We start from the raw sequence: 56,927 nt of genomic DNA on the forward strand, positions 1-56,927 counted from the left end.
CCACCAACCCGACCGGCCTGGACGCGATCCTGGGCAAGACCGGCACCATGCCGACGGGCGTCCTGGGCAACCTCGATACCCTGGTCAACAGCTGGACCAAGGCCGGCACCGGCCAGCTCGCCACCCGCAAGGATGCCAACGCCAAACTGCAGTCCCAGCTCGTGTCCCGCCAGGCCGCGCTGGAAACCCAATACGACAACGCTTACAAGCGCTACCTGAACCAGTTCACCCAGCTGCAATCCCTGCAGTCCCAGATGAGCGGAACGAGCAGCATGTTTGAAGCGATGTTCAGCAAATCCGATTCCTGAAAGTCTTAAACAATGGACCACGACGCCTACGGCAGCTATCACGCCACGAACCTGGATGCACAGACGGCCCGCGCCACGCCGATCGAACTGGTGCTGGTGCTGACCGACGGCCTGCTGGAAGAGCTGGCCCGTGCACGCGGCCACATCCTTGGCAAGCGCTACGAACAAAAGGCGCTCAGCCTCGACAAGTGCACCGAGATCATCAACGGGCTCGCCAGCTCGCTCGATTTCGAGCAAGGCGGCGAGGTGGTGGCCAACCTGGGCCGCCTGTACGACTATTGCGCTGCCCGCCTGTACCGCGCCGGCGTGGACATGGACCCTGCCGTCATCGACGAGGTGGTGGGCCTGCTGACCACGATCCGCGCCGGCTGGCAAGGCGTGCACGACAAGCATGGATAGGCATGGGACGCTGCTGCAGCTTGCGCAGCAGCTGAGCGCCGCCACTGCCGCCAGCGACTGGGCGGCACTGGCGGCGATTAATACTTTGATGACCTCCACCCTGCCGGCGCTGGCAGCGCAGGGTGCGTGGACGCCGGCCGAGCGCGCAGCGCTGGCGGCGCTGCGTGATTTGCACGTCGCGGCTGTGGCAAGAGTTGATAGCGCCACCGTCGAGACTGGCCAGCACCTGAGCGATATGACGAACAACAGAGAGGGCTGGCTTGCCTATGCCCTCGACAGCGGTGACGCTGCAACCGGAACCTGAGCATGATCAACTTGCCTGCGGCCCCTGCCGCTCCCGTCCCAACAGCCGCCGGCGCTGCCGGCCTGCCGCCGCCGGCCGCCAACGGCGCCGCAGCGGCCGATGCGGCCCGCGGCAGCACGGCTGACAGCGCTGCGCCGGCCAGCGGCCTGGCCGGCGTGCTGCTGGATGCCGCCGCCATGGTGCCGGCGCCGTTCGGCGCCCTGCTGGACGCCATGGCCGGCAGCAGCGCCGACCAGGAAAGCACCCCGGCCAAGCCTGCCGACGACACGGCAGCCGCCGCGGCCGCCCTGGCCACCATGCTGCCTGCCATGGGCACGCTGCCGCTGAACGGCGGCACGCCGGGCGCCACGCCCGACAGCGTGGCAGCCGTCGCCGCCGCCCTGACCGCTCCCGCCGCCAAGGCCAACGCCAGCAGCCTGCTGTTGCGCCAGCAGGCCCAGGCCAGCGCCCTGGCCGCCCGTGAAGCCGGCGCCGGCGCGCAGGCCGAGGCCGCCAGGGCGCCGGCAGCACCGCTGCCCGACACCCGCAGCGCCCTGCTCGCCGCGGCAGCCCGCCCTGCTGCCAGCCCGGTACTGCCAGCCGCCACGCCCGCCGCGGCGACCCGCAGCTCGGCCAGCGAAGCCCTGGCCAGCGCGCTCAACGCCCTGCAAGGCCAGGCCGCCGACAGCACGGCCGCCCCGCTGGCCGCCAAGGACAGCGCCAGCCTGCTGGCCGACAGCCAGCGCCAGCCGGCCGATGCCGGCGCCCTGCCCGGCTTCCGCAGCGTGCTGGCCAATGCAGCCGCGCCCCAGCCCGGCGATACGCTGCAATTGAGCGGCAGCCCGGAGCAATGGCAGCAGCCGCTGCGCGCCGCCCTCGGCGACCGCCTGCAGCTGCAACTGGCTCGCAATGACGAGCGCGCCGTGATCCGCCTGGAACCGCCAAACATGGGCAGCGTGGAAATTTCCGTGCGCCACAGCGGCGGCGCCCTGCAGGTGAACATCGCCGCCAGCCACAGCGAAGTGCTGCGCCAGCTCAACACCATCGGCGACGCCGTGCGCCAGGACCTGTCGCAGCGCCAGTTCGGCGAGGTAGCCGTCACGGTGTCTTCCAGCAATGCGCGCAGCCTGGCCGATGGCGGCCAGCAGCAGCGCCAGCAGGACGCGCAGCAGCAACGCGAACAGCAGCGCCAGCCGGGCCGCGCCCTGGAAGGCAGCGATGCCGGCAACACCACTTTTGCCATGTTGGGCGAACGGGAGTAAGCATTAGATGAACAAGAAACTGGTCCTGATCGTGGCAGCCGTGCTGCTGGTGGGTGCAGGCGCCGCCGGCGGCGCCGTCTGGCTCATGAAAGGCAAGAGCGCCGAGCCGGCCAAGGCGGCAGCCGAGGAGAAAAAACCGGGCGAGCCCCTGAAGTACCTGACCATCGAGAAAGTCATCGTCATGCTGCGCCGCCAGCCGGGCGAGACCGTGCCGCACTATATGTCGGCCGACCTCGTCATCTCGACCACGGCCAAGCAGGAAAAGGAAGCCAAGGAAGCCCTCCCGATGCTGCGCAGCGTTGCCGTGCGCGCCCTGTCGGCCCTGCCGATGGAAAAGGCGTCGATGATGACCATTGACCAGTTTGTCGAGGAATTGAACAAGGCTTACGATGAAGCCTACACCAAGGAGGCGCGCGAACGCCCCTTCGAGCAAGTGATGATTGGCAAGTTGATCCTGGAGTAAAGGCCATGGGCTTGGTGGATACGGTTGCAGATCCCTATGCCGAGAGCTACGCCGCAGTCAGCGTGGCCGACGAGCAGAAGCACTTGCTCGCCTACGCGCCGCTGGTCAAGCGCATCGTGCGCCAGCTGAATTCGCAGGTGCAAGGCGCGATCGACCGCGACGACATGGAGCAGATTGGCTTGATGGGCCTGCTTGAAGCGCTGCGCCGCTACGGCGAGCCCGATGCCGGCTTCGGCAGCTACGCCGCGCTGCGCGTGCGCGGCGCCATCCTCGACGAGCTGCGCCGGCAGGACTGGCGCCCGCGCGCGGTGCGCCAGCAAAGCCACAAGATGCGCGATGCGGTGCGCGAGCTGACGCGCAAGCTGGGCCGCGAGCCGGGCGAACAGGAAATCATGACGGCGCTCGGCCTCGATGCCGAGGCCTACCAGGCTTACCTGCTGGACGAGAATGCCGAGACCATCGCCAGCTTCGACGACATCCTGCAGGACACCCTGGCCGACACCGGCAGCGTGGCCGGCCCCGAAGAGCAGCTGATGATACGCCGCAGCCTGGAACAGGCGCTGCACGGCCTGGACGAACGCGAGCAGCGCGTGATCCAGATGTATTACGAATTCGAGCTCAGCTACAAAGAAATCGCCGCCGTGCTGGACCTGACCGACGCCCGTGTCTGCCAGTTGAACAAGCAGGCCCTGAACAAGATGAAAGCGGTGCTGGCGGCCTGAGCCGCAGCCCACCCGGAAGACCAATCGAAAGGCATAAACCATGCAGCAACTATTCGGCATCATGATCGTGTTTGGCTCGGTGTTCGGTGGCTACGCCATGATGGGCGGCCACTTCACCGCGATCTGGCAGCCGCTGGAACTGCTGGTGATTGCCGGCGCCGGCATCGGTGCCTTTGTCATCGGCAACCCGCGCCACGTGCTGTCGGAAACCATGGTGCAGGTCAAGCACCTGATGTCGCGCAAGAAGTACGACTCGGAATTCCAGCGCCAGCTGCTGCTGCTGATGTATGAACTGCTGCAACTGGCGGCCGGCGGCCTGAAGGCACTTGACGCCCACGTCGAAGCGCCGCGCGAATCGCCGCTGTTCCAGCGCTATCCGCTGATCCTGGACGAGCCCAAGCTGCTGGCCTTCATCGTCGACAACTTCCGCCTGATGGCCATGGGCAAGATCAACGCCCACGAACTGGAAGGCGTGCTGGAGCAGGAACTGGAAGCCATCCACGAAGAACTGACCCAGCCGGCCAAGTCGCTGGGCAAGATCGGCGAAGCCATGCCGGGCTTCGGTATCCTGGCCGCGGTGCTGGGCATCGTGATCACCATGGGCACGGTGGGCGAAGGCGCCACCTCGGCCGAGATCGCCGAGCACGTGGGCGCCGCCATGGTCGGCACCTTCATCGGCATCTTCTTCTGCTACGGCGTGCTGGACCCGATTTCCAACATGCTCAAGCAGCTGGTCAGCCAGGAAGCGTCCACCATGGAATGCGTGAAAGTGGTGCTGGTCACCCACGTGGCCGGCAAGCCGCCGCTGCTGGCCATCGACGCCGGGCGCCGCCTGGTGCAGCTGAACATCAAGCCTAGCTTCGCCCAGCTCGAAGGCTGGATCAATGCGATGGAAGGCGGCGACGAGCCGGAATCGACTTCGCGCCGAGGAGGTGGCCGTGCTAAAGCCGCATGACAAGCACCATGAGCAAACCATCGTCAAGCGCGGCGGTGGCAAGCACAAGCACGACGAGCATGGCGGCGCCTGGAAGGTTGCCTTTGCCGACTTCTGCCTGGCCCTGATGTGCCTGTTCCTGGTGCTATGGCTGATGGCCGTGCGCAACCAGGAATCGCTGGAACACGTGCTGACCCAGTCCGACGGCAGCAAGACCGACGTCGGCAAGGGCGTGATGCCGGAACAGGTGGGCGGCCCGCGCGGCAGCCTGATCGAACGCTTCCCGATGCCGCGCACCGGCAATACCGATGTGGACGGCAATGCCACCCAGGGCTTCAACAAGAGCCCGACCGACACGGCGGAAAACCGGGTGCGCTACGAAACGCCGGAAGACCTCAAGCTGCTGGCCAAGACGCTCGCCAGGATGAGCGAGGAAACCGGCCTGGCCAGCAATCTGGAATCGGTGGTCACGCCGTATGGCTTGCGCGTGATGTTGCACGATACCGACAGCCAGGGCATGTTCGTGCGCGGCTCGGCGGTGCCGACCGACAAGTTCGCGCGCCTGCTGCAGAGCATGGGCCCGCTGTTCGCCAAGATGGAAAACCAGATGCTGATCGTCGGCCATACCGACTCCTCGCAGTATGCCGATACCAGCTACAAGGCCTTCTCCAACTGGAACCTGTCCAGCAACCGCGCCATGGCCGCGCGCTCGCAGCTGCTGGCCGGCAGCATGCCGCAGGACAGCGTGCTGCAGGTGGTCGGCATGGCCGACCGTGCGCCGCTCGATGCCAAACGGGCCGATGCTGGCGTCAACCGCCGGATCGAACTGCTGATCCTGACCAACACGCAGGCGAAAGCCATCGCCGATATGTTTGGCATGCCAAGCAGCAAGACTGCTATCATCCGGGAATCGGATTTGCCCGAACCCGGCCTGTTGCAGCAATTGCGGCAACAACTGCTGCCTGGCAAGGGGAAAAGCAATGGCAATTAATGTTAAGTCAAGAGGAAACCGTATGAGGATTTCCGGTTCTACCCCAGGCACCCCGGTGCAGACCGTGGCCGACAGCGCGCCGGCCGACGCGGCGCGCCCGAGCGCCGCCCCGGCCGCCCGGCGCGAGCTGGAATCGGCCGTGATGCAACCCGCCATCCAGGCCATGAAAGAGATGGGCGACATCGACCACGAGCGCGTGGCGCAGTTGCGCGACGCCCTGGCCAAGGGCGAACTGCCGTTCGACGCCGGCAAGCTGGCCGGCCTGATCCAGAAGTTCCACCGGGGCGAGCAGTGAGCGAGATCAGCCGCCAGGACGCCATGCGCTTGCTGCTCGACGGCATCAAGGCGGACTTGCGCAGTTACCAGCAGATGCTGGACCTGATTGCCCAGCAATTTGAAGCGGCGATCCGCCACCAGAGCGAACGCCTGGGCGAAATCGCTAAAGAAATCGGCGCTTTGGTCGATGTGCTGGAAGCGCGCCGCGCCCAGCGCGTCGAACTGGCAACCCGCCTGGTCGGCGCCCAGCCCTCCATGGAACAAGTGTTCACCCTGCTCAAGCCCGATGCGCGTGCGCGCCTCGAAGCTGACTGGGCGCAACTGGAAGGCATGGTGCAGACGGCGCGCGAAATGGGCCGCCGCAATGCCGAATTGCTGGCGGAGCAATACACCATCATGCAGCGCGTGCTGCATGGCGACGATCAAACCTATGAGCCGGTCTGAATTCACGCCTTTCCGGGCCTTTACCGCCGCCACCGCGCCGACCCAGGCCACGGCAGCCACCGTCAGCAATATGAGCGCGACGCGCCCTGCGCTGCCGGCAGCCTTCAGCCCTTCCCCGGCCGCCAGCGGCGGCGCGGGCAGCGCCACCTTCCGCCAGGTGCATGCCGAAGTTGCACGCTATATTGCGGCAGCCGACGCACCGGGCGCCGCTGCGCCCGGCGCCGGCAACGCCCTGACTGCCGATGGCGCCGCCCTGCGCGCCCGCATTGCTGCGCGCGCCTTCGGCGGCAGCGAGGCAACGCCCGAGGCCGGGGTGCCCAGCGAAGCCCAGCAAGCCTTCCTGGAAGCGATCCGCCCGCATGCGGAAGCGGCCGCGGCAAGGCTTGGCGTGGCGCCGGAACTGGTGGCCGCCCACGCGGCGCTGGAATCAGGCTGGGGCCGCCATGCCCCGGGCAACAATATGTTCGGCATCAAGGCTGGCGGCAACTGGCAGGGCGCCGTGCAGGCGCTGGCCACGCTGGAAGTGGAAGACGGCGTCGCGCACAGCCGCAACGAGCGCTTCCGCGGCTACGGCGACATGGGCGGCTCGTTCGAAGACTATGCCGGCATGCTGCTCGACAATCCACGCTACCGGCGCGCCCTCAACACCGGCAGCGACGCGCAAGCCTTTGCACACGCGCTGCAGGCCGGCGGCTATGCCACCGATCCCGCCTACGCCGACAAGCTGGGCCGGGTTGCCGCCAGCATCAAGGCAAGTCTGCAGGCTCAACAGTCCCAGCATCAATAACGCGCGCCCGGATCTGGGTGCCGCTGCTGTTTTTCACTCGGATGATGGCGCCGCGCGTGCCATTGTCCAGGGCTTCGCCCGCCATCGACACCTCGATCTGCTCGCGCTTGGCGACGATGCGCACCTGGTCGCCGCGCTTGACCAGTTGTGGCGCTGCCAACATATTCTGCCGAATGACTTCGCCGGCGCGGATGGTGCGCCGCGCAGCCATCCCCTCGAGCTCGCCAAAGTCGGAAAAAGCATCGGGAATCAAGGTGATATCGTGGCGCTCCCGCAACAAGTCTATAGGCGACAGAATTTTTCCGGAAATTAAATCGGTGGCAGCAACTGCAACGTTTGCCGACACCTTGCCCTTGGCAAGGAACTCATAGCGCCAACCTTGCAAGCTTGGGCAAACCACCACGAAACGCATGCGTGCGATGCCGCGCTGGTCCAGGCTCTCAACCCGTGTCTCAGAGGGACAGGAAGGAATGACGCGATTGGTCTTTATGACTTCGACATCGAACTTCGGCTCCAGCCAGCGTTGGCTTTCTGCATTGTTTTGCAATTGCTTTTCTGCAGCTAGTTTCACTTTGCTTAGCAATTCTTCCATTGTTGAAGCAGTTGCAAGTCTGAAATTTAAAATTCCTATGAGCAATATTCCACCGAAAACCTGTACAATGGGATTGTTGGGCATGGGCAATACCTTTAGACTGTAAATTCGCTGGGACATTACCAGAGGAGAGCAACAATGGCCATTAATTTCAAGGACGCGCTGGGTTTGCATGCGGATGCATTGCAGCTGCGCGCGCAACGTACGCGCGTCCTGGCATCGAACATCGCCAACGAGAATACGCCGGGCTATTCAGCCCAGGATATCGACTTCAAGGAGTCGCTGGCGCGCGTCGAAGCGGAGCTGTCCGGTGAGCCAATCCTCGAGGGAGATGGTGAAACCAAGTTCCGCGTGCCCTACCACCCCAGCGGCGACGGCAACACCGTTGAAATTGGCGTGGAGCAAGCCGCTTTCTCGCAAAATGCAACTGACTTCGCAACCAGTTTGACCTTCATCAACATGAAATTGCGTGGCATCGCCAAAGCCATCAACGGTCAATAAGGGGATTTTTCATGAGCTTTAAAGACATTGCGCAAATTGCCGGTTCGGCGATGGCGGCACAGACAGTGCGCCTGAATACCGTCGCCTCCAACCTGGCCAATGCCGACTCGGTGGCCGGCAGCGAGGCCGAAACCTACCGCGCCCGCAAGCCGGTCTTCGCCACCGTCATGGACGACAACGTCGACGCCGCAGCCGGCGGCCGGGTGCAGGTGCTGGACGTGGTCGAGTCGGCCGAACCGCTGCGCAAGGTGTACGAGCCCGGCAACCCGCTGGCCAATGCCGACGGCATGGTGTTCTACCCGAATGTCAACCAGGTGGCCGAGATGACCGACATGATGTCGGCTTCGCGTGCTTTTGAAACCAATGTGGAAGTGCTGGGCCGCATCCGCGGCATGCAGGCTTCCCTGCTCAAACTCGGTGAATCCTGATGGAAACCAACCTGTTTACCAACGCTGCTGCGCAAAACAGCAACCCGACCGGCGTGGCGCTGAACGGCGCCTCCAACGAAGGGCGCGACATGTTCACCAAGCTGCTGGTGGCCCAGATCAAGAACCAGGACCCGCTGTCGCCGCAAGACCCCTCGCAGTTCGTCCAGCAATTGACCCAGCTCTCGCAAACCGAAGCGCTGCAGAACCTGGCCAGCCTGACCACCGCCAACGCCTCCGTGCTGCAATCGATGCAGGTGCTGGCCATGGGCGCCCAGGTCGGTTCCGACGTGATGGTGCAGTCCAGCCAGGTGAACATCGATGGTCACAAGGTGGTGGGCGAAGCGACCCTGGGCAGCAGCTCGGCCAAGACCAGCCTGGTCCTGACCGGCAGCAACGGCCAACAGGTTGAAATCGTCATGGGCACCCTGCCTGCGGGCACCCACCAGTTCACCATCGACCCGGCCGCGCTCGGCCTGCCAGCCGGCAGCTATTCCATGCGCCTGGCCAGCGAGAGCAACCCGAACGCGCCGCTGGCCGTGCTGGGCCGCCTCGACAGCGTTCAGGTCGGCGCCGCCGGTAGCGTTACCGTCAAGATTGATTCCGTGGGCGAAGTATCGCCTTCCGCCATTACCGCATTCCGGGGCAAAACCCCGACTTCCGCTATTTAACGAAAGGTCCTCGCCATGAGTTTCGATATCGCTTTGTCCGGCATCCAGGCCATCAACGAGCAACTGGGCACGATTTCCAACAATATCGCCAACGCCGGGACCTACGGCTTCAAGTCCAGCCGCGCCAACTTCGCCTCGCTGCACGCCGGTGCGCAGCCGACCGGCGTGCACATCGGCTCGACCACCCAGTCGATCGGCCTGAACGGCGGCATCCAGGCCACCAACCGCGGCCTGGACGCCCTGATCAATGGCCGCGGCTTCTTCGTGGCCAAGGATTCCACCGGCCAGACCAACTACACCCGCGTCGGCATCTTCACCAAGGATGCCACCGATTTCCTGGTCAACAGCGCCGGCGCCAAGGTCCAGGGCTTCCAGCTGACCCCGCCAAGCATGGTGGCCGGGCCGATGGGCGACATCAAGGTTCCGACCAACCTGCTGACCGCGAAAGCCACCACCAACATCGATTTCGTGGCCAATATGTCGGCCGACTGGACCGTCCCGACCGGCAATATCACCACCAAGCTGCCGAACGCTACCGTCACCCCGGCCGTGGTGCCTGACGCCAACATGTACAACATGTCCAAGGTCACCGTGGTGCACGACTCCCTGGGCAATGAGCACACCGTGACCCAGTATTTCGTGAAAGACGTTGCGGCGCGCACCGTGAAGGTCTACTCGGCAGTGGACGGCACCGACCTGGGCGCCGCCGGCGGTTCGCCCTACACCCTGACCTTCGACACCAGCGGCCAGCTGGACCTGGCGGCCAACGGCGGCGCCTCCTATGCCCATAACCTGAGCTTCGCCGCCGCCCCGGCAGCCGCCATGACCGTCGAGATCGACTACACCGGCACCACCTTCCAGAAAGGCGAATCGACCACCTCGACCAACGCCGCCGACGGCTACGCGGCCGGCAGCTACGTGGGCGTGGAACTGGACCAGGCCGGCAACGTGGTGGCCAAGTACTCCAACGGCGAAAAGCAAGCCATCGCCCGCCTGGCCATCGCCACCTTCCCGGATGAAGATGCGCTGACCCCGGTCAATGAAACGTCCTGGACCGCCAACGTGCAGTCCGGCAACGCCAACCTGTCCGAAGCCGGCCAGGGCATCGCCGGCGCACTGACGGTCGCTTCGCTGGAAACCTCCAACGTCGATGTGACCTCGGAGCTGGTCAGCCTGATGACCTCGCAGCGCAACTACCAGGCCAACTCCAAGGTCATCACCGCGGAGAACGAGATGCTGCAGTCGCTGATGCAAGCCCTGTAATAAAGGCCAACTGAATGGACGCGCTGATCTACACCGCGATGAGCGGCGCCGAGCGGGCCATGCGTGGCCAGCAGGTGCACGCCAACAACCTCGCCAACCTCGACACCAACGGCTTCCGCGCCAACCTCGAGCTGGCGCAGGCTGCCAAGCTGCCCGGCTACGGCTACGACGACCGCCACATGTCGCAGATGCAGTCGAACGCCGTGACCGACCGCCAGGGCGCGCTGCGCCAGACCGGCCGCGAACTGGACGTGGCCATTTCCGGCCCCGGCTACTTCGCCGTGCAGGGCCCGACGGGCGAAGCCTACACCCGCGCCGGCGCCATCACGCTCGATGCCGACGGCACCCTGACCGTCAACGGCATGCAGTTGCTGGGCGAAGGCGGCCCGATCACCCTGCCGGTGCACCGCAAGGTGGAAATCGGCCAGGACGGCACCGTCTCCATCCTGGGCCCGACCGCCAATGCCGAGATGCAGGTGATCGACAAGCTCAAGCTGGTGCGCGCCGAAGCGTCCGAGCTGAGCAAGAATGAAGCGGGCCTGCTGGTGGCGCGCGACGGCCAGTTGCTGGGCACCGACCCGACCGTGCAAGTGAAGGCCGGCCATCTGGAAGGCGCCAATGTGACGGCAGTCGAAGAAATGGTGGCCACCATGAGCCTGAATCGCACCTTCGAAATCCAGATGAAATTGTTCAAGGCCGCCGACGACATGACCTCGGTCGGCAACAAACTGATTAGCGGCTAACAGGAGAATCACGATGAATCCAGCAATGTGGATCAGCAAGACCGGCGTGCAGGCGCAAGACGCGAAGCTGCAGGCCATCGCCAACAACCTGGCCAACGCCAACACCGTCGGCTTCAAGCGCGACCGCGTGGTGTTCGAAGACCTGTTCTATTCGATCGACCAGCAGCCGGGCGCCCAGCGTGCCGACAACAACACCCTGAACCCGTCCGGCGTGCAGATGGGTAACGGTACCCACCTGGTCGGCACCCAGAAGATTTTCACCAACGGCAATGTGCAAACCACCAACAACGCGCTCGACGTGGCTGTGATGGGCAATGGTTTCCTGCAAGTGCGCCGCCCGAACGGCGAGCCGGCCTTTACCCGCGCCGGCCAGTTGCAGGTCGACAAGGACGGCGTGCTGGTCAACGCCTCCGGCCTGCCGCTGGTGCCGCAGATCACCGTGCCGGCCAATGCCACCGCCATCACCATCGGCGAAAACGGCACCGTGTCGGCCACGATTCCGGGCAACACCACCCCGACCGAACTGGGCCAGTTGACCCTGACTTCCTTCATCAACCCGACCGGCCTGCAGGCGCTGGGTGAAAATCTGTTCGCCGAAACCCCGGCCTCCGGCGCCCCGACCGAAGGCCGTCCGGGCGACGCCCAGTTCGGCAAGCTCAAGCAGGGTGCCCTGGAGGGCTCCAACGTGCAGGTGGTGGAAGAGATGGTGGACATGATCGCCGCCCAGCGCACCTACGAAATGAACACCAAAGTTCTGACGGCAGCGGATAATATGCTGCAGTACCTGGCACAGGCCGCACGCTGATGAAAACCGCCCTGCCCGCGCTGGCCCTGGTCCTGCTGGCTGGCTGCTCCAGCCTGCAGCCGACCGTGCGCCCGGCGCCTTTCGACGAAACCCCTGCCGTGTCGCGCAGCGCCTTGCCGCGCGGCACCTCAGGCGGCGTCTTCAATCCGGACAGCAGCATCTCGCTGGTGTCGGATAGCCGCGCCTTCCGCGTCGGCGATATCGTCACCGTGATCCTGCAAGAAACCACGCAGGCATCGAAGAGTGCGGGCACCACCCTGGCCAAGGATTCCAGCGTCGGCATTGCTTCGCCCAGCCTGCTGGGCAAGACGTTCCCGAAGGCCGGCGTCGATATTTCGGCTGAGCGCGGCTTCAAGGGCGATGCCCAGAGCACCCAGCAGAATGCCCTGAGCGGCGCGATCACCGTGATCGTGCAGGAAGTGATGCCGAACGGCTTGCTCAAGGTCGCCGGCGAAAAAGTGCTGACCCTGAACCAGGGCGAGGAATTCGTGCGCCTGCGCGGCTTCCTGCGCGCGGCCGATATCGATGCCAACAATATGGTGTCGTCGCAGCGTATCGCCAATGCCCGCATCGCATACGGTGCGCAAGGCACGCTGGCCGATACCAACCAGCCGGGCTGGCTGACGCGCTTCTTCCTTGGTCCTTTGATGCCTTTCTGAGGTGATGGATATGTTCAGCTTCAAAACCGGCAAATCACTGCCTGACCCGCAGGGTCAGGCACTGGCCAGCGGCCGCCGCGTATCAGTGTCTGACCCTGCGGCTCTGACACGGGTTTACCGGTTCGTGGCAGCCCTGCTGCTGGCCATCGCCATCCCCGCCACCGCCGCCCCCCAGCTGCGCAACCTGGTCGCCATCGAAGGCGTGCGCGACAACCCCCTGGTCGGCTACGGCCTGGTGGTCGGCCTGAACGGCTCCGGCGACTCGACCCAGGTCAAGTTCGCCAGCCAGTCGGTGGTCAACATGCTCAAGCAGTTCGGCGTGAAAATGCCGGATGGCGCCGACGCCAAGTCCAAGAACGTGGCTGCCGTGATGGTGTCCGCCGTGTTCCCGCCAGGCTACCGCCGCGGCCAGCCGATCGACGTCACGGTCTCCTCGCTGGGCGACGCCAAGAGCCTGCGCGGCGGCTCCCTGCTGCTGACCCCGCTCAAAGCCGCCGACAACGAAGTCTACGCGCTGGCCCAGGGCAATGTGGTGGTGGGCGGCCTGTCCGCCGCCGGCAAGAGCGGCTCCTCGGTCACCGTCAACACCCCGACCGCCGGCCGCATCCCGAACGGCGCCGTGATCGAACGCGAAATCGCCACCGACTTCGCCAGCAAGCCATCAGTGCACCTGTCGCTGAAGCAGCCGAACTTCGAGACCGCCACCAATATCGTGGAAGCGATCAACCGCAAGTTCGGCGACGTGGCCAGCACGGCGGACGGCACCGGCATCGACGTGCTGGCGCCGCAGAACCCGACCCAGCGCGTGGCCTTCATGGCCAAGCTGGAAGCGCTGCCGATCGAAGTCGGCCAGGACGTGCCGAAAGTCGTGTTCAACTCGCGTACCGGCACCGTGGTCATCGCCGATGGCCTGCGCGTGAAGGCGGCCGCCGTTACCCACGGCTCGCTCAAGGTGGTCATTTCGGAAAGCTCGAAGGTCAGCCAGCCGGCGCCCTTCAGCCAGGGCCAGACGGCCATCACCCCGCAATCGAACGTGGCGGTGAATGAAGCCAAGCCGCAAATGTTCAAATGGCCGGCAGGCGCCAAGCTGCAAGCCATCATCGACGTGGTCAACAGCCTGGGCGCGACGCCGGATGACATCATGGCAATCCTGCAAGCCCTGGACCAGGCCGGCGCCATCGAAGGCGAACTGGTGGTGATCTGATGGACGGCCGCTTCGCCCCCCTGCCGGTACGCAAGCTGGGCATCGGCGCCGACGACAGCAAGCTCGGGCAGGCCGCCCCTGCCCCGCAGACCGAGGAAGTACGCTATCGCGACAAGGCCACCGATGCCGCCGTCAAGTTCGAGAGCTTCTTCATCGCCCAGACGCTGCACAAGATGCGCGACGCAACCAAGGCCATGGCCGACGACGACAGCATCTACAAGGACTCGATCAACAGCGACATGCTGGACATGGCCGACAATATGGTGGCCGACCAGCTGGCCGGCCGCCGCGCCTTCGGCGTCGCCGACGCCATCCTGCGCCAGTTATTGCCAGCGACGCCGCCTGCCGGGGCTTCCCAGCCAGAAATTTCAGTTTTATCCAAGAAAAATCCGACCGACGCTTAATCTCCCCATTGGCGCGGTCGCCTTTACTCGATAACGGGCCAAGATGCCATTGAGCAACGGCCCAGCCTAAGGGAAGATTGCACCATGTCGATTATCAACAATGCACTGTCGGGATCGTTGGCCGCCCAGGCCGCCATCAACACGACCAGCCAGAACATTGCAAACTTGCAAACCAAGGGTTATACCCGCCAGGGCGTGCTGCTGTCGGCCGTTGCCCCTTCGGCCGGCTCCGGCGGTCCCGGCTTCGGCGTTGAAGTGAGCAAGCTGTTGCGCTTCTCCGACTCGTACAAGAGCCAGCAATTATGGCGTGCCAACTCCGAACTCGGCTCGCGCACCCAGAGCCAGCCCTACTTCACGCAACTTGAACGCGTGATGGGCGATGAAAAGACCAGCCTGTCGAACGGCGTCGACCAGTTCTTCCGCGCCCTGAACGCGGCCGGCGTCGACCCGGTGTCGACCCCGCTGCGCCAGCAGGTGCTGACCGCCGCCAACGCCATGGCGCAATCGTTCAACAGCATCTACAACGTCACGCGCCAGCAGCAGGTGTCGATCACGCAGCAGCGCGACGCCATGCTGCCGCAGCTGAATACCCTCAGCGCCAATATTGCGGCCCTGAACAACCGCATTACCCAGGCCGGTTCGCTCGGCACCAACACCTCGGCCCTGGTCGATGAACGCGACCGCGCCATTGATTCGCTGGCCAACCTGGTCTCGGTGGAGGTGCTGGAACAGCCGGACGGCACCCGCAGCGTTTCCCTGCGCAGCGGCCAGCCGCTGGTGGTCGGCAACCTGGCCGGCACCATGTCGATGAATCCGTCGACCACGCCAGCCACGCTCGAACTGAAATTTGCCGGCACCACCTTCGGCCTGGACGACACCAAGGTTGGCGGCCAGCTGGGCGGCATTGGCGATTTCGAGAAGAACACCCTGCAGCCGCTGCAGCAGTCGCTGCTGGACATGGCCAACCAGCTGGCGACCAAGGTCAACAACACCATGGCGCTGGGCTACAAGCCGGACGGCCTGCCGGGTCCGCCGATTACCGCCACGCCTGGCGGCGCCCTGTTCGCCTTCAACGCCACCGGCGCCGGCGGCATCCTCGGCCTGGTCCCGGGCATCCAGGCCCAGGACCTGGCGTTCTCGTCCAACGGCGCGCCTGGCGACAGCAAGAACCTGCAAGACCTGATCGCGATCAAGGGCCAGCCCATCACCCTGACCTCGGTCGGCACGGTGCTGATCGGCGATGCCGACACCCAGCTGGTGGGCAAGCTGGGCATCGACAGCGGCCAGAACCAGTCGCTGCTGGACACCGCCGCCACCATCCGCCAGCAATCGGAAGACGATTGGGCCGCGACCAGCTCGGTCAACAAGGACGAGGAAGCGATCAACCTGGTCGAGTTCCAGAATATGTACCAGGCGAACATGAAGGTGATCGCCGTTGCCAACACCCTGTTTGACGCCACCTTGGCGCTGTTCTGAGGATTATTGAAATGCGTATCGCCTCCAGCCAGTTCCAGGCATCCATGAACCGCTCGCTGCAGATCAACCAGACGGTGATCGCCAAGCTGACCGAGCAGATGGCCACTGGCAACAAGATCCAGGTGCCGTCCGACGAGCCGATCGCCAATGTGCGCCTGTCGCGCCTGCGCCGCGAAGAAAACATCGTCAGCCAGTACGTGGACAACATCAGCGCCGTGAAGATCCGCCTGTCGAAGAATGAGACCTACCTGGGTTCGATGGTCGACGACATGGGCGCCGCGCGCGACCTGTTCGTGTGGGCTTCTGACGGCTCCAACACGCCGGCCGACCTGAACTCCATGGTCAACAGCCTGGTGGCGCTGCGCGACTCGCTGTACTTCAATGGCAATACCAAGGACCAGGAAGGCAAGTACATCTTCTCCGGCACCCTCACCTCGACCGCGGCGCTGTCGTACGACGCCACCCAGCCGCTGGGCGCGCGCTACAGCTATACCGGCAATAACGGCACCCAGGAAGTCGTGGTGGGCAATGGCATCACCCAGCCGGCCAATGTCACCGTGCAAGGCATGGACGTCTACCTCAACCAGCTGGACCAGGCCATCAGCATGCTGAGCAGCCCAACCGTCAGCCCCAGCGACCCGGTCCTGCAAGGCGTGTTGAAAACCGCGCTGGACGGCACCGACTCCGCGCTGAACCAGATTTCCAGCAAGATCGCCCAGTTCGGCGGCGCCCAGAACGTGATGGAAACCCTGGCCAATAACCACAGCAACGTCAGCCTGTCGAACAAGATCGCGATCACCGATATCGCACAATTGGATTACGGCCTCGCGGCCACCCAGCTGTCTGGTTACAATAGCGCCCTACAAGCGACTTACCAGGCTTATTCGAAGGTCAGCGGACTGTCGCTGTTTAACGTACTGTAAATATCATGGAAATCGCCCAGCGCCCCAGCACTACCGGCCTCTCCGCCCGCGCCACCGCCAATCCGGCGGCAGGACAGGCTGAGACCACGCCGGCAGAGGCAAGCGCGGCGATCGACCAGGCCGCAGCCAGCAAGGCGCCCGCCCCCCTGCGCCGCGGCCTGAGCAATATGGATGCCCCGCTGCAGAACGATGTCTCGGGCGCCCAGCAAGCGATTGACTTCCTCGAGCAAAGCGCAGCCCAGCTGCGCGCCCTGAAGACCGACATCGCCGCCAAGCTGGCCACGCGCACCATGCGCGACGGCCAGGTGGAACAGCGCGTACGCCAGTTCAGCGAAACCTGGCGCAACCGGGCGCAAGCGTCCGGCGGTACGCTTGACGCGCAACTGAACTACTCCAACCAGCCGTCGACCCAGCGCTTCACCGTGCGCGGCATGACCCTGGCCAACCTGCGCAACGGCGCCCGCGAGACGCTGGCCATCTCGGTGGGCGGCGGCACCGCCGGCCTGCGTTCGGTGCACCTGGCGCCCGGCCTCTCGGACGCTGAAATCATTTCCCGCTTCGACCAGGCGATGGCCCCCGCCGGAGTGCGCGTGTCGGTCAACAAGGATGGCGAGCTGGTGTTCACGGCGCCGGAAAGCGCCTGGCCCGGGATTCGCGACTTGCTGGCCGTGCAAGGCTCGGGCATCCGCTTCCCGGCGGGCCAGCTCAACCGGATCAAGGCCGACGCCGAAGCCCCGGTCGTGATGCCCGAAGGCTGGGGCACCAGCGACATCGAAGCGATGCGCGCCACGCTGCAGCAAGTAACGCAAGCCCTGGCGCACGTCGAAGCCGCGCTGGCCAAGGTCCGCCAGGAACTCGCAACTGCCACCCAGCGCGTGCAAAGCGAACTGCCGGAAATCGAAGTGGCCGGCATGGGCCAGATGGCCGAAGTCTTCGCCAATGTCGCCAACGAGCCCGGCTACTCCGCCCTGGTCTCCCTCACCTCCGCCCTGGTCGGCATCAACCGCGACCGCGTCGTCTCCCTGTTACGCCTAAGTTAAAAGTCGGGGTCAGGTCTGGCAATCCGCCATTTCTTGCGCGGACGCAAGACCAAGCCTGTCCCACGAAGCTAGACTGGGTCCATGAGCAGACCCTTGCGCATCGAGCACGACAATGCCTGCTACCACGTGACTGCGCGGGGCGACCGGCGCTCGACCATTTTCCGTACTGACAGCGACCGCCTGAGCTGGCTGGCGCTGCTCGCAGAAACCTGCAAACGTTTCGACTTTGTCGTACTGGCCTACTGCCTGATGGGCAACCATTACCACCTTGTGGTGCAGACCAGGAAGGGGCAACTCTCGCGCGGCATGCGCTACCTCAACAGTAACTATTCGCAGTATTTCAACCGGCAGCACGGACTGGTCGGGCATGTCTTCCCAGGACGCTATCACGCCGTACTGTGCCAGGAAAGCGAATATCTAATGGAATTATTGCGTTATACGGTCCTGAACCCGGTACGCGCCGGCTTGGTGATACATCCCCGCCACTGGCTATGGAGCAGCTACCTGCCAATGATCGGCGCCATCGACCCGCCGGAATGGCTGCAACATGACGCCATGCTTACAAGGTTCGGCGCCGACCGTGAGTCGGCAATTCGAGCCTACGAGGCCTTTGTCCTTAACGGAATCGGGCAGGAAAGCCCGTTTCGCGCGGTGAGGCACCAGCTCTTCCTTGGCGATGAAGAGTTCTGCGAACGCGTCGCGCGCCGCGACTTGCCTGGTACTCCAATGGAATTCAATCGCAGCCAACGCCGCGCGGTCGTGCTCCACTTGGCCGACTATTTTGCCCGCTACCCGAACCGCAAGGAAGCTATGGCAAAGGCCTACCTTTCGCATACCTACTCCATGGCAGAAGTCGCTGAATACGCCAAAGTGTCCGTGCGAACTGTCAGCCGCGCCGTCAAAGCCTTTCGAGAAATGGCGGATTGCCAGACCTGACCCCGACTTTTATCACGCCAGTTGGGCGGGGCCGCGGGCCAGCGCGCCCATCTGGCTGGGGGGCAAGGGGCGGGCGTAGACGAAGCCTTGGGCGTAGTCGCAGCCGGCGGCTTTCAGGAGGTTGAGCTGGGTTTCGGTTTCGACGCCTTCGGCGACTACTTTCAGGCCCAGCTTGTGGGCCATGACGATGATGCCTTCGCACAGCGCGAGGTCGCCGGAATCGCCGGCCAGGTCCATCACGAAGCTGCGGTCAATCTTCAGGTAGTCGATGTCGAAATTCTTGAGGTGGGCCAGCATGGAGTGGCCGGTGCCGAAGTCGTCCAGCGCGACCTGCAAACCCATCGATTTGAACTGGCGCAGGCGGTCCATCACCGGGCCGCTGCTGTCGAGCAGCAGGCGCTCGGTAATCTCGATCACGATGCTGCGCGGCGCCAGGTGCATCTGCTCGACATAGCGCATCCATTTCTCGAAAATCTCGGGGCCGGTGCGAAACTGCACCGGCGACTGGTTGACGCTGATCTGGAAGGGGCGCCCCAGCTCCTCCTGCCAGCGCTTGGCCTGGTCGGCGGCGCTGCGGAATACCCAGTCGCCAATTTCGAGAATGACGCCGCTGGCTTCGGCGCTGCCGATGAAGTCGGCCGGGTTCAGCATGCCGCGCTCGGGGTGGCGCCAGCGCAGCAGCGCTTCGGCACGTTCGATGGTGCCGCTATGCAGGTTGACGATGGGCTGGTAGTGCAGCTCGAACTGTTCGTTGGCGACCGCCATCTGCAAATCGCGCGTGATGCGCAGGCGCAATTGGGCGGCGGCCTGCATGTCGGGCGTGAAGTAGCTGTAGCGGTTGCGGCCGGCATTCTTGGCGGCGTACATGGCCTGGTCGGCGTTGCGCAGCAATTGCTCGGGGTCGTTGGCGTCCGAGGGATGCAGGGCGATGCCGATGCTGGCGGACACCGATCCGCTATTGTCGCCCAGGATGAAGGGCCGGTTCAGGCTGGTGATGATCTGCTGCGCCACGCGCTCGGCACTGGTGACATGGTCGAGGCCGGGAAGGATCACCACGAACTCGTCGCCGCCCAGCCGTGCCAGCGTGTCGGAGGCGCGCACGCAGGCGCTAATGCGGTGCGCCGCCTCCACCAGCAAGGCATCGCCCATTTCGTGGCCGAGCCGGTCGTTGATTTCCTTGAACTGGTCGAGGTCGATGAACAGCAGGGCCAGGAACAGGCCGTCGCGGCGGGCCTTCTTCATTTCCTGCGATAGCCGGTCCTGGAACATATTGCGGTTCGGCAGGGCCGTCAGCGAGTCGTAATTGGCCTGGTGCCAGATCAGTTCGGTCGACAGCTTGCGCTCGGTGATGTCGCTGACCAGCGCCAGCGCGCCGAGGTAGCTGCCATCGGAATCGAAGATCGGGTTGGTGGCCAGGGTGGCCCACATATCGCTGCCATCGCGGCGCAGGAACTTGAATTCGTGGCGCTCCGCAATGCCTTGCTGGCGGCGTGCGATATTGCGCTCGAGCAGGGCGCGCCCTTCGTCGTCCATGAAGTTGACCAGCGGCTGCTCCAGCATCTCCTCGATCGTATAACCGAGCATGGCGGCCATCTTGGGATTGACGAAACTGGTGCGTGCCGCAGCGTCGATTTCCCAGATCCCCTCTTCCGCGCTGTGCACGATGCGGCGAAAGCGCTCTTCGCTTTTTTCCAGCGCCGCCAGCTTGCCTTCAGCCATTTCCAGCACCACGCGCAATTGCGCCATGCCTGGCGTGCCGCTGCCCAGCAGCGTGACGGCAAAGCCGCGGTCGCCGCGCCCGCGCGTCATCTGCAGCGACAGGCGCTGCGGCTCTTCGCTGGCCAGGCTGTTGCTGACGAAGGCATCAAAATCGGCAATGAAGCGTTGCGCCACATAGTTGCGGAAGGGGACGCCATCAGGGTTCTGGCGCGGCAGGCCGAGCAGGTCGGCGCCCACCAAGTTCATTTGCAGGATGGTGCTGTCGCTCGCGAGGACAAAATAGCCAACCGGGGCCAGCAGGTAGAGATCGTTGAAGTAGTCCTGGTCGCTGGCCAGTTGCAGGTCGCCGCTGGCGCGTTGCAGGCCGTTGTAGACGGCCGGCGGAGTGCCTCCCATGGCAGCCAGCACTGCTTCGCCGGGCAAGAGTGCATCGAGCCCTGCCAGTCCGGGGACGGCGGGCCGGGTGGCGGTCCCCTGCTCCGCCTGCCTGGCATGCTGGTCTTTATCCATATTGGTTCCAGCCTAGCATGCCCTTGTGACAATGTCGAGCAGCTAACTTTGGCGGTGCGCGCGGTTCAGGCGTTGTTCGGCAAAGCGTTGCAGTTGCTCGAAAGCCAGGCTGAGTATCCAGTAGATGACGGCTGCCGCGAGATAGAGCGGCAAGGGGCGGAAGGTGGTGGCAATCACTTCCTTCGTCGATAGCATCAGTTCCGTCATGGTAATGACCGACACCAGCGAAGTATCCTTGATCAGGCTGATCAGGGTATTGCTCATCGAAGGCACGGCAATGCGCAGCGCCTGCGGCATCACCACATGGCGCAAGGTCTGTCCGTAACCGAGGCCCAGGCTGTAGCTGGCCGACCACTGGCCTTTATGGATCGAGAGGATGGCCCCGCGCAGGCTTTCCGACAGGTAGGCGCCGGCGTTCAGGCTCAGCGCCAGGATGCCGGCGGTGACCGGCGTGAACTCGATGCCGACCGACGGCAGGCCGTAATAGATCACGAACATCTGCACCAGCAGCGGCGTGCCGCGCATCAGGCTGACGTACACATTGGCCGGCCAGCGCAGCAGCTTCCATGGCAGGATGCGCATCACGGCAGTGGGAAAGCCCAGCACCAGGCCGCCCACCATCGCGGCGACCGCGAACACCAGGGTATAACCGGCGCCCTTCAACATCACGGGCGCCGCCTCGTGCAGCAGCTCCAGCCACTCCATGCTCAGGGCGCCTTGCTGACGTCAGTGCCGAACCACTTCATGGAAATGGCTTTCAGGCTGCCGTCGGCGGCGGCATCCGCCAGCACCTTGTTGAGCGCGGCCTTGAAGGCGGGATTGCCCTTCTGGAAGGGAATGCCCATGCGCTCGACGGCGCCGACGCGGGCGCCGGCCTTGATTGGCAGCTTGGTGGTTTTCAGCAAATAGGCCGTCATCAGGCTGTCGTTCAAGGCGGCATCGATACGGCCCAGCGCCAGGTCGGTCAGGTTTTCCGGGGCTGCCGGGTAGCCTTTCACGTCGATGCCGGGCACAGCCTTCAATTGCATCTCGTAGACGCTGCCCTGCCCGGCGCCGACGCGCTTGCCTTTCAGCTGTTCGAGGGAAGTCCAGTTGTTCTTGTCATCCTTGCGTACGATCAGCATCGGCGAGGAGTAGATGTAAGGCGTACTGAAGTCGAAAGCTTGTTCGCGCTTCGGGTTGATGCCAACCTGCGAAATGATGACGTCGTATTTATTGCTGGCCAGTCCGGCCAGGATCGAGGCCCATTCGGTGGTGACGAATTCCGGCTTCAGCCCCAGCTTGCTGGCCACCAGGCGCGCCACGTCGACGTCGTAACCCGCCAGCTCGCCATTTTTCTCCTTGAAATTGAATGGCGGGTAGACGCCTTCCATGGCCACTTTCAGCGTGCCGCGCGCCTTGACTGTTTGCAGCAGGTCGGCGGCACTGGCGTGCAGCGCGGCTGCGGCCAGCAGGAGGGCGATCAACGGTTTGCGCATCAGGAATCCTTTAGTAAGAACGGCTGCGGCCGAATTTATGACCGACGACGAGGGTGGTGCTGGCGACCAGGACGGACAGGCCAAGGATGAGCTGCACCAGCTTGTCTTCGGGCAGGGTCCAGAGGCGGCCTTTGGGCGGCTCGCAAGCGGCGATAGCGCACAGCAAGGGCTCCACCCAATCGGCTTCAGGAGTAACATCGAGGATAACGGCGCCCTCGGTGGTCTGCATGTAGATATCGCCGCCCTCGGCCAGGCTGAAACACACGCCGTAGCCGGTTTCCTGCTTGCCGACGTGTTCCTTCAGCGCGAGGTCGTGCTCGGCAATCCACAGCTCCACGTCCTGGGGCGTTTCCAGTGCGGTCCACGGCACCGGGCGAAAGCGCGGCTTGGCCGCTTCGTCATCGTGATTAAACATGGGTCAGGAGTGTAACCGAAACCTCAGGAGGCGGTATGAAAGTAAACGAATATGTATCTGAGTTTGATGCGTTCTTCGGCAAGCTGCTGGATGAGCATCCGGAATTGGTGGAAGACCAGCGGGTGGGGTGGAATATCTGGTGGGACCATAAGGTGGACCTGGAGGCCGAGCGGCTTGCCAGGACGGATGCGGTGCCGACGCCGGCATATTACTACCACTGAAAACCGGTAAACCGTTGTCTGACCCACAGGGTCAGACACCTCGGCCTGCGGCAGCCGCGTATCAGTGTCTGACCCTATGGGTCAGACACTGGTTTACCGGTTTCAGCCTTTCCAGCTCCGCTGCAGCCCGGTATCAGCATGAATCCACCCGCCCCGCGGCCCCTGGCGGTAATAAAACCCCACGCCCCCCTGCCGGAAACTCTGCACCAGGCTGCCCAGCACCTCCGCGTTCAAGTTCGGAATCCGGATATCGGCTGCCTTGCCGCTCATATGCAGCGACTGCCGCGCCGCAGGAATTCCCTGCTCGATCAGCTTTTTGTTGGAAGCCGGCGTGCGATACCCCGACAAGATCTCCAGCGGGCTCTCGATCCCGAAGCGCTGCACAAACGCCTGCGCGCCCCACAGCGTCTCGAACAGCTTCGGATCAATCGCTGCCGTCTCCTTGCCGTTCACGTCGCGCAGCAAATGGCACAGCTCCTGGTAAGCCGAGTCGATGATCTCGCCATCCTTCCAGTAGGTCAGCCGGGCCTTCTCCCCGCTTTGCGGCCGGATCACGCTGATCGTGCGCGGCTTGATCCAGAATTCCAGGTCCAGCATCTGGGCGTCGAAAATATCGGGCGGAGGTTCCGGCTCCGACTGCGCGCGACCCTGGCCAAGCAGCGGCAGCCCAGCCAGCGCTGTGCCCGCCATCATATGGAGGAAGTCTCTGCGAGTTGTCATGGCGATTCCATCTATTGCAATAACGATTACTATAGCAATAGAGAATGACTTGAGAAACCCCTTTAACAATTTGTCGTAAACTTCGCAGCGGGAGCGATGATCACAAGGTCCGACGTTGCAACCGCCACGCAAGGCAGGATATAGCCTTCCCGCTTCTCCTCCAGGCTCAGGCCTGGCCATTCAATCAGGTGGCGCGCAGTGCCGCTTTGCACCCGGCAGATGCAGGTGCGGCAGGTACCGTTGCGGCAGGAACTGGGGAGCACCACGCCGGCGCGGGCGGCCGCCACCAGCAAGCTGGCCTCGCCATCCGTTTCGAACGATAATCCCTTTGGCTCAACTCTTATCTGAAACACAATGCCTCGCTATATTGCCCTGCTCCGCGGCGTCAGCCCGATGAACTGCAAGATGCCGGAACTGAAAGCCGCCTTTGAAAGTGCCGGATTTTCCAACGTCAAGACGCTTCTATCAAGCGGCAATGTAGCATTCGACGCCCGTTCCGCCTCCGAAGCCGCGCTGGAACGCAAGGCCGAGGCAGCGATGGCCAAGGCGCTCGGCCGCAGCTTCTACACCATTATCCGCTCGCAAAAACACCTGCAAGACCTGCTGGCGGCGGACCCCTATCCTGGCCTGGGCGCCGAGCCGGCTGCCAAGCGCGTGGTGAGCTTCCTGCGTGCCGCGCCATCCGCGACCGTGCTGCCGCCGCCCATCAGCGGCGCTGAAATGCTTGGCGTAATTGGAAGCGAGGTGTTTTCGACCTACTTGCCCAGCAGCGACGGCCCGGTCTTCATGCGCCTGATCGAGAAGACTTTCGGCAAGGACATCACCACCCGCACCTGGGACACGGTGCGCAAGTGCGCGTCAGCCTGATGCCTGGACAGCACTGGTCGGGAAACGCCCTGCTCTCGCCCGGCTTCGGCGTATTCCGCGGCGCGATCGGCGACAGCGCACTGCACGCCCATTACGCGCACCAGCTGGTCATTTCGCTCCATGGCGAAATTGGCGTGGCCTTCCCTACCGGCCCGCTGCGCGCCCCCGGAATTGCCATCCCGGCAGGACTGCCGCATTGCGTCTGCGCCGACGAGGCGCTCCTGGTCTACCTGGACCCGCTGACGCCGGAAGGAACGGCCTTGTTCCAGGCCCCGGCCGACACGCCGGCGCTGCTGGCCGACGATCTGTGCAGCCAGCTCCTCGCGGCCGCCGATACAGGCCAGCCCCTGCGCAGCGTGCTGCGGCAGGCTTTCGGCCTGTCCCGGCCCTCGGCTCAGGATGCGCGCATGACCGCCGTCGCTGGAGCGCTGCGCGCAGGCATTGCGGAAGGCGGCGCAAGCAGGCTCCAGCTGGCCGAGCTTGCCCATCTGTCGCCCGACCGTTTTTCCCACTGGTTCGTCGAACAGACCGGCCTCCCCTTGCGCAGCTATCGTAAATGGCTGCGCCTGGAACTGGCACTACACCGGCTTGCTCAGCGCGGCAACCTGACCGACGCGGCGCACGCCGCCGGTTTCGCCGACTCGGCCCACCTTTCGCGTACTTTCCGCGAGATGTTCGGCCTTAACCCGGCCGCCCTTCTGCGCGGCATCGTGCTGGATAGCTCTTTCGTTCAAGCCACCTGACGCGCGCGCCCTTACGCTGGCCTTCTTTCACCACTGGAGGTCAACATGAAGCAATGGACGATACGCTACCTGAGTTATCCAATCGTTTTTGGCGGCGCCGCCGCGGCGATTTTCTGGGCCGCCACGCAAGGCTTGCCCTACTGGCCAGCCGTGCCGCTGATGGCGCTGGCGGCCATTGCCTGCGTCGCCCTGCTCGAACGCTTGCAGCCCTATGAGGCGGCCTGGCTGGCCGATCATGGCGATACGCGCACCGACTGCCTGTACTTCCTGGTCAACGCAAGCGTCCTGTATGGCAGTATTGAAATCCTGTCCTGGGCACGCGCCCTGTTGCCTGCGCCAGCAGCCTGGCCGGCCACCTGGCCGGCTTGGGCGCAAATCGCCGCTGCCATGGTCGTGCTCGATTTCGGCTTGTTTTTTATGCACTGGCTGAGCCATCGCCACCACCGCCTGTGGCTGTTCCACGAAGCGCACCATAGCAGCGAACGCCTGTACTGGCTGAACAGCGAACGGCGCCACCCGCTGCACGCCATGATGATGGGCGCTCCGGGTTTTGCCGTCCTGCTGGCACTGGGCGCGCCCGCAGTCACGGTCGCGACCGGCCTGGCCATTCTTTCCGTCCACCTGGCCTTCCAGCACGCCAACCTCGACTATTCGCTGGGTCCGTTGCGCCACCTGTTCGGCGTCGCCCAGACCCATCGCTGGCACCACAAACGCAAATACGAGGACGCCCAGGTCAATTTCGGCGAATGGCTGATGCTGTGGGACCACCTGTTCCGCACCTACCGCCAGCCGCCGGGCCGCATCGGACAAGCTGACGTCGGCCTGGACAGCCAGGATGCCCCGTCTAAGTATCTTCGCCAATTGTTACGACCATTCCTGTGAGCTACAATGTCAAGCTTGTCCGGTAGGCCATCGCCCACCCGCTATCCACCCCGAGCCTGCCGAACCCGGCGAGCCCAGGGAAGAATATTCAGCGGAAAACCTCCGCATTTGAGGGAATAAACATGTCTCAAAAGTCTAAAATCATCTACACCCTTACCGACGAGGCGCCACTGCTGGCGACTTATTCCCTGCTGCCAATCGTGCAGAAATTCGCAGCCCCAGCCGGCGTCGACGTCGTCACCAGCGATATTTCGGTCGCCGCCCGCGTGCTGGCAGCCTTCCCGGAATGCCTGAGCGACGAACAGAAAGTGCCGGACAACCTGGCCGAACTGGGCGCCCTGACCCAGAACCCGGACACCAACATCATCAAGTTGCCTAATATTTCGGCATCGGTCTCCCAGCTGGTCGCCTGCATCCGCGAACTGCAGGCTGCCGGCTACAAGCTGCCGGACTACCCGGAAGACGCCAAGACCGAAGAAGAGAAAGCACTGAAAGCCCGCTACGGCAAGTGCATCGGCTCCGCCGTGAACCCGGTCCTGCGCGAAGGTAACTCCGACCGCCGCGCGCCAAAGGCAGTGAAAGAATACGCACGCAAGAACCCGCACTCGATGGGCGAATGGAGCCAGGCTTCGCGCACCCACGTATCGCACATGCACGGCGGCGACTTCTACCACGGCGAAAAGTCCATGACCCTGGACAAGGCCCGTGAAGTGAAGATGGAACTGATCACCAAGTCCGGCAAGACCATCGTGCTGAAACCGAAGGTCGCCCTGCAGGCCGGCGAGATCATCGACTCCATGTTCATGTCGAAGAAAGCCCTGCTGGAATTCTACGAGCGCGAAATCGACGACGCCTACAAAACCGGCGTGATGTTCTCGCTGCACGTGAAAGCGACCATGATGAAGGTATCGCACCCGATCGTGTTCGGCCACTGCGTACGCATCTTCTACAAGCAAGCGTTCGAGAAGCACGCCAAGCTGTTCGAAGAGCTGGGCGTGAACGTGAACAACGGCATGGTCAACCTGTACGAAAAGATCGAAAAGCTGCCAGCGTCGCAGAAGGACGAGATCCTGAAAGACCTGCACGCCTGCCTGGAAAACCGTCCGAAGCTGGCCATGGTCGATTCGGCCAAGGGCATCACCAACTTCCACTCGCCAAATGACGTGATCGTCGACGCATCGATGCCGGCCATGATCCGCATCGGCGGCAAGATGTGGGGCGCCGACGGCCGCACCGCCGACGTCAAGGCAGTCATGCCTGAATCGACCTTCGCCCGCATTTACCAGGAGATGATCAACTTCTGCAAATGGCATGGCAACTTCGACCCGAAAACCATGGGCACCGTGCCAAACGTAGGCCTGATGGCGCAGCAAGCCGAAGAATACGGCTCGCACGACAAGACCTTCGAAGTACCGGAAGGCGGCATCGCCAACATCACCGACCTGGCCACCGGCGAAGTGCTGCTGACCCAGAACGTGGAAGAAGGCGACATCTGGCGCATGTGCCAGGTGAAGGACGCTCCGATCCGTGACTGGGTCAAGCTGGCGGTCACCCGCGCCCGCAACTCCGGCATGCCTGCCGTGTTCTGGCTGGACACCTACCGTCCGCACGAAGCCGAAGTGATCAAGAAGGTCGAGACCTACCTGAAAGACCACGACACCACCGGCCTGGACATCCAGATCATGTCGCAGACCCGCGCCATGCGCTACTCCCTGGAGCGCGTATCGCGCGGCCTGGACACCATCTCGGTGACCGGCAACATCCTGCGCGACTACCTGACCGACCTGTTCCCGATCCTGGAACTGGGCACCTCGGCCAAGATGCTGTCCATCGTTCCGCTGATGGCAGGCGGCGGCATGTACGAAACCGGCGCCGGCGGCTCCGCACCGAAGCACGTCAAGCAGCTGGTGGAAGAAAACCACCTGCGCTGGGATTCGCTGGGCGAGTTCCTGGCGCTGGCCGTCTCGCTGGAAGAGCTGGGCATCAAGACCGGCAACGCCAAAGCCAAGATCCTGGCCAAGACCCTGGACGAAGCCACCGGCAAACTGCTGGACAACAACAAGTCGCCATCGCCACGCACCGGCGAGCTGGACAACCGCGGCAGCCACTTCTACCTGTCGATGTACTGGGCCCAGGCCCTGGCAGCGCAGAACGACGACGCCGAGCTGAAAGCCAAGTTCGCACCGCTGGCCAAGTCGCTGGCAGAGAACGAAGCAAAAATCGTCGAAGAGCTGAACTCCGTGCAAGGCGGCGCCATGGACATCGGCGGCTACTACAAGCCGGATGCAGCCAAGACCTCCGCCGTGATGCGCCCAAGCGCAACCTTCAACGCAGCACTGGCCGCCCTGTAACCCGGCCCCTGCCCTAGCTCCGTCTATAAAAGTCGGGGTCAGGTCTGGCAATCCGCCACAAAGTGGCGGATTGCCAGACCTGACCCCGACTTTCTTTTTACTATTGGCGGAAGCTGGCGATGAAGGCGTCGCGGGCGGCGTGGTGGGGGATGTCGCGGCGCCATACCATGACCGTCTCCACTTCGGCCACTTCCGGCGGCAAGGTGTGGCATTGCACGGTGCGGCCCAGGCCGCGCTGCCTCAGGACTTCACGCGGCATCATGGCGACGCCCATGCCGGCGGCAACACAGCCGATGATGGCTTCGAAGGTACCGAATTCGGCGATCCGCGTGTGGGCGACACCGGCGTCGGCAAACCACCATTCCAGGCGGCGCCGGTAGGAGCAGCCGCTGCGAAAAACCAGCAGCGTACGGCGCGCCACGTCAGCCGGTCCGGTGACTGGGCCGTGCAGCGCGTCGGTCAACAGCACCAGTTCTTCTACAAATACAGGCTGCTGTTCCAGTTCCGGGCGCTCGACCGGGCCGGAGACCAGCGCGAGATCGACCTTGTGATTCAGTACCTGCTGTATCTGGTAGTCGGTCGGGCCGGTATCGAGCAGCAGGTCCACTTGCGGATGCTTGCGGTGGAATGCGCCCAGCACGCGCGGCAGGCGCGCGGCGGCGGTGGTTTCCATCGAGCCGATATGTAGCTGTCCCGACGGCTCGTTCTCGCCGCGCACCGACATCTGCGCTTCGTCCGCCAGCCGCAGCAGGCGGTCGGCATATTCCAGCAGGCGCGTGCCCTCCGCGGTGATCAGCATGCGCCGCCCCGAACGGTTGAACAGGGTCACGCCCAGCGATTCCTCGAGCTGGTTCAGGCGCGCCGAGACGTTCGATTGCACCCGGTGCAGCCGCGCTGCGGCCTGGGTCACGCTGCCTTCTTCGGCCACGGTCTTGAATATCCTCAGCGAGGAGAGTTCCATTTCATTCTCCAATTGAGATAGATGAATTCATTATTATTCATTTTTATTGATGCGTGAAGACATTTATAGTTCAAGCTATCCAAAGGAGCTTCACCATGCACAAGCCATCCCCCGCCGTCCTGCTGGCCGCCAGCTTTGCCTTCATCATCGTCCAGCTCGACGTCACCATCGTCAACGTGGCCTTGCCGGAAATCGGCCGAGAGCTGGGCGCCAGCGTCAGCGCATTGCAGTGGGTGGTCGACGCTTATACCTTGGGCTTTGCCGTCTTCCTGTTGTCGGCGGGCGTGCTGGGCGACCGTTTCGGCGCACGCCGCGTGTTCCTGTCGGGCTTTGCCCTGTTTACACTCGCTTCGCTGGCTTGTGCGATGGCGCCGGGTGCGCTGGCATTGAACCTGGCGCGGGCCGTGCAAGGCGTCGGCGCCGCGCTGCTGGTGCCTAGCTCGCTGTCGATCCTGAACACGGCTTACGCTCACGACCGCGCCCAACTGGCCAAGGCCATCGCCTGGTGGACGGCTGCCGGCGGCGTATCGATTGCAGCCGGTCCGGTGCTGGGCGGCTTGTTGATGAGTGTTGCCGGCTGGCGCAGCATTTTTTGGGTCAATATCCCGATTTGCGTGCTGGGTTTCTGGCTCACGCTGCGCGTGGTCCCTGCCCTGCGCGGCAAGGATCCGGCGCGCTCATTCGACATCAGCGGCCAGGTACTCGCCATCGTTGCGCTGACGGCGTTTATCGGCGCGGTGATCGAATTCAATACGCTGGGCGCCTCCAGCCACCTCGTGCAGGGCGCGCTGCTGGCGGCCCTGGTGTCGGCGGCCTTGTTCATTCGCAGCCAGCAGCGCAGCGCGGCGCCCATGCTGCCGCTTGGCCTGTTCCGGGACATCGGTTTTTCAGGCGCGGTACTATTTGGCGTCCTGGTCAACTTTGCCTATTACGGTGTGATCTTCGTACTCAGCTTCCATTTGCAGAAAGTGCGCGGCTTCTCAGTGATGCATGCGGGGCTGGTTTTCCTGCCGCTGACCGGCACCTTCATTTTCTCCAATATCGCCAGCGGCCGGTTGCAGGCGCGTGCGGGGTCGCGCTTGCCGATGATCGTCGGCGGGATGGTCGGCGCCGCGGGCTATGCTCTGTTGGGCGTCTTCGGTGTCGCACACGACGCCACATTCCTGGAAATGCTGCCAGGACTGGTGCTGATCCCGGCCGGCATGGGCCTCGCGGTGCCGGCCATGACCACCTCGATCCTGGCCGCCATCGATCGCAGCCAGGCCGGTACCGCGTCGGCGGTGTTGAATACGGCGCGCCAGGTGGGCGGCGCCATGGGCGTCGCGATCTTCGGCGCCATGCAGGATATCAAATTCGCACTGTCCGTTTCCACCATCTTGCTGCTGCTCGGCGCGCTGTTGGCCTGGTATTGCATCAAACACCCCATTTCAACCAAAGGAGCTTCTCTATGCCGTACGTAAATTTCCGCATCACCAAGGAAGGCGTCACCGCCGAACAGAAACTGGAATTGATCAAGGGCGCGACCGAACTGCTGCAGCGCGTGCTGAACAAGAACCCGGCAACCACCTTCGTCATCATCGATGAAGTGGAAACCGATAACTGGGGCATCGGTTACGACAACGTCACCACGCTGCGCGCCAAGGCCGCAGCAGCCAAGGCGCAAGGCGGCTGATCATCGCGGTTCAAGGCCATTGCCCGTGGCGGCCCAGTAAATACCGCCGTACAGGTGGTGGCGAAAGACCGGGTCGCCGTAGGTCGCGGGAAGATGGCCAAGCGCAGTGTAGAACGCGCGTCCGCCATCGTAGTCCTGATACCAGCTGACCGGGTGAAATGCGCCCATGCCTTGGGGTCCGGCCTTGTAAGTCGTCTCATCGACCGAGAGCAGATAGCTGACTTTGCTGGTGGCGGGCTTGAACGCGTACCATTCTTCCGTCACCAGGTTGCGCGCGGCGAAACGCTCCATGCCCGGGAAGCTGCGGTTCTCCACTTTCAGGATGGCGGTCTGGATCGCTGGATGGTGGTCGAACATATGCCCCACCAGCCTGGTGTACCACGGCCAGCCGTACTCCGTGTCCGACGCACTGTGCACACCAACATAACCTCTGCCGGAACGGATGTAGCGCTCGAACGCCCCCTTCTGTTTCGAGTCAAGTATATCTCCGGTCGTCTGCAGGAAGACTACGGCCTGGTATTTCGCCAGTTCCTGGTCACTGAATACGCGATTGGCGTCTTCGGTCCAGAACACATTGAAATCATGCAGCTTGCCCAGCTCCTGGATCGCCGCGACACCTGCCGGGATCGAGTCATGATGCCAGCCCGCTGTTTTCGAAAACACCAGCACGGTGAATTGCGCCGCTTGCACGCAGCTGGAAGCCAAAGCAAAAACTGCCGTTATCAACACTTTCACGCACATCCCTCCATTAGCGGCCCAGTTTGGTAACGCTATCACGAATTGCGCGAGACAAGTTGCTTCAATTTGGCAACAGGTGAGTATTTGCGAGACTTTTGAGGCATTTTCCGGCAGATCATAGGACGAATCTTACAAGGCGACGCTGCGGAGGATTCGGCCATGGATACTGAAATGGTGATACGCGCAGTCCAGCGCAAGCTGGGCATTGAAGCCGATGGACGCCCCGGCCCCATCACCTGGGCCGCCATCTATTCGAAGATCGTCGGCGAGGAAGTGCCGGCGGAACTGTCCGGAAATGTCGACGCACGAAGTGAGGCCGTCATCCTCACCTTGCACCCGACAGCCAGGTCATATGCCAGGGCCCTGGTCAACAAGGCCGCTTCGATCGGCATCGACATCAAGGTAATCAGCGGCCTGCGCTCATTTGCGGAGCAGGACAAGCTGTACGCCCAGGGCCGCACGACGCCGGGCAAGAAGGTGACCAACGCCAAGGGCGGCCAGTCAAACCACAACTATGGCATTGCATTCGATGTGGGGGTCTTCGATGGCACCAAATACCTCCCCACTTCGCCCAAATACAAGGTGGTCGGCGGCCTCGGGCAGGACCTGGGGCTTGAATGGGGCGGAAAATGGACCACGATCGTCGACCAACCGCACTTCCAGCTGCGGCCTGACTGGGCAAGGAACGAGTCGGAACGTGACATGCTGGTCGAACTATTCCGGCGCCATGAACAAGGTCTCGACTATTACGCCTGAACCCTAGTTGCAGCCGCAGAAGCGCTTCGGCTTGCTGGCATCGCACACGGTGCCATCAAGCTGCTTCCAGAAGAAGACCGTGTCGACACCGTAAGGCGAGCGCACATTGCCGGCACGCAGATAGCCCTGGCGGGCAAAGAATTCCTCGCCGGTTGCAGTGCTGTGGAGTTGCAAGGCCTTGACGCCCCAGCTGCAGGCTTGCTGTTCGACGCAGGCCAGCAGGGCCTTGCCTGCGCCGCGCTGGCGCACTTCGGGCAGCAGATAGCACAGGGCCAGCTTGCCGGCCGCGGTCAGCAAGGCCACGCCGACCACCGCGCCCTGCTCGACCGCCACCAGCGAATAGTTGGTGGGCGAAGCAAACCAGGACGCGACCGTTTCCGGCGTCTTGTTGCCAAGCCATGCGCCAAGAATGGCGGGATCGTTTTTATGGTCAAGCACACAACATTCGGCGATTGAGCGTCGCAGCACCTCACAGGCAGCCGTGGCGTCTCTCGCTTCCGCGCGGCGAATTTCAAAACTCATGCGTGCTCACAGGTATTCAATAACCGGAATATACACCAGCGGCAAAAACCCCGTATGAGGCCGCGTGCACGCAAGCTTATCCGGGGCCGAGACTAAGCTTATAACGAATAAGTAGTTTCCTTTCGGCGCGAGATTCTAGACCATGCATATCTGTTTTCACAATAGAGATTGCCATGACTTATAACAAATTCGCATTTGCACTCAGCACCGCACTGGCCGCGGCGACCTTCGGTTTTGCTTCGGGCGCATCGGCCGCCGAAGTGACCCTGCTGAACGTGTCCTATGACGTGGCACGTGAACTGTATAAGGACATCAACCCGGCTTTCGCGGCCGCGTACAAGAAGAGCACGGGCGTCGACGTCACCGTCAAGCAGTCGCACGGCGGCTCTTCCAAACAGGCGCGCGCCGTGGCCGATGGCCTGGAAGCGTCGGTGGTGACGATGAACCAGGCCAACGACATCGACATGCTGGCCGACCGCGGCCTGGTGGTACAGGACTGGGCCAAGAAATTCCCGAACAATGCGGCGCCGGCCTACTCCACCATGGTCTACCTGGTGCGCAAGGGCAATCCAAAGGCCATCAAGGACTGGGCCGACTTGGCCAAGCCGGGCGTGGCCGTCGTGATCCCGAATCCGAAAACCGCGGGCAATGGCCGCTACACTTATCTGGCGGCCTGGGGCTCGGTACTGAAGAAAGGCGGCAATGAAGCGCATGCCCGTGAACTGGTCGGCAAGATCTTCAAGAACGTGCCGGTGCTGGATGCTGGCGGCCGCGCAGCCACCACTACCTTCACCCAGCGCAAGATCGGCGACGTGCTGGTGACCTTTGAAAACGAAGTGAACCTGGTGCGCGCCGAATTCGGCGACGACTTCGAAGTGGTATATCCATCGTCCTCGATCCTGGCGGAGTCGCCGGTGGCCGTGGTGGACAAGGTGGTGGACAAGAAAGGCATCCGCAAGGAGGCCACTGCCTACCTGAATTTCCTGTACTCGGAAGGCGGCCAGGAGATCATCGCCAAGCACTACCTGCGCCCGCGCTCGGACGCCGTGTTCAAGAAGTATGCGGCCAACTTCAAGCCGATCTCGCTGTTCACCGTGGATGAAGTATTCGGCGGCTGGCGCGCAGCCCAGAAGAAGCACTTCGACGACGGCGGCGAGTTCGACAAGATCTACAGCTCGAAGTAAGCCTTACGCTTTCGTCAGGCGCTCAATCTGCGCCTTCTTCTCGGCCATGTCATGGTCGGTATCATGGAACCGCGCCGCGATGGCGCGGAACTCCTCCTGCAACCCGATGAATGCATCAACAATGTCGGGATCAAAGTGTTTTCCCTTGCCCTCGGTGATGATCTGTACCGCCTGCTCATGCGGCATGCCGTCCTTGTAGACGCGGCGGCTGATCAGGGCGTCGTACACATCCGCCACGGCCATCAGCCGCGCCGAAACCGGGATCGCTTCGCCGGCCAGCCCTTCCGGATAGCCTGAACCATCCCATTTTTCCTGGTGCGAATGAGCGATCTCCTTGGCGATCGACAGGAACGCCATCGGCGTGCCCAGCGAGCGTTCCGCGTGCTCGATGGCGGCGCGGCCCAGCGTGGTGTGGGTCTTCATGATTTCGAATTCGTGCGGCTCGAACCTGCCGGGCTTGAGCAGGATGCGGTCGGGGATGCCGACCTTGCCGATATCGTGCAGCGGGGCGGATTTGAACAGCAGGTTGATGTAGCTGTCGGTGAGCACCGCACTGAAGCGAGGATGGCCTTTCAGGCGTTCAGCCAGCGCCTTGACGTAGAACTGTGTGCGGCGGATATGGTTGCCGGTTTCGGAATCGCGGGTTTCGGCCATCGATGCCATGGCGAGGATGGTGACGTCCTGGATTGCCACCACTTCGCGCGTACGTTCGCGCACCTCCTGTTCCAGGAATTCGTTCTGGTCGCGCAGGAAGTCGGCATGCTCCTTCAGCATCAGGTGGTTGCGCACCCGGGCCAGCGTGATCGCCGGGCTGATTGGCTTGGTGATGTAGTCGACCGCGCCCAGGTCCAGGCCAAGCTGTTCGTCCTCCACCTCCGACTTCGCGGTCAGGAAGATGATGGGGATGTCGCGGGTGGCCGGATTGGCTTTCAGGCGGCGGCATACCTCATAGCCGTCCATCTCGGGCATCATCACGTCGAGCAGCACCACGTCCGGCGGCTGGCCGGTGGTGGCGATGCGCAGGGCTTTCTCGCCGCTGTTGGCGACCTTCACCTTGTACAGGTCTTTCAGCAGGTCGTTCATCAGCACCAGGTTGTCGGGCGAGTCGTCGACCAGCAGCACGGTTTTCCTTGCGATCAGTTCCAGTTCCATCTCACTTTTCCTCCAGGCTTACCATTGCTTCGTCCAGCGCCGCCAGCGCGGCTTCCAGGTCCAGGTTACCAATTCCGTTTTCAATTCGTCGCCAGTGATCGGGCAAGGCCGCCTTGAATTGCGCCAGCTCCGCCTCCCACAGCTCGGCCGCTTCCGAGTCGCTGTCCGCCAGCAGGTGGCGCAGGCGGCCAAGCGGCGGTGCGGCGGCCGGCATGGCAGGCACCAGCGCAGGGTGCACGGCGCCGCCGCGCATTTCTGCGTCGAGCGCGCGCAGCGCTGCCAGCAGCGGATCGAGCTCCACCAGCACCATTGCCAGCAGGCGTTCCAGGTCCTCGCGCGCGGCCCCGTTCTGGCACGCCTGCTCCAGCGCCTGCGCAGCCTCCTGCACGCTGCGCGCACCGATATTGCCGGCCACGCCCTTCAAGGTATGCGCCAGCCGCTCCGGCGCAGTCGCATCGCCGCCCATGAGCGCGTGCACGAACATGGCGGCGAAGTCCTGCTGGCCGTCGCGGAACTTCACCAGCAGGCGGCGGTATAGCTTTTCGTCGCCCATGGAGGTCGCGAGTCCGGCCCGGACGTCGACCATCGGCAGCGCCGGCAGCGGCGCTGGCTTGCCGCCGGCGGCATCGACGGAGGCGGCGTGCGCATTGGACGCGGCAGGCAGCATGCCGGCCTGGCCCTCGCCCGGTGCCGGCCGCAGCCAGCGCGCCAGCGTGGCGTACATTTCGGCCACGTTGACCGGCTTGGCGATATGGTCCTGCATGCCGCTGGCCAGCACCTTCTCGCGGTCCCCGGCCATGGCGTTGGCCGTCATCGCGATAATCGGCAATTTGTCCAGGGCTGGATTGGCGCGGATCGCGCGCGAGGCCTGGAAGCCATCCATCACGGGCATCTGGCAGTCCATCAGCACGCCGTCAAAGCGCGTGTCCTGTGCCAGGATGTCCAGCGCTTCCTGCCCATGGCGCGCCAGCACCGCTTCGATGCCGGCCTTGCCCAGCAGGTCGATCGCCAGCTCCTGGTTCATCTCGTTGTCTTCGACCAGCAGCACGCGCGTGCCTGACAGGCGCGCCATGACGTCGACCTGGTGCATGTCGCGCTCGGCCGCACGCCGCCCCTCGGCCAGCACGCCCTTGCCCAGGGCCTCGCCCACCGCTTCCAGCAGGGCAGACGGCGTTACCGGCTTGGTCAGCACGGACTTGAGCCGGACCCGGCGCTCCTCCGCGCTGGTCAAGGCTTCCTCGCGGCCGTAGGCGGTCACCATGATCACCGCCGGCAGCCGGCCGGCGTCCCCCGATTGCAGGCGCCGCACCGTTTCCACCCCGTCCATGGACGGCATCTTCCAGTCCATCAGGATCAGGTCGTACGGCATGGCCTTCTGCCCGGCACGCGCAGCCATGTCCAGCGCCTGCTGCCCGCCCAGCGCCACGTCCACTTCCAGCCCGAAGGAGCGTGCGACCGTGGACAGGATTTCGCGCGCCGACGCATTGTCGTCCACCACCAGGACCCGCACGCCGAGCAATTCGTCGGCCCGGAACATGCGGCGCGGCTTCGGGTTGGCCTGCAATCCGAAGCGTGCGGTGAAGTGGAAGGTGGAGCCCATGCCTTGCGCGCTTTCGACCCAGATGCGCCCGCCCATCAGCTCCAGCAGGTTCTTGCAGATCACCAGGCCCAGGCCGGTGCCACCGTATTTGCGCGTGGTGGAGGCATCGGCCTGGCTGAAGGACTGGAACAGCTTGGCGCTCTGCGCCTCGCTCATGCCGATGCCGGAGTCGCGCACCCAGAAGTGCAGTTCAACGCCCGCCGCGTCCTGCGCCCACTGTTCGATGCCGACCACCACCTCGCCCTGCTCGGTGAACTTGACGGCATTATTGGCCAGGTTGACCAGCACCTGGCCGATGCGCAGCGGATCGCCCACCAGGCCGGTCGGCAATTCCGGCGCTACCTGGAACAGCAGTTCAAGGCCCTTGTCCTCGGCCTTGAAGCCGATCAGGTTGGCCAGGTTGTCCAGCACGTCATCGAGGTCGAATTCAACCTGTTCCACCGTCATCTTGCCGGCCTCGATCTTCGAGAAGTCGAGGATGTCGTTGATGATGCCCAGCAGGTTCTCGCCGGCGCGCTGCACCTTCTCGACGTAGTTGCGCTGGCGCTTATCGAGCTTGGTCTGCAGCGCCAGGTGCGACATGCCGATGATGGCGTTCATCGGGGTGCGGATTTCGTGGCTCATATTGGCCAGGAAATCGCTCTTGGCACGGGTGGCGGCCTGCGCCTGCTCCTTGGCCACGCGCAGCTCGTCCTCGGCAGCTTTTTGCGCAGTGATGTCCTGGTAGACGCCATACATGAAGCGCGGCGTGCCGTCCTGCTCGTCGCGCACCACGGTGCCGACGGCGTGCAGCCAGATCACCCGGCCGTCGAGCGGGCGCTTGTAGGCATACACCGCGTCGAACTTGTCGTAGCTGCCGTCGAGGGCGCCCTGCACCCGGGCCGCCACGCGCAGCGCCCCTTCGGGATCGGCTTCCACCACGCGCGCAAACCATTCGTCCTGCAGGTGGTAGCGGCCGCCGGGCCGCGGCGGTTCGCCCAGCAGGCGCGCGGCGCGTTCGGACTGCGTGTAGTATTCGGGATCGCTGTAGTCCACCACCCAGTAGCCGCAGCCGGTCATTTCCAGCGCGATATCGCCGAGGAAGTTGCTGCGCTGGATCTGCTCTTCCAGCTGCTTGCGTTCGGTGATGTCGCGAAACACCACCACCGAGCCGACCTGCGCGCCATCCTTGTACATGGGCCGGTCCGCGTAGTCCACCGGGAAGGCGCTGCCGTCCTTGCGCTTCAGCAGCTCGCCATCCTGTTGCCATTCGGCGCCTACCAGCTCGCCTTCCTCGTAGCCAAGCAAGGCCGGCGCCGCCGGGTTGACGAAGGTGACCCGGCCGGCCAGGTCGAGGCCGACGATGCCGTCGCTGACGGCGCCCAGCACCAGCCGGCTGCGCTCTTCCAGCAGCCTGGTGCGCTCGTTGCGCTCCAGGATTTCCATATTCATCGCGATCACCGGCAGCGCGCCATCGAGCAGCGCCTGGGCCTGGTCGCCGTAAGGCTCCAGCGTTGCCAGTTCCAGCACGCCCAGCAGGCGTTCATTGCGCAGCACCGGCACGATGGCAATGCTGGCAGGGTCGGCCTCGCCCAGCGCGGAGCCGATGCGCACATAGCCCGCCGGCGCCTGGCGCATGACGATCGGCTTGCGCTGCGCCGCGCACTGCCCGACCAGCCCTTCGCCGAGCAGGAAACGCTGCTGCGCCGCGGACCTGCCGCGCATCGCATAGCCGGCCAGCAGCGCCAGGCTGCCCTCTTCCGCCTCATGCCGGTAGAAGGCCGCGTGGCCTGCCTGCACCAGCGGCGCCAGCAGCGCCAGCGTGCGCGTCGCCAGGTCTTCCGCGCTTTCCGCCGATTGCAGGTCGTTGCCGATCGCCGCCAGGTGGGTCTTGAGCCAGCGCTGCGCCTCCATCTTGCACGCTTCCTCCTGCAGCACCTTGATCGAACGCGCCAGGCTGCCCATCTCGTTCGGGAAGTCGGTCAGCGGCACTTCGGCACCCAGCTTGCCCTTGGCCAGCTGCTGCACGGCGCTGCGCAGGCGGTCCGAAGGCAGCCGCACCGAACGTCCCACCAGGTAGCTGAAAAGCACGCCCAGCACCAGGCTCAGGCCCAGCAAGCCATAGGTGAGCTGCTTTTCGTAGCGCGACAATGCCTGCATCTCTTCGATCTGGTGGCGCGCGCTGTCTTCCTTGATTTCGGCGATGCGCGTCAAGGCATTATTGGCGCGGATGGCGTGTTCCTGGAACGCCGGATCCGCCACCACGGCGCCGGCCTGCTCCACCTGGCCGGCGCGCAACAGGCGCAGCGCGTCGTCCACGCGCAGGTGATAGTCGGCGTAGGCCGTTTCGAATTCGGCCAGGTTCTTGCGGTTCGCTTCGCGGATGATGCGCGGGCGCAGTTCCTCCAGCGCGCGGTCTTGCTTGCGCTGGGCCTCTTCGAGCATGGACATCGCATACTCGCGGCCAGCCCTGTCGCGCGCCAGCAAGGCTTGCTGCAAGGCCCGCCCGCGCTGAGCGAACTGGATCAGCGCATCCTTGGCGTCGGAGATGCCCAGCAAGTCATTCTTGTAGATGCCGAGGATCTCGTCATGCAGCCGGGCCTGGGTGGTGACGTTGTGCAGCCCGAACGCCAGCGTGATCAACAGGCTGCCGCCAAAACCCAGCGCGAGCTTCCACGTCAGGCCCAGTTTTTCAAGTCGCGTCAGTAAGCGGGCCACGCTTCCTCCCTACTCAGTCATATTGATTGCCAGCAGGTCGAGCGCTGACAGGAATTGTTCATAAGCCGCCGCATCCGGGGTTGCAAGCAGCGCCAGTTCCACGGCTCCCAGCAGGCGGCCTTGCAGCTGGACTGGCGCCAGCAGCAAGGCGCCCGGCGGCGCCTCGCCCAGCCCGGACCGGATGCGCCATGCCGCGCCCGCGCCGCTGGCGTCGACGATGCGCGCTTCGCGTTCCAGGGCGCACTGGCCAAGCAGGCCCTCGCCCAGCGCCAAGCGCGCCGGCGGCGCAGTGCAGGCATAGCTGGCGGCCAGCGCCAGGCCATCGGCGACGGCAGCGTAGATGCTGCCCTGCATGGCGCCGAACAGCAGGTGGCATTGGTCGAGGAAGGCCGTGAGGCGGGCATGGCGGCTGCTTGCCTGCTGCATCTGCAGCGCCACCTGGGCCAGCTGCATCTTGCGTTCGGCGCGCAGTTGCTGCTCCTGCGCCACGCGTTCGAGCTCGCGGTGGGCGCGCTGCTGCGCCGCCTGGCTGCGCACGGCGCGCAGGCCGGCCGCGCCGAGCAGGAGCACCATGGCCGCGGCCATGGCAGCGGCAGGCAGGCCGCTGCCCGGCGGCACGCTCTGGCCCAGGTCTTCCAGCACCACCAGCTGCCAGGCGCCGGATGGATCGTGCCAGTCCACGCTGGCCGAAGCCACCGCAAAATGCCGGCCTTCGCCCTGCACCATGCCCGGCGCCAGCTTGATCGGCAGCGGGCGCGGCTCCTTCTCTTCGAACAACTTGCCGAACTGGCGCACGGCCCGGATGCCGGCCACCCGGGCCGGCGTCACCTCGCCGGCCAGCATGCCGCGCCATTCGCGCCGGCTGCTGGCAAACACCACGCCTTGCGGCGACAGCAGGATGGCGGCCTGGCCGCTGCGCGCCAGCAGGCGCTCCAGCTTGTCCATGCCGGTGCGCGCCACCACCACGCCCACCGGATCGCCGCGGCGCGCCATGCCGGCGTAGACCGGGGCGGCGAAATACAGGGCATGGTCGCCGCGCGCCAGGCTGACGGCGGCGTAGATATTGTTGCGCCCGGCCATGGCTTCCTTGTAATAAGGCCGGAAGCGCACGTCGATGCCGGTCGATGGTTTTCCGCTATCGTCCCAGGACGATTTGACGAAGCCGTCCCGGCCCACCACGAATAAACCCTGGATTTGCTGGCTGCGGGCCACGTTTTCCAATAAGGCCGATATTTTCGGCTGGTTGGCGGGAATTGACTCGGTACTGTCTTTTTTGATATCCGGCTCAATCAATCCGAGCAGGGAAATCGCCCCCATCAAATTACTGTCCAGGGTTAATGACATTGCAGCAATAGCGTCGCGCTGCACGTCGATATTCAATAATTCCAGCCTGGCCTGTTCCAGCCCGGCGCGGTAGCTGCTGCCGGCCAGCAGGGCCGCTGCCGCGGCCAATAGCGCGACCACAGCCCAGGCCCGCAAGCGATATTTTGCAATTCTCTCAATTACCAACATGGCAAATTTCAAGAAGGAAATATTATCGAATAACAATACCAGCATTCCCGCCGCGCGTGCCGCACGCCATGGTTTTTATTGTTCAGTTGCGCATGATTGACGTTTGCTGGACGAGTTAACCCGATAGTGATATCGTCCCTATTTAGAATATTGCCCTTAATCCAGCAATATTCCGCCCCGAACGAACGCCTCAAACCCATCATGTTCAAGAAAATAACCGCAGCCCTGCTGGTGTCGATCTCCGCAGCCGCGTTTGCCGTGCCTTTGGGCTCGCAATCTGTGCTTGTCGTCGAGGATGAGACTGGCAAAGTGCTGGTCGAGAAGAACGCCACCGCCGTTGTTCCGATCGCCTCCCTGACTAAATTGATGACCGCAATGGTCGTGCTCGACTCCAAGCTTGATATGGACGAGCAAATCAGCATCGACAAGGACGATGTCGATACGCTCAAGCACAGCACCTCGCGCGTGCCGGTCGGCGCCACCCTGTCGCGCGGCGAAGTGCTGCAACTGGCGCTGATGTCGTCCGATAACCGCGCCGCGGCCGCGCTGGCCCGCACCTTCCCCGGCGGCCCGGCCGCCTTTACTGCCGCGGTGCACGCCAAGATCCAGCAGCTCGGCATGACCAGCACCCGGATCGATGAACCGACCGGCCTGTCGCCTAACAATACATCGAACGCGGCCGACCTGGTGAAAATGGCTGCCGCCGCCGCCCAGTATCCCGAGATCCGCCGCATCACTACCGATACCGAGGAAGTGATCAATATGAAGGGGCGCATGGTGCAGTACCACAACACCAACCGCCTGGTCGGCGCCAAGGGCTGGGATATCGGCCTGTCCAAGACCGGCTATACCGAAGAAGCGGGCCGCTGCCTGATCATGCGCATCACGGAAGCCGGCCGCGCAGCAACCCTGGTGCTGCTGAACGCCGGGGGCAATTCAGCGCGCCTGATGGATGCGCTGAACATCCGCCGCCTGCTGGCGGGCGACAACGCTCCCAAAGTGATGAAAGCATCCAGCCCGCGCAAGAAGGCCGTGCGCACAACGGAACGCCGTCGCCGCCGCATGTAAGACGCCTGACGGGGTTCGCTGCCGAGAGGCACCATGGACCTGCTGCGCAAGCTGCGCTTCGCACGCCGCCTGGCGATCCTGGTGGGGATCTTCGCCGGCGGCTTCCTGCTGTACGGATTCTGGTCGTTCCGCACCCTGGACCAATTGCGCGTCAACGGCCCGCTGTACGGCGACGTGGTGCAGGGCAAGGACCTGATTGCGGATGTGCTGCCGCCGCCGCTGTACATCATTGAATCGTTCCTCGTCGCGCAGCAATTGGCAGCTGCCGGCAGCCAGGTCGAGCGCGAACAGCTGGCGCAGCGCCTGCGCACCCTGCACGCGCAACAGGTGGCGCGCGTCCATTACTGGCAGGGCCAGGCCCTGGACGGCAGCCTGGCCGAATCGCTCAAGCAGGCCAACATCCAGGCCACGGCGTTTTACAACGAAGCGTTCGGCCAGCTGGTGCCCGCGCTGGAGCTGGGCGACCGGCCGCGCGCCGGCCATGCGCTGGCCAAGATGCAGCGCCATTACGAGCAGCACCGGCAAGTGGTGGACGACCTGGTGAACCTGGCGGCAAGCCGCGCACGCTTTACCGAAGGCCAGGCAGCCGAACGCATCCGCTTCGACAGCACGCTGCTGCTGGCCATCCTGGCCGCTTCGCTGGCGCTTGCCATCGGCATGGCATGGCTGGTCAGCCGCAGCATCACGCAACCGCTGGCGCAGGCGCTGGCGATTGCGCAGCGTGTGCGCGGCGGCGACCTGGCATCGCCCGCCCCGCCGCCCTTCCCCGACGAAGCGGGCGAGCTGCTCTCGTCCCTGCACGCGCTGCAGGCGAGCCTGGCCGCGTCCGCCGCTGCGCGCAGCGAGTCCGAGCGCAAGCTGCGTTGCACGCGCCAGCTGCTGGACCGCCTGTTGAACAGCGCCGACATGCTGGTGCTGGGGCTGGGGCATGAGGGCGAAGTACTGATCTTCAACGAAACGGCGGTCCAGGTCACAGGCTGCAGCCGCGACAGCGTGCTGGGACGCGTCTGGCGCGACCTGCCGCTGCTGCCCATGTCGGCCGTGTCGCAATGGCCGGAAGGCGGGCACCCCGAACAGTTCCGCGCCATGCCGGCCGGCCACGAGCATCTGCTGCAGACGGCGTCGGGCGATGAGCGCCGCATCGCCTGGCACCACAGCGCCCTGGAGGAAGGCGAGATCGCCCTGCTCAGCTTCGGTATCGACGTCACGGAACTGCGCCAGGCCGAGCGGGCCATCGCCGCGGCCCACGAGGCAAGCGACCACGCCCATCGCAGCAAGGGCGCCTTCCTGGCCAATATGGGCCACGAGATCCGCACGCCGCTCAATGCCATCATCGGCCTGACGGAACTGGCCTTGCGCGGGCCGCTCGACGCGCGCCAGCGCGGCTACCTCGAACAGGTCGACGGCGCTGCCGCCAGCCTGATGGCGATGTTCAACGATATCCTCGATTTCTCGCGCATCGAGGCCGGCAATTTCCACATGGAAGAATGCGTCTTCAGCGCGCGCCGCGCGGCCGAACAGGCTTGCGCGGAATGGCAGGCTGCGGCGCAAGCCAAAGGCCTGCTGCTCGAATGCAGCGTGGAGGCGGCGCTGCCGGAAGAACTGGTAGGCGACGCGGCCCGCCTGCAGCAGCTGCTGCAGCATTTGCTGGCGCATTCGGTCAAATTCACGGAGCGGGGCAAGGTGCAGTTGCTGCTGCGGCGAGAAGACGCCGGCGCCGAAGATGGCACGGTACTGCGCTGGGAAGTACGCGACACCGGCGCGGCGCGCGACGCCGCAGTCCAGCTCTACGAGCCGGTGGGGCCGGGCGATTCGGCAGCAGGACTGGGCCTTTCGGTGGCGCGCCAGCTGGCAGCCATGATGGGCGGCCACCTGCTGCTGGAAAGCGATCCGGCCGAAGGCAACCGCTTTGTCTTCACCGCCCTGTTCCGCCATGCGCTGCCGGGCGCAGTCGCTTGCGTTGAAGCGCAGGCGGCTGCGCAAGCGGCATTTCCTGCGCTGAGCGCCCTCGGCGCCGACATGGCCGGCGCCCTGGCGCGCCTGCATGGCAACCACGCGCAACTGCGCAAGATGCTGGGCCAGTTCCTGCAGGGCCAGGCCGCCCTGCACGTGGCCGTTGGCGATGCCGTGGCCCTGGGCGACCGCCAGCGCGCGCAGCGCATGGTGCACACGCTGGCCGCGCTGTCGGCGCAGCTGGGCATGGAGGCCCTGCGCCAGGCCGCGGCAGGCGTGCTCGGGGCGCTGCGCGCCGGCGGCGGCGCGGCGCCGGAACTGGCGGCGCTTGCGCCGGCCCTGGACGCGGTGCTGCAGGCGATCCACGCCGACCTGCAGACAGGCGGCGAATCAGGCGAGCAGGCTGCGTAGGCCGCTGGTGCGTTCGGTACGGCGCCGGATCGCATCGGGCAGCACGCCCGAATTGGGCGTCAGCAGCGTAAAGCGCTGGCGGGCGCGCGTGATGCCGGTGTACACAAGTTCGCGCGCCAGTACGCTGGGCGCTTCGCGCGGCAGCACCAGCACCGTGTGGCTGAATTCCGAACCCTGCGATTTGTGCACCGTCATGGCGAAAGCCGTTTCCACATTGCGCAGGCGGGTCGCGAGCACGCTGCGCACCTGGCCGCCCTCCGAGAAATACACGCGCAAGGAACCGGAGCGCCCGGGGTCGGGCAACGCCAGCCCGATATCGCCGTTGTACACGCCCGTGGCGTAGTCGTTGCGCGTGACCATGACCGGGCGTCCTACATACCAGTCGCCGCGCCGCTTCAGCAAGTCAAGCTGTTCAAGGCGTTGCGCAATGCTGTCGTTCAGGCCCGAGACGCCCCATTCGCCCTCGCGCACGGCGCACAGCAGGCGGAAACCTTCGAATTCAGCCAGCACGCCGGCGGCCCAGGCATCATGGCCGGCAGCGCCGGGGCCCTGCCCGACCATCTGCAGGAAAGGCCGGTAGCCTTCGACTGCCAGGCGCAGCATGTCCTCCTGCTGCGCCGCTTCGTTCCAGTGCAGTTGTCCCCCGCTGTCGGCGCGCAGCACGGCGCGGGCCGCGTCGGCATCGCCGTGATTGACGGCATTGGCCAACTGGCCGATCGGGCCGCCGAAACGGCGGCTCTGGCGCAGCATGACGGTCTGCTGCGCCAGGGCGCCGGCATTGCCGAGGAATTCCGGCGGGATGGCCTGGCCCGATGCCGCTACCACAAAGGCCGCCGTGGCGGCGTCGTAGCCACCGGCCTGCGCATCATGGCACAGGTCGCCCAGCACCGAACCCGCTTCCACCGATGCCAACTGGTCCTTGTCGCCCAGCAGGACCAGGCGCGCGCCGCCGGGCAAGGCATCGAGCAGGGCTGCCATCATTTCCAGGTGCACCATCGACGCCTCATCGACGATCAGCACGTCCACGTCGAGCGGATTGCCGGCATTGTGGCGGAAGGCCCGCGTCTCCGGACGGGCACCGAGCAGGGAATGCAGGGTGCGGGCGCCGCCCATGCGCTGCGCCAGCTCACGCAGCGGCAATGCGCCGCCAAGGCTTTGCTCCAGGTCGCCCAGCGCGCCGTCAATGGCCTGCTTCAGGCGCGCGGCAGCCTTGCCGGTTGGCGCCGCGAGCGCCACGCGCAGCTGGTCGGCATGGACGCCTTCAACCGCAAACAGCAAGGCAAGCAGGCGCGCCACCGTATACGTCTTGCCGGTGCCGGGACCGCCGGTGATGACTGCCAGGCCGCCGCGCGTAGCGACCGCGCAGGCGATCTTCTGCCAGTCGGCCCCGCCCTCGCGCGTGGCGTGCGTGAACAGCCGGTCCAGCCATTCGCGCACCAGGGAGGGTGGCGGCCCCCCTTTATCCGTGCCGGTGCGGGCGCGCACGGCATCTGCCACCGTGTTCTCGTCCGACCAGTAGCGGCGCAGGTACAGCCGGCCGCCAGCAAGCACCAGCGGCTGGCCCCTTTCCACGCCGCCCGGCCAGGCCAGCACTTGCGGGCAGGCCTGCAGGAATTCGTGCCAGCCCGCCAGCCCTTGCGGCAGTTCGCCGGCCTCCTCGCACAGGCTTTGCCAGTCGTCTTCGCCCCAGCCCAGCATGGGCGAGGGATCGGCGGCCAGCGCCGCCAGTTGCAGGCAACTGTGGCCGCGTCCTTCGAGCTCGGACAGCAGCAGGCAGGCCAACGCCAGCGGCCGGCCCGATGCGGGACTGCCGTCCGGCGCAAGCGCCGTCACAAAGCGCGCAAACACAGGACCCAGGCGGCGCAGCATGCCGCCTTCGGCCAGCATGTCGGCATGTTCGTAAAAACTCATCGGCAAAGCCCGTCCAGTCCGTCCAGCAGCTGCGCATCGGGCGGCAGCAGGTAGCACCCGCGCGTCTGCTCGTTGCCGACCCCGCGCAGGAAGTAGAAGATCGCGCCGCCCAGTTGCGCGGCCGGGTCGTAGGACTCGCCCAGGCGCGTGCGCAGCAACCGGTGCAGGGCCAGCATGTAGATGGCGCCCTGCACGTCGTAGCGGTGCGCCGCCATGCCGTGCGCCAGCGCAGCCTTGTGATAGGCGGCATCGCCGCCGCCCAGTGCGTTCGATTTGTAGTCCAGCACCCAGTACCGGCCCTGGCATTCGAAAACCAGGTCGCAGAAGCCTTTCAGCATGCCGTGCAGCTCGCGCTGCGGCAAGCCGGGACGGGCAATGCCGTCCAGCAGGTGCTGGCGGCACAGGCGATCCAGCTGCGCTGTATCCAGACGCTCGCTCGGGAACCAGAATTCCATTTCCGGCAGCAGTTGCCCGATCGCGTCCAGCGCGCTGCCCAGCGGCGGCAGTTCGGTGGTGACGATCACCTTCAGCCATTCCAGGGTATCGGCTTCACGATGGCCCCAGCCGGCGCGCTTGATCTGGCGCGCGGCGCGTTCCGTATAGTGCTCCTGGTGGATCGACGCAAAGCCGTCGCGCGCCAGCGTTTCCAGCTGGTCGTGCAGGAAGTTGCCGGGCACCGAGCCGCGCGGGAAGCGGTGCCAGGCCGTATCCTCGATGCGCAGCGCTGCGCCCTCTTCCTCGCCTTCCAGCAGCGTTTCCTGCGCGGCGTGCATGGGTGCAGGCAACGGCTCGCTGCCGCTGCGCCTTGCCAGGGAGGTGAAGCTGCCGACCGACCAGTCGCGTTCAAAATCGCCCTGGTACGCCAGCGGCGCTTCCAGCGGCGGACGCTCGACCGCGCGCGCCAGGCGCGTCACCGGCACGGCGGGCTCCAGCAGGGCGATGGAAATGGCATCGCAATCGCCGCGCAACTGCTGCCAGCTTTCCAGCAACTGGCCGGCAGGCAGCGGCTCGCCGCCGGTCAGCAGGTAGCCAAGCGCCGAATCGTGCAGGGTATTTTCGTCCTTCTTGCGCGCCGGCAGTGCGGCCACGCCAAGCCACAGGAAATGCCGGGCGCGCGTCAGCGCGACATACAGCAGGCGCAGGTCTTCCTCGATGCGGGCCGCTTCGGCTGCCAGCTGGCCTTCTTCGGACAGGTGCATGTCAAGACGGCGCTCGCCGTCGGCATCGGTGTATTCGAAGAAGGTGCGGTTGCGCTTGTCCACCTTGCGCACCGTGACGGCGAACGGCAGGTAGACCAGCGGGTATTCCAGGCCCTTTGACTTGTGCACGGTAACCACCTTGACCAGCTCCGCGTCCGACTCCAGCCGCAGCACGCGTTCATCGCCGCCGTCCGTCTCGTCGTCGATCTGCTCCGCCAGCCAGCGTATCAGCGCCTGTTCGCCTTCCAGCTGCCGGCTGGCCTGCTGCAGCAGCTCGGCCAGGTGCAGCAGGTTGGTCAGGCTGCGTTCGCCGCCGGGCCGCGCCAGCAGCTGCGCAGGCAGGCCAAGGTCGTGGATGAAGCGGCGCAGCATGGCCAGCACGCCCTGGCGCTGCCAGACCACGTGCAACTCCTTGAGCTGTTCGACGCGGCGCTCCCAGGCCAGTTCGTCGGCCGAAAACCGGGCCAGTTCTGCCAGCGGCAGGTTGGCGGTGCGGGTGGCAAACGCGGTGCGCGCCAGTTGGCCATCGAGCGGGTTGGCGACTGCCGAGAGCCAGCGCAGCATGTCCGCAGCTTCGTCGCTGGAGAGCACCGAGTCCTTGTCGGACAGGTACACGCTTGGCACCAGCCGGCGTTGCAGCGAACGGCGCACGGCAGCCGCTTCACGGCGCTCGCGCACCAGGACGGCGATGTCGGCCGGTTGCAGGCGCCTGAAGCCCTCGCCGCCCTGGAAGCCGGTAGCCGGGTCGTTGAGCAGGCAGGCGATATGCTCGGCGCACTGCTCCGCGAAGTACTCGCGATAGGCGTCGGCGCCCAGCTGCTCCATGGTGCAGCCGGCCGTCAACGCCTGGATGTCGCCGGCCGGGCCCACCAGCCGCTCCGCGCGGCCGCGCGCGCCCACCGCCTCGAACGGCAGCGGATTGCCCTTGTCGGTGCGGAAGCGGAACGCCCCGCGCGCAAACCCGCCCTGCCCGGCCACGCCTTCCGCGTGCAGGAAGACCTGGTTGACCGCAGCCACGATCTGCGCCGTGGAGCGGAAGTTGGTGCCAAGCTGGTAATGACGGCCCTGCGTGGCACGGCGCGCATCGAGGTAGCTGTGGATGTCGGCGCCGCGAAAGCCGTAGATCGACTGTTTCGGATCGCCGATCAGGAACAGGCCGAGATCGGGGTCGTTGGCGGCGACCTGGTACAGCAGGTTGAAAATGCGGTACTGGCTGGGCGCCGTGTCCTGGAACTCGTCGACCATGGCCACCGGGAACTGGTTGACGATACGCTGGCGCAGCGCCTCGCCATTGGCGCCTTCCAGCGCACCGCGCAGGCGCTCCAGCATGTCGGCAAAGCCGAACAGCCTTTGCTGGCGTTTCAATTCCTCCATGCGCGCGGCAATCGTCGCAGCTGCATGGCGGAGTACGTGGTGGCGCAGCGGCTCGATGGCATCGAGGGCGCGGCGCAGCGGCGCGATCCCTTCGAAGTCCGCCGGAATGTCGGGCGCGAAGCCCTTGGCGCAAGCGTCGGCCATGCCGGCCGGGGTCAGGCGGAACCACGGCGTGGCGTTCATGTCCGGTTCGGCCAGCGCAGGATCGTTGGCCCAGTCGCGCAGGGCCGCGAACCATTTGGCGACATTGTCGGCGCGCAGCTTGGTGCCGTTGAAGCACTTCGGATTGGCCTCGCGCTGGGATGCGATCCAGCTTTCCATGCGCGCTGCCCGCTCGGCCCAGCCTTGCTTCAGCGCCGCCAGCGCGGCCTGCTGCTCGCCCTGCACGCGGCCGATCATGGCGCCCAGCGGCTCCCGGCCTGCCAGCCCTGCGGCATCAGGCCGGCGCGCCAGGTCGCGCACGCTGCGGCCGAGCGCGGACACGTCGCGGCAGGCGGAAAGCAGCACACGCAAAGCCTGTTCGCCCAGCGGGTACACCTGCTGGCGCCAGTAATCATGCACCGCGTCTTCATACAGCGCCGCCTCGTCGCTGAGCAACTCTTCGTCGAACAGGTTGCCGCTGTCGAAAGCGTGCTCGCGCAGCATGCGCTGGCACCAGGCATCGATGGTGAAGATTGACGCCTCGTCCATCGTTTCGGCTGCCAGCTGCAGGCGATAGGCTGCCTGCTGGCGCGCGGCATGGTCGGGCAATGCTTCCAGCAGCGCGTCCAGGTAGGAATCGGGTGTCTGCGGCGTTTCAGCCCGGAAGTACGCTGCCGCTTCCACCAGGCGTTCGCGCACCCGGTTGGACAGTTCGCGGGTGGCCGCGCGGGTGAACGTCATGACCAGGATTTCGTTCGGCATCAGCGGCCGGCGATAGCCGTTCGCGCCGCCATGCCCCAGCACCAGGCGCACGTACAGGGCGGCGATGGTCCAGGTCTTGCCGGTGCCGGCGCTGGCTTCGATCAGGCGCGACCCATGCAGCGGGAAGTCGAGCGGATTCAGGGCGATGCTCATGCCTCGCCCTCCCCGTCGCCCTCGATCGGCTGCACCGCAACCGATTGCGCCAGCCAGTCCGCCAGCGGCTGGTATAGCGCTCGGCTGGTGTCCGCAAAGCCGGGGTCTCCCGCCAGGGCGGCAAAGTCCGGCCACAGGCGGGCCAGGCACGGGTCCTCGTTCTCGCCTGACAGCTCGAAGCCGCCGTCGTAGACGCTGCGCGGATCGCCCTCCATCACCAGCGCGAGCCCGGTCTTGCAGGCTGCGGGCAATGGCTGGTCCATTCCCTCCCGCCACAATTCGGCAATGCGCGCCAGGACCGCAAGCGCAGCCTGCGGCTCAAGCGGCGCCATGATCACGATCGCATCACGCGCAACCAGGAAGCCGGTCACCGGATGGCCCTGCGCGGCTGCGGCCAGCTGGCGCAGCCACATCGGGATCAGCTTTTCACCGCGCGGCGCGCCGGATTTATCGCACACGCGCGACGACATCTGCATCAGCCATACCGTGGCGCCCTCGGCCCGGTGCAACTGGTCGATCCAGTCTTCCAGCTCCAGGCCAGCGACTTTAAGGTGGACGGCCAGTTTGGGCGCATCTTCGCTGTATGTGCCGCGCAGCGACAGCCAGGCCGTCCGCACAGGCACCAGTTCTTCGACCAGCTCGTCCAGCACCCGGTCGCCGATCAAGCCGATCGGCAGCACGCCCTGGCGCCGCAGGCGCTGGCCGCGTTCGCGCAAGGTGGCGCGCACCTCTTCAATCGGCTCCATTTCGCCGCCGTCCGCCAGCATCGCATCTTCCAGGTTGTAGCGTTCAAGGCCGTCCAGCTGGAACGGTTCCTCATCCTCGCCAATCATCGCCGATTCGGCAAAGTAGACGCCCAGGCGCTGGCGGAAGAAATGCCGCACCGGCTGGCGCAGGAAGGCTGCCAGCGTGGAAAGCCACAGCCGGAACCCCTCTTCCACCTCGTAGGGCGGCAACGCCACGGGCGCCGCAGGCGCATCGCCGGCGTCATGCGCCGCGCGCCATTCACCGGCAAAGGTCAGCAAGCCGCCGCGCTCGAAGTAGGCGCGGCTGAAAGGCTGCAGCGCATGCAAGGTGGTGCGCGCGGCGAGATCCAGGCCCCAGCCGGCATGCAGGTAATCGCGCAACTGCGCCACCAGCACCGAAGGCGGCTGTTCGCTGTTGTCGCGCACATTGCGTCCGACCCAGCTCACGTACAGCTTGTCGCGCGCGGCCAGCACGGCTTCCAGCATCAGGTAGCGGTCGTCGTCGCGGCGCGAACGGTCGCCGGGACGCGCCATGCCGGGCAAGGCCAGCAGGTCGAAGTCGGCGCGGCTGGCGCGGCGCGGGAAGTCGCCGTCGTTCATGCCCAGCAGGCAGACCACGCGAAACGGCACGGCGCGCATCGGCATCAGGGTGCAGAAGGTGACGCCGCCCGACACGAACTGGTGTTCCAGCGACGGTTCGTCAAGGCCGCCCATCCACGCTTCGCGCAGGGTTGCCAGCGGCACTTCCTCGTCGAAACCGGCGTCCTCGCAAGTCTCCAGCCACTTATCCAGCGCATCGTCCAGGCGCGCCAGCGTCAGGCGGTCGCTTTCGTCGCGGTCGCTGAAGAAGCCTGCCAGCAGCAGGCGCGCCTGCTCGGCCCAATCGGCAGGCCGGCGCGCCACGTCCAGCCGTTCGCGCCAGGCCAGCAAGGCCTCGATCAATTGCGCCAGCGAACCGGCCAGGGCGGCGTCCAGCCCGCCAACTTCCGAATACGGTTCGACGCCGGCATAGGCCGAGCCCTTGCCTGCCGCATAGCCCAGCAGCATGCGGCGCACGCCGAACATCCAGGCATTCTGCTCGCCTGCCGGCGCCAGGCCCAAGCCCGCACGATGGCCTGCATCCAGGCCCCAACGCACGCCGGCGCCTTCGATCCACTGGCCCAGGGTCGGCAAGTCGTCTTCGGACAGGCCGAAACGGCGCGCCAGGGCCGGCACATCCAGCAGGTCGCGCACCTCGCTCTGGCGGCAGCGCTGCTGCGGCAGCCGCAGCAGCCACTCCAGCGCCACCAGCAGCGGATTGACGCTGCGGTCGTTGACGTCGCCGATTTCGTGCGGGATATAGCGCGGGTCATGGCGGCGGTGCTGGCCGAACACGGCGCGGATCGAGGCGGTAAAGACATCGATATCCGGCACCATCACCACCACGTCGCGCGGCCGCAGCGAGGGATCGGCGGCAAACATGGCCAGCAACTGGTCATGCAGGATTTCGACTTCGCGCTGCACGCTGTGCGCCACGTGGAATTCGATGGAGCGGTCGCTGTCCTCGGGCGCAACGCGCGGATGCTCGGCCAGCGGCAGCATGTCGCGCACCGCCGCCTGTACCTGCGCCAGCAGCGTCCCGCCTGCTTCATCCCCGAACAGGTCCACGCGCAGCTTGTCGTCGCGCCCTTCCAGGTCGCTGGCGGTGCCGAATTCGTCCAGCATGCGGATATAGTCGCGCCCCTGCCGCCCCCAGCTCGCCAGCAGCGGATGGCTGTGCGCGTGCAGCGCTTCCAGCGGCACAGCCGACAAGTCGATGTCCTTGCGCGCAGCGTGGCGGTGGCGCGCGGCGCGCAGCAAGTCGCGGCCTTCGATGATGTCGCCCCAGTAGTAGCGGCAGGGATTGGGGACCGCGATCACCACCTGGGTGAAGCGCGCCAGCGAAGCCATGGCCTGCAAAGTCTGGTACGGCAACGCCGATACGCCGAACAGCACGATGCGGCGCGGCAGCCGGCCCAGCGGCGTATCGCCGCGTTGCACAGCATCGACGAAGGCTGCATGGACGCTGGCGCGTCCGAGGCCGCGCCCTTCTTCCGGCACGCTGGCTGCGACGGCACGCCATAACTCGGCCTGCCAGCGCTGGTCGGCCGCCAGCGGCACAGCCTCGCCGCGCGCGTTGCGCAGCTGGTCGCGGCCCGCAGCCCAGTCCTCCAGCCAGTCAGCCCGGTACACCTGGTACTGGTCGAACAGGTCGGCCAGGCGTTCGGCCAGCTGCAGGCGGCGCTCCGGGTCGCCGTCGCGCAGGAAATGGCGCAACGGCACAAAGGCATCCCGCACCAGCAACTGCGGCAGCAGGCGCATCAGGCGCCAGGTCAAGGGACCTTTATCGAAAGCGGAAATCGGCGGCACGCGCGCATGTCCCAGCATGCCCCGATAGATTTCCCACAGCAGCCGCGCCGGCAGCGCAACGCGGGTGGCGCCGCACAGGCCCGTTTCCTCAGCCAGGGCAATCTTCAGCCATTCGGCCACGCCGTTCGACTGCACCAGGAAAATCTCCTGCTCCAGCGGCGCCAGCGGATGGTCGCGCAACCACTGGAACACGGCGCTGCGCAGCTCTTCCAGCTGGTTGCCGTGCAAAATCAGGAGTCCGGGTTGGATGCTTTGGGCCATGTAAAAGCAGCGAAATAGCGTGGAACGCCATTATCGCCGCAAAGTCGGCTATCCGGGAATATTGGCGTTCATTTCCTGGGCAATATGCTCGCGCAGGCGATCCAGCAAAGGCTGCATCTGGCTGACGATGGCGCGGGCACGGTCGATGCCGTCGGCCGGCACCATTTTTTCCAGCGCCAGGCACAGGTCCGCAAAACTCATGGCGCCCACCGCCCGCGCGGAAGACTTGATGCGGTGGCCCAGCTCCGACAAGCGCACGATATCGCCCGCCTCCAGCGCAACCTGCACTTCGCGCAAGCCTTCCTGCGCCGAGTCGATGAACATATTGGCGTACTTGCGCATCTTTTCAGGCTTGTTGCCGAAAGTCTGGGCCAGGGCGCGCAGGTCGAACAGCTCCGATTCGCCGCCATTGCCAGGCTCCTGCTCGGCGGCAGGTTCAGGCACCGGCGCAGGCGCAGGCGCCGGCTGCGGCTGCGGCTGGCCAGGCGTCGTGGTGCTGCGCACCTGCGCCATGCGCCCTTCGGCTGCGCGCTGGCTCATCCACTTGGACAGCACCGAGAACAGCAGGGTCGGCGCAATCGGCTTGGTGACGAATTCGTCCATGCCGGCAGCCAGGCAGCGCGCCTGGTCCTCGCGGCCCGCGTTGGCCGTCATGGCGATGATCAGGGTGCCGGACAGCTTGGGATGGGCGCGGATGATGCGGGTGGCCTCGTAACCGTCCATCACCGGCATCTGCACGTCCATCAGCACGCAGTCGAAGTGCTCTTTCAACAGCAGGTCGATGGCTTCCTTGCCGTTGTTGGCCACCACCACCGTGGCGCCGGCGTCCTCCAGCAGCTCCTGCCCGACCTGCTGGCTGAAGATGTTGTCTTCGACCAGCAGGATCGAGGCGCCGTGGATGGGCGCCAGCATGTCCGGCTGCAGCGCGTTGGAGTCGGTGGCCTGCAGCAGGTGCGTCCCCTTCTGCAGCTTGGCCGTGAACCAGAAGGTCGAACCCTTGCCTGGCTCGCTTTCCACGCCCACCGTGCCGTCCATCAGCTCCGCCAGCTGCTTGCTGATCACCAGGCCCAGGCCGGTGCCGCCGTACTTGCGGGTAGTCGACGTGTCGCCCTGGTGGAAGGACTGGAACAGGCTCGAGACCTGGGCCGGCGTCATGCCGATGCCGTTGTCCTGCACTTCGAAGCGCACTACGGTGTAGTTGTCGCGGTCCTCGACCGGCCGCGCGCGGATGTAGATCTTGCTGTTTTCAGAGAACTTGATGGCATTGCTGGTGAAGTTCAACAGCACCTGCTCCAGGCGCAGCGGGTCGCCGCGCAACTGGTGCGACAGTCCCGGCCAGATCTCGAACACCAGCTCCAGGCCTTTGCGGCTGGCCGCCTCGCCCAGCTGGCCCGAGATATTGGTCAGCAGGGACTCCAGCGCAAAGTCCAGCACTTCCAGGTCCAGTTTGCCGGCTTCGATCTTGGAGAAGTCGAGGATGTCGTTGATGATGCCCAGCAGGTGCTGGCCGGAGTGGTAAATCTTTTGCAGGTAATCCTTCTGCTTCGGATTGGTGGCGCCCTTCAAGGCCAGGTGCGCCATGCCGATCACGGAATTCATCGGCGTGCGGATCTCGTGGCTCATATTGGACAGGAAATCGCTCTTGGCCTGGTTGGCCGCGCGCGCCTGTTCTTTCAGCATATGCAATTCGGTGACGTCGGTGGACAGCGCAATCACCACCGTCACATCCTTCTCCAGCCGCACCGGAGCCTTCACCGTCCACAGGTGGTGCACCACGCCGTGGCGGTCGGTGTAGCTCGCCTCGCCCGAGCGTTTCTGGCGATCGGTCAGCACCACGTGATCCTCCTGCCAGGCGTCGTCGGCCTCGCGCTTGCGCATGACTTCGATATCCAGGCGGCCGATGATGTCCTCGACCGGCAAGCCGATCACCTCCGCCATCTTGGCGTTGACGTAGACATAGCGGCGGTCCTGGTCCTTCATGTAGACGTGCGCCTCGACGTTATCGAGCACGCTATCCAGCAGGCGGCGCTGCTCCAGCGCATTGCGGCGCTGCGAATACATGGTGAACAGGTAGCCGTAGACCAGCAGCGTTCCGGAAAAACCCGTGACCAGGGCCAGGTAGGGTATCCAGCGGTCGAAGCCGACGATCATCGCATCCTTGCGCGCGTAGAACTGGGCTTTCCACAGGCTGCCGTTGAAATCGATCGGCAACACGGAAATGAAATAGTCGCCGGGATCGCCCGGCAATGCAGCAGGCTTGTCGATCGAACCGTTATCGTTGAACAGCAGCCGGTCATCAGGTTCGATGGTGAGGTTGCGTTTTTCGGGATCGGTGGAAGCGTCCGAGTACAGGATCATGTGCACCTGGCGGTCCGCCATCTCGTCGATCGCCCCCTGGATCAGCTTGGAAACCGAAAAGCCGATGCCGACCGTGCCGATGAAATTGGCGCGGCGGCTGCTCACATCATCCACCGGCATGCCGCGCTTGTAGACGGGCAGGCGCATGCCCAGCCCGATATGGGGTACCGGCTGCTTGAGCAGCACCGGCTGGCCCGACGCGCTGATCTCGCCCGTGTCGCGCGACAGCTGCATGGCACGGTCGATGGCTGGATTGGCAATGATGTCGACGCCAAACTTTTCCATCATCAGGCCCATCGGCTCCAGGTAAGTCAGCGGCGCATACTGTTCCCGCTTGCCCGGCGGCTTGATGTCGAATTTCGGATAACCGCCGGGCGTCAGGCTGGTATCGGCCCGCACCGCAGCGACGAAGGCCTCGCGCTCCGCATGTGGCACGTTCGGCGCATAGTTGATGGCCTCGAGTGCCGGGTAGTGCTTGCCGATGTTCAGGGTCGTCACGTACTGCCGGAATTGCAGCCGGGTGACATGGTCGGTGGTCTGGAACAGCGCCACCAGGCCGCGCACCACGTCCGAATAGGCCTTCACGCGCGCCGAAATACTGTACTGGGTGGCGCGGTTCAGATTGTCAAAGCGCAGCTGCGCCTCATCCTCCACCGTATGGGAAGTGATGGCATACAAGGTCGCGCCAACGGCGGATGCCAGCGACAGGCCGAGCAACCATAGGAGGGCCCGCCCGCCGCCCAGGCCACGCCACCTCCGCCTCATCCATTGAGAAAAGTCTTGCATTTGAGCAGCATACTATTAAAGCAGCCCTGAACGGAACCAATTCAACTCCCCCTGGTCCAAAGCTCGACAGGAGGGCTCATCATGAAAAATGGATTCCACATCTTACCGGCATCCCGGGCTTGCCGGAATTTCCTAGCCTGCATGCATTTTGCCGGCCTTGGCCTTGCCGCCCCCGCCAGCGCCGCTCCGCCCCGTGCGCAGGCTC

Annotated in this window: 52 protein-coding genes (1 of these 52 cut by a window edge); 35 read left to right on the plus strand and 17 right to left on the minus strand. The window is 64.9% G+C overall.

The genetic code is table 11. The features are described from left to right. The 11 genes in view from fliD to ACN9MU_RS19540 are tightly spaced (at most 40 nt apart) and all read left to right on the plus strand, a layout consistent with a single transcriptional unit that may run on beyond the window. Positions 1-308: the end of a flagellar filament capping protein FliD gene (fliD, locus tag ACN9MU_RS19490; RefSeq protein WP_426318304.1), read on the plus strand. It extends 1,084 nt beyond the left edge of the window; 308 of the gene's 1,392 nt are visible here — the last part of the coding sequence; the start codon falls outside the window, past its left edge; it ends in the stop codon at positions 306-308. A 12-nt stretch (positions 309-320) separates the two neighbouring features. Then, entirely contained in the window at positions 321-707 is a 387-nt protein-coding gene (fliS, locus tag ACN9MU_RS19495) for a flagellar export chaperone FliS (protein ID WP_426162051.1), read from the plus strand. Next, positions 700-1,011: a hypothetical protein gene (locus ACN9MU_RS19500; protein WP_426318305.1), complete on the plus strand. Its 312-nt coding sequence runs from the start codon at positions 700-702 to the stop codon at positions 1,009-1,011. Before fliS ends, ACN9MU_RS19500 begins: the two co-directional genes overlap by 8 nt. A 2-nt stretch (positions 1,012-1,013) precedes the next feature. Then, complete coding sequence (locus ACN9MU_RS19505; protein WP_426318306.1) at positions 1,014-2,252, plus strand: flagellar hook-length control protein FliK; 1,239 nt, start codon at positions 1,014-1,016, stop codon at positions 2,250-2,252. Positions 2,253-2,259: 7 nt separating this feature from the next. After that, positions 2,260-2,715: a flagellar basal body-associated FliL family protein gene (locus ACN9MU_RS19510; protein WP_426162054.1), complete on the plus strand. Its 456-nt coding sequence runs from the start codon at positions 2,260-2,262 to the stop codon at positions 2,713-2,715. Positions 2,716-2,720: 5 nt separating this feature from the next. Then, positions 2,721-3,437 (plus strand): FliA/WhiG family RNA polymerase sigma factor, encoded by a 717-nt coding sequence (locus tag ACN9MU_RS19515; protein ID WP_426343313.1) that lies wholly within the window; start codon positions 2,721-2,723, stop codon positions 3,435-3,437. A 40-nt stretch (positions 3,438-3,477) separates the two neighbouring features. Continuing rightward, entirely contained in the window at positions 3,478-4,392 is a 915-nt protein-coding gene (gene motA, locus ACN9MU_RS19520; RefSeq protein ID WP_426162056.1) for a flagellar motor stator protein MotA, read from the plus strand. After that, positions 4,376-5,362 (plus strand): flagellar motor protein MotB, encoded by a 987-nt coding sequence (locus tag ACN9MU_RS19525; RefSeq protein WP_426162057.1) that lies wholly within the window; start codon positions 4,376-4,378, stop codon positions 5,360-5,362. The genes motA and ACN9MU_RS19525 overlap by 17 nt, the downstream gene beginning before the upstream one ends. A 22-nt stretch (positions 5,363-5,384) precedes the next feature. Beyond that, entirely contained in the window at positions 5,385-5,657 is a 273-nt protein-coding gene (gene flgM / locus ACN9MU_RS19530) for a flagellar biosynthesis anti-sigma factor FlgM (RefSeq protein ID WP_426162058.1), read from the plus strand. Then, entirely contained in the window at positions 5,654-6,082 is a 429-nt protein-coding gene (gene flgN / locus ACN9MU_RS19535; protein ID WP_426343314.1) for a flagellar export chaperone FlgN, read from the plus strand. Before flgM ends, flgN begins: the two co-directional genes overlap by 4 nt. After that, positions 6,069-6,869 (plus strand): glycoside hydrolase family 73 protein, encoded by an 801-nt coding sequence (locus ACN9MU_RS19540; RefSeq protein ID WP_426318309.1) that lies wholly within the window; start codon positions 6,069-6,071, stop codon positions 6,867-6,869. Before flgN ends, ACN9MU_RS19540 begins: the two co-directional genes overlap by 14 nt. Here the strand turns inward: ACN9MU_RS19540 and flgA are convergent. Further along, a complete protein-coding gene (flgA, locus tag ACN9MU_RS19545; RefSeq protein ID WP_426162061.1) occupies positions 6,829-7,545 on the minus strand; it encodes a flagellar basal body P-ring formation chaperone FlgA in 717 nt (238 codons plus the stop codon). The two genes, ACN9MU_RS19540 and flgA, sit on opposite strands and share 41 nt — an antisense overlap. A gap of 54 nt (positions 7,546-7,599) precedes the next feature. Here flgA and flgB point away from each other — a divergent pair, with 54 nt between their 5' ends. From flgB to ACN9MU_RS19610, 13 genes are all read left to right on the plus strand, one after another. Continuing rightward, positions 7,600-7,962, plus strand: a complete 363-nt coding sequence (flgB, locus tag ACN9MU_RS19550) for a flagellar basal body rod protein FlgB (protein ID WP_426318310.1) — start codon at positions 7,600-7,602, stop codon at positions 7,960-7,962. An 11-nt stretch (positions 7,963-7,973) separates the two neighbouring features. Beyond that, positions 7,974-8,390, plus strand: a complete 417-nt coding sequence (gene flgC, locus ACN9MU_RS19555) for a flagellar basal body rod protein FlgC (RefSeq protein WP_426162063.1) — start codon at positions 7,974-7,976, stop codon at positions 8,388-8,390. Further along, complete coding sequence (locus ACN9MU_RS19560; RefSeq protein WP_426343315.1) at positions 8,390-9,058, plus strand: flagellar hook assembly protein FlgD; 669 nt, start codon at positions 8,390-8,392, stop codon at positions 9,056-9,058. The genes flgC and ACN9MU_RS19560 overlap by 1 nt, the downstream gene beginning before the upstream one ends. A 15-nt stretch (positions 9,059-9,073) precedes the next feature. Then, a complete protein-coding gene (locus ACN9MU_RS19565; protein WP_426343316.1) occupies positions 9,074-10,321 on the plus strand; it encodes a flagellar hook protein FlgE in 1,248 nt (415 codons plus the stop codon). A 14-nt stretch (positions 10,322-10,335) separates the two neighbouring features. Then, a complete protein-coding gene (gene flgF, locus ACN9MU_RS19570) occupies positions 10,336-11,064 on the plus strand; it encodes a flagellar basal-body rod protein FlgF (protein ID WP_426343317.1) in 729 nt (242 codons plus the stop codon). 13 nt (positions 11,065-11,077) lie between these two features. Beyond that, positions 11,078-11,869, plus strand: coding sequence for a flagellar basal-body rod protein FlgG (flgG, locus tag ACN9MU_RS19575; RefSeq protein ID WP_207232845.1), 792 nt, complete (start codon positions 11,078-11,080; stop codon positions 11,867-11,869). Then, positions 11,869-12,528, plus strand: coding sequence for a flagellar basal body L-ring protein FlgH (flgH, locus tag ACN9MU_RS19580; protein ID WP_426318313.1), 660 nt, complete (start codon positions 11,869-11,871; stop codon positions 12,526-12,528). Before flgG ends, flgH begins: the two co-directional genes overlap by 1 nt. Positions 12,529-12,538: 10 nt before the next feature. Continuing rightward, complete coding sequence (locus tag ACN9MU_RS19585) at positions 12,539-13,732, plus strand: flagellar basal body P-ring protein FlgI (protein ID WP_426318314.1); 1,194 nt, start codon at positions 12,539-12,541, stop codon at positions 13,730-13,732. Continuing rightward, positions 13,732-14,136, plus strand: a complete 405-nt coding sequence (locus ACN9MU_RS19590; RefSeq protein ID WP_426335960.1) for a rod-binding protein — start codon at positions 13,732-13,734, stop codon at positions 14,134-14,136. The genes ACN9MU_RS19585 and ACN9MU_RS19590 overlap by 1 nt, the downstream gene beginning before the upstream one ends. Positions 14,137-14,220: 84 nt before the next feature. Continuing rightward, entirely contained in the window at positions 14,221-15,612 is a 1,392-nt protein-coding gene (gene flgK / locus ACN9MU_RS19595) for a flagellar hook-associated protein FlgK (RefSeq protein ID WP_426335961.1), read from the plus strand. Positions 15,613-15,623: 11 nt separating this feature from the next. Further along, complete coding sequence (gene flgL / locus ACN9MU_RS19600; protein WP_426162073.1) at positions 15,624-16,535, plus strand: flagellar hook-associated protein FlgL; 912 nt, start codon at positions 15,624-15,626, stop codon at positions 16,533-16,535. A gap of 5 nt (positions 16,536-16,540) precedes the next feature. Next, positions 16,541-17,575 carry a hypothetical protein gene (locus tag ACN9MU_RS19605; RefSeq protein ID WP_426343318.1) on the plus strand — a complete coding sequence of 345 codons (1,035 nt, stop codon included), beginning with the start codon at positions 16,541-16,543 and terminating at the stop codon, positions 17,573-17,575. Positions 17,576-17,668: 93 nt separating this feature from the next. Further along, positions 17,669-18,511, plus strand: a complete 843-nt coding sequence (locus ACN9MU_RS19610) for a transposase (protein WP_426343319.1) — start codon at positions 17,669-17,671, stop codon at positions 18,509-18,511. A 12-nt stretch (positions 18,512-18,523) separates the two neighbouring features. Here ACN9MU_RS19610 and ACN9MU_RS19615 read toward each other — a convergent pair whose 3' ends face one another. Genes ACN9MU_RS19615 through ACN9MU_RS19630 form a run of 4 tightly spaced genes read right to left on the minus strand, consistent with a single transcriptional unit; the run spans position 18,524 to position 22,633 of the window. Then, positions 18,524-20,740 (minus strand): putative bifunctional diguanylate cyclase/phosphodiesterase, encoded by a 2,217-nt coding sequence (locus tag ACN9MU_RS19615; protein ID WP_426343320.1) that lies wholly within the window; start codon positions 20,738-20,740, stop codon positions 18,524-18,526. A 42-nt stretch (positions 20,741-20,782) separates the two neighbouring features. Further along, the gene (locus tag ACN9MU_RS19620; RefSeq protein ID WP_426162077.1) at positions 20,783-21,445 is read right to left on the minus strand and encodes an amino acid ABC transporter permease; all 663 of its coding nucleotides are present in this window, start codon (positions 21,443-21,445) and stop codon (positions 20,783-20,785) included. Positions 21,446-21,447: 2 nt separating this feature from the next. Then, on the minus strand, positions 21,448-22,218 hold the full coding sequence (locus tag ACN9MU_RS19625; RefSeq protein ID WP_426162078.1) for a transporter substrate-binding domain-containing protein: 771 nt from the start codon (positions 22,216-22,218) through the stop codon (positions 21,448-21,450). Positions 22,219-22,228: 10 nt separating this feature from the next. Continuing rightward, positions 22,229-22,633, minus strand: a complete 405-nt coding sequence (locus tag ACN9MU_RS19630; protein ID WP_426162079.1) for a hypothetical protein — start codon at positions 22,631-22,633, stop codon at positions 22,229-22,231. A 35-nt stretch (positions 22,634-22,668) separates the two neighbouring features. Here ACN9MU_RS19630 and ACN9MU_RS19635 point away from each other — a divergent pair, with 35 nt between their 5' ends. Further along, positions 22,669-22,854 carry a DUF3460 family protein gene (locus ACN9MU_RS19635; RefSeq protein ID WP_426162080.1) on the plus strand — a complete coding sequence of 62 codons (186 nt, stop codon included), beginning with the start codon at positions 22,669-22,671 and terminating at the stop codon, positions 22,852-22,854. A 102-nt stretch (positions 22,855-22,956) separates the two neighbouring features. On the opposite strand, the gene ACN9MU_RS19640 is transcribed toward ACN9MU_RS19635, so the two are convergent. Both ACN9MU_RS19640 and ACN9MU_RS19645 read right to left on the minus strand, forming a co-directional pair. Beyond that, positions 22,957-23,544 (minus strand): YcbK family protein, encoded by a 588-nt coding sequence (locus ACN9MU_RS19640; protein WP_426172242.1) that lies wholly within the window; start codon positions 23,542-23,544, stop codon positions 22,957-22,959. 92 nt (positions 23,545-23,636) lie between these two features. Beyond that, positions 23,637-23,918: a 2Fe-2S iron-sulfur cluster-binding protein gene (locus tag ACN9MU_RS19645; protein WP_426337645.1), complete on the minus strand. Its 282-nt coding sequence runs from the start codon at positions 23,916-23,918 to the stop codon at positions 23,637-23,639. A 10-nt stretch (positions 23,919-23,928) separates the two neighbouring features. Here ACN9MU_RS19645 and ACN9MU_RS19650 point away from each other — a divergent pair, with 10 nt between their 5' ends. The 4 genes from ACN9MU_RS19650 to ACN9MU_RS19665 all read left to right on the plus strand — a co-directional run bounded on the left by ACN9MU_RS19650 (position 23,929) and on the right by ACN9MU_RS19665 (position 28,417). Beyond that, the gene (locus ACN9MU_RS19650; protein WP_426318318.1) at positions 23,929-24,441 is read left to right on the plus strand and encodes a DUF1697 domain-containing protein; all 513 of its coding nucleotides are present in this window, start codon (positions 23,929-23,931) and stop codon (positions 24,439-24,441) included. Continuing rightward, a complete protein-coding gene (locus tag ACN9MU_RS19655; protein WP_426343321.1) occupies positions 24,426-25,184 on the plus strand; it encodes a helix-turn-helix domain-containing protein in 759 nt (252 codons plus the stop codon). The genes ACN9MU_RS19650 and ACN9MU_RS19655 overlap by 16 nt, the downstream gene beginning before the upstream one ends. A 45-nt stretch (positions 25,185-25,229) precedes the next feature. After that, a complete protein-coding gene (locus ACN9MU_RS19660) occupies positions 25,230-26,066 on the plus strand; it encodes a sterol desaturase family protein (RefSeq protein WP_426343322.1) in 837 nt (278 codons plus the stop codon). Positions 26,067-26,188: 122 nt separating this feature from the next. After that, complete coding sequence (locus tag ACN9MU_RS19665) at positions 26,189-28,417, plus strand: NADP-dependent isocitrate dehydrogenase (protein WP_426343323.1); 2,229 nt, start codon at positions 26,189-26,191, stop codon at positions 28,415-28,417. A gap of 100 nt (positions 28,418-28,517) precedes the next feature. Here the strand turns inward: ACN9MU_RS19665 and ACN9MU_RS19670 are convergent, their stop codons facing one another. Beyond that, complete coding sequence (locus ACN9MU_RS19670; RefSeq protein ID WP_426343324.1) at positions 28,518-29,378, minus strand: LysR substrate-binding domain-containing protein; 861 nt, start codon at positions 29,376-29,378, stop codon at positions 28,518-28,520. 95 nt (positions 29,379-29,473) lie between these two features. Between ACN9MU_RS19670 and ACN9MU_RS19675 the strand changes: the two genes are divergently transcribed. Together ACN9MU_RS19675 and ACN9MU_RS19680 are read left to right on the plus strand one after the other, a co-directional pair. Continuing rightward, the gene (locus tag ACN9MU_RS19675; RefSeq protein ID WP_426343325.1) at positions 29,474-30,838 is read left to right on the plus strand and encodes an MFS transporter; all 1,365 of its coding nucleotides are present in this window, start codon (positions 29,474-29,476) and stop codon (positions 30,836-30,838) included. Continuing rightward, positions 30,826-31,050 carry a 2-hydroxymuconate tautomerase family protein gene (locus ACN9MU_RS19680; RefSeq protein ID WP_426162092.1) on the plus strand — a complete coding sequence of 75 codons (225 nt, stop codon included), beginning with the start codon at positions 30,826-30,828 and terminating at the stop codon, positions 31,048-31,050. Before ACN9MU_RS19675 ends, ACN9MU_RS19680 begins: the two co-directional genes overlap by 13 nt. Here ACN9MU_RS19680 and ACN9MU_RS19685 read toward each other — a convergent pair whose 3' ends face one another. After that, positions 31,051-31,785, minus strand: coding sequence for a ThuA domain-containing protein (locus ACN9MU_RS19685; RefSeq protein ID WP_426162093.1), 735 nt, complete (start codon positions 31,783-31,785; stop codon positions 31,051-31,053). Between the two features lie 162 nt (positions 31,786-31,947). On the opposite strand from ACN9MU_RS19685, the gene ACN9MU_RS19690 reads away from it, so the two are divergent. Next, on the plus strand, positions 31,948-32,544 hold the full coding sequence (locus tag ACN9MU_RS19690) for a M15 family metallopeptidase (RefSeq protein WP_426162094.1): 597 nt from the start codon (positions 31,948-31,950) through the stop codon (positions 32,542-32,544). A 3-nt stretch (positions 32,545-32,547) separates the two neighbouring features. On the opposite strand, the gene ACN9MU_RS19695 is transcribed toward ACN9MU_RS19690, so the two are convergent. Further along, positions 32,548-33,066: a GNAT family N-acetyltransferase gene (locus ACN9MU_RS19695; protein WP_426343326.1), complete on the minus strand. Its 519-nt coding sequence runs from the start codon at positions 33,064-33,066 to the stop codon at positions 32,548-32,550. A 173-nt stretch (positions 33,067-33,239) separates the two neighbouring features. Here ACN9MU_RS19695 and ACN9MU_RS19700 point away from each other — a divergent pair, with 173 nt between their 5' ends. Next, entirely contained in the window at positions 33,240-34,250 is a 1,011-nt protein-coding gene (locus ACN9MU_RS19700; protein WP_426162097.1) for a sulfate ABC transporter substrate-binding protein, read from the plus strand. A gap of 3 nt (positions 34,251-34,253) precedes the next feature. On the opposite strand, the gene ACN9MU_RS19705 is transcribed toward ACN9MU_RS19700, so the two are convergent. From ACN9MU_RS19705 to ACN9MU_RS19715, 3 genes are read right to left on the minus strand one after another with little or no spacing between them, the layout of a single operon-like run. After that, on the minus strand, positions 34,254-35,402 hold the full coding sequence (locus tag ACN9MU_RS19705) for a response regulator (protein WP_426162099.1): 1,149 nt from the start codon (positions 35,400-35,402) through the stop codon (positions 34,254-34,256). Between the two features lies 1 nt (position 35,403). Next, positions 35,404-39,699, minus strand: a complete 4,296-nt coding sequence (locus ACN9MU_RS19710) for a response regulator (protein WP_426343327.1) — start codon at positions 39,697-39,699, stop codon at positions 35,404-35,406. Between the two features lie 9 nt (positions 39,700-39,708). Next, entirely contained in the window at positions 39,709-41,178 is a 1,470-nt protein-coding gene (locus ACN9MU_RS19715) for a cache domain-containing protein (RefSeq protein WP_426343328.1), read from the minus strand. A gap of 234 nt (positions 41,179-41,412) precedes the next feature. On the opposite strand from ACN9MU_RS19715, the gene ACN9MU_RS19720 reads away from it, so the two are divergent. Next, on the plus strand, positions 41,413-42,279 hold the full coding sequence (locus ACN9MU_RS19720; RefSeq protein WP_426162104.1) for a serine hydrolase: 867 nt from the start codon (positions 41,413-41,415) through the stop codon (positions 42,277-42,279). A 33-nt stretch (positions 42,280-42,312) separates the two neighbouring features. Continuing rightward, positions 42,313-44,643, plus strand: a complete 2,331-nt coding sequence (locus tag ACN9MU_RS19725) for a histidine kinase dimerization/phospho-acceptor domain-containing protein (RefSeq protein ID WP_426335973.1) — start codon at positions 42,313-42,315, stop codon at positions 44,641-44,643. On the opposite strand, the gene recD is transcribed toward ACN9MU_RS19725, so the two are convergent. Genes recD through ACN9MU_RS19745 form a run of 4 tightly spaced genes read right to left on the minus strand, consistent with a single transcriptional unit; the run spans position 44,623 to position 56,722 of the window. After that, entirely contained in the window at positions 44,623-46,554 is a 1,932-nt protein-coding gene (gene recD / locus ACN9MU_RS19730; RefSeq protein ID WP_426335974.1) for an exodeoxyribonuclease V subunit alpha, read from the minus strand. The genes ACN9MU_RS19725 and recD overlap by 21 nt on opposite strands. Further along, on the minus strand, positions 46,551-50,183 hold the full coding sequence (gene recB / locus ACN9MU_RS19735; protein WP_426335975.1) for an exodeoxyribonuclease V subunit beta: 3,633 nt from the start codon (positions 50,181-50,183) through the stop codon (positions 46,551-46,553). Before recB ends, recD begins: the two co-directional genes overlap by 4 nt. Further along, positions 50,180-53,578: an exodeoxyribonuclease V subunit gamma gene (gene recC, locus ACN9MU_RS19740; RefSeq protein WP_426343329.1), complete on the minus strand. Its 3,399-nt coding sequence runs from the start codon at positions 53,576-53,578 to the stop codon at positions 50,180-50,182. Before recC ends, recB begins: the two co-directional genes overlap by 4 nt. Positions 53,579-53,626: 48 nt before the next feature. Then, on the minus strand, positions 53,627-56,722 hold the full coding sequence (locus ACN9MU_RS19745; protein WP_426335977.1) for a CHASE domain-containing protein: 3,096 nt from the start codon (positions 56,720-56,722) through the stop codon (positions 53,627-53,629). Positions 56,723-56,927 lie beyond the last annotated feature (205 nt).

The sequence above is a fragment of the Pseudoduganella sp. R-32 genome (genome assembly GCF_049913245.1).
In the GTDB taxonomy this organism is placed as follows: domain Bacteria; phylum Pseudomonadota; class Gammaproteobacteria; order Burkholderiales; family Burkholderiaceae_D; genus Rugamonas.

Bases quoted from the DNA above. Each gene is read 5' to 3' on its own strand.
- ACN9MU_RS19505 (WP_426318306.1), top strand. From the start codon at position 1,014: ATGATCAACTTGCCTGCGGCCCCTGCCGCTCCCGTCCCAACAGCCGCC.
- flgF (WP_426343317.1), top strand. From the start codon at position 10,336: ATGGACGCGCTGATCTACACCGCGATGAGCGGCGCCGAGCGGGCCATG.
- flgK (WP_426335961.1), top strand. From the start codon at position 14,221: ATGTCGATTATCAACAATGCACTGTCGGGATCGTTGGCCGCCCAGGCC.
- motA (WP_426162056.1), top strand. From the start codon at position 3,478: ATGCAGCAACTATTCGGCATCATGATCGTGTTTGGCTCGGTGTTCGGT.
- fliS (WP_426162051.1), top strand. From the start codon at position 321: ATGGACCACGACGCCTACGGCAGCTATCACGCCACGAACCTGGATGCA.
- flgA (WP_426162061.1), bottom strand. From the start codon at position 7,545: ATGCCCAACAATCCCATTGTACAGGTTTTCGGTGGAATATTGCTCATA.
- ACN9MU_RS19515 (WP_426343313.1), top strand. From the start codon at position 2,721: ATGGGCTTGGTGGATACGGTTGCAGATCCCTATGCCGAGAGCTACGCC.
- flgB (WP_426318310.1), top strand. From the start codon at position 7,600: ATGGCCATTAATTTCAAGGACGCGCTGGGTTTGCATGCGGATGCATTG.
- ACN9MU_RS19745 (WP_426335977.1), bottom strand. From the start codon at position 56,722: ATGCAAGACTTTTCTCAATGGATGAGGCGGAGGTGGCGTGGCCTGGGC.
- ACN9MU_RS19500 (WP_426318305.1), top strand. From the start codon at position 700: ATGGATAGGCATGGGACGCTGCTGCAGCTTGCGCAGCAGCTGAGCGCC.
- ACN9MU_RS19695 (WP_426343326.1), bottom strand. From the start codon at position 33,066: ATGAGTTTTGAAATTCGCCGCGCGGAAGCGAGAGACGCCACGGCTGCC.
- ACN9MU_RS19510 (WP_426162054.1), top strand. From the start codon at position 2,260: ATGAACAAGAAACTGGTCCTGATCGTGGCAGCCGTGCTGCTGGTGGGT.
- ACN9MU_RS19665 (WP_426343323.1), top strand. From the start codon at position 26,189: ATGTCTCAAAAGTCTAAAATCATCTACACCCTTACCGACGAGGCGCCA.
- ACN9MU_RS19680 (WP_426162092.1), top strand. From the start codon at position 30,826: ATGCCGTACGTAAATTTCCGCATCACCAAGGAAGGCGTCACCGCCGAA.
- ACN9MU_RS19705 (WP_426162099.1), bottom strand. From the start codon at position 35,402: ATGGAACTGGAACTGATCGCAAGGAAAACCGTGCTGCTGGTCGACGAC.
- ACN9MU_RS19690 (WP_426162094.1), top strand. From the start codon at position 31,948: ATGGATACTGAAATGGTGATACGCGCAGTCCAGCGCAAGCTGGGCATT.
- ACN9MU_RS19670 (WP_426343324.1), bottom strand. From the start codon at position 29,378: ATGGAACTCTCCTCGCTGAGGATATTCAAGACCGTGGCCGAAGAAGGC.
- recD (WP_426335974.1), bottom strand. From the start codon at position 46,554: ATGAGTTTTTACGAACATGCCGACATGCTGGCCGAAGGCGGCATGCTG.
- ACN9MU_RS19650 (WP_426318318.1), top strand. From the start codon at position 23,929: ATGCCTCGCTATATTGCCCTGCTCCGCGGCGTCAGCCCGATGAACTGC.
- ACN9MU_RS19620 (WP_426162077.1), bottom strand. From the start codon at position 21,445: ATGGAGTGGCTGGAGCTGCTGCACGAGGCGGCGCCCGTGATGTTGAAG.
- ACN9MU_RS19565 (WP_426343316.1), top strand. From the start codon at position 9,074: ATGAGTTTCGATATCGCTTTGTCCGGCATCCAGGCCATCAACGAGCAA.
- ACN9MU_RS19640 (WP_426172242.1), bottom strand. From the start codon at position 23,544: ATGGCGGGCACAGCGCTGGCTGGGCTGCCGCTGCTTGGCCAGGGTCGC.
- ACN9MU_RS19625 (WP_426162078.1), bottom strand. From the start codon at position 22,218: ATGCGCAAACCGTTGATCGCCCTCCTGCTGGCCGCAGCCGCGCTGCAC.
- ACN9MU_RS19725 (WP_426335973.1), top strand. From the start codon at position 42,313: ATGGACCTGCTGCGCAAGCTGCGCTTCGCACGCCGCCTGGCGATCCTG.
- flgG (WP_207232845.1), top strand. From the start codon at position 11,078: ATGAATCCAGCAATGTGGATCAGCAAGACCGGCGTGCAGGCGCAAGAC.
- ACN9MU_RS19540 (WP_426318309.1), top strand. From the start codon at position 6,069: ATGAGCCGGTCTGAATTCACGCCTTTCCGGGCCTTTACCGCCGCCACC.
- ACN9MU_RS19590 (WP_426335960.1), top strand. From the start codon at position 13,732: ATGGACGGCCGCTTCGCCCCCCTGCCGGTACGCAAGCTGGGCATCGGC.
- ACN9MU_RS19700 (WP_426162097.1), top strand. From the start codon at position 33,240: ATGACTTATAACAAATTCGCATTTGCACTCAGCACCGCACTGGCCGCG.
- ACN9MU_RS19720 (WP_426162104.1), top strand. From the start codon at position 41,413: ATGTTCAAGAAAATAACCGCAGCCCTGCTGGTGTCGATCTCCGCAGCC.
- recB (WP_426335975.1), bottom strand. From the start codon at position 50,183: ATGAGCATCGCCCTGAATCCGCTCGACTTCCCGCTGCATGGGTCGCGC.
- ACN9MU_RS19630 (WP_426162079.1), bottom strand. From the start codon at position 22,633: ATGTTTAATCACGATGACGAAGCGGCCAAGCCGCGCTTTCGCCCGGTG.
- ACN9MU_RS19675 (WP_426343325.1), top strand. From the start codon at position 29,474: ATGCACAAGCCATCCCCCGCCGTCCTGCTGGCCGCCAGCTTTGCCTTC.
- flgC (WP_426162063.1), top strand. From the start codon at position 7,974: ATGAGCTTTAAAGACATTGCGCAAATTGCCGGTTCGGCGATGGCGGCA.
- recC (WP_426343329.1), bottom strand. From the start codon at position 53,578: ATGGCCCAAAGCATCCAACCCGGACTCCTGATTTTGCACGGCAACCAG.
- ACN9MU_RS19605 (WP_426343318.1), top strand. From the start codon at position 16,541: ATGGAAATCGCCCAGCGCCCCAGCACTACCGGCCTCTCCGCCCGCGCC.
- ACN9MU_RS19635 (WP_426162080.1), top strand. From the start codon at position 22,669: ATGAAAGTAAACGAATATGTATCTGAGTTTGATGCGTTCTTCGGCAAG.
- flgL (WP_426162073.1), top strand. From the start codon at position 15,624: ATGCGTATCGCCTCCAGCCAGTTCCAGGCATCCATGAACCGCTCGCTG.
- ACN9MU_RS19560 (WP_426343315.1), top strand. From the start codon at position 8,390: ATGGAAACCAACCTGTTTACCAACGCTGCTGCGCAAAACAGCAACCCG.
- ACN9MU_RS19585 (WP_426318314.1), top strand. From the start codon at position 12,539: ATGTTCAGCTTCAAAACCGGCAAATCACTGCCTGACCCGCAGGGTCAG.
- ACN9MU_RS19660 (WP_426343322.1), top strand. From the start codon at position 25,230: ATGAAGCAATGGACGATACGCTACCTGAGTTATCCAATCGTTTTTGGC.
- ACN9MU_RS19615 (WP_426343320.1), bottom strand. From the start codon at position 20,740: ATGGATAAAGACCAGCATGCCAGGCAGGCGGAGCAGGGGACCGCCACC.
- flgM (WP_426162058.1), top strand. From the start codon at position 5,385: ATGAGGATTTCCGGTTCTACCCCAGGCACCCCGGTGCAGACCGTGGCC.
- flgH (WP_426318313.1), top strand. From the start codon at position 11,869: ATGAAAACCGCCCTGCCCGCGCTGGCCCTGGTCCTGCTGGCTGGCTGC.